The organism is Aliiglaciecola lipolytica (genome assembly GCF_018860635.1).
GTDB lineage: Bacteria > Pseudomonadota > Gammaproteobacteria > Enterobacterales > Alteromonadaceae > Aliiglaciecola > Aliiglaciecola lipolytica_A.
The window spans coordinates 80,974-138,644 of record NZ_JAHKPT010000036.1 but is presented as its reverse complement, the minus strand read 5'-3'; the positions used below and the strand labels follow the sequence as shown (position 1 = coordinate 138,644).

Here is a 57,671-nt window from a genome sequence, read left to right as displayed (position 1 = left end):
AAGGGAACCGAAATGGTACCTTCGTCAGTGATCTGTGCTTCTTTAAGGCCGAGTTCGGGTTCATCAAACACCGTCACTGAAATTGAATCGCCAGTGGATAATCGATAAGTCGTGTCAGAACTGTTATCAGTGCTTTGTGCAAACAAATTTGCACTAAAGCCCATCCAAATAATACTAATGAACAAAAGAATAGAGTTTTTCACGTGATAGTTCCTTTTCAATATCGGTAACTTGGCTAATCGATTAACCAGTCTATGCCGAGCATATAAATATTTGAATCATAATCGTATATAGCAAAATCTGAGCTACGTTTTTTGTGGGTGTAATCAATATACACTTCTAAGCTGCGCTTTAACGCATAGGTGTATTTGGCTTCGATTGCACTTAGGTTATCACTACGCGCCTGCGAGCTACTAAATTCATCTTTACGATAGCTATAATTAAAACCAACTTTACTTTTGGCGGTAAAGTTGTGGTCAACCCAAACAGAATAAGTTTCACTTATAAAGCTGGGAAGCCCTTGTATGGCACTTTCTTTAGTTGAACGGTCTGCGCCTAATTTAATGCTTGTATAGGTATTAGGCTTCCAAACCATATCCAGGTAATAGGCAAGGCCAGATATATCATTCAACAGTTCGTCATCGTAATTGATATCTTGGTAACCTATTTTAAAAATACCGGTAGTTTTAGCTGTGGCTGCCCACTCCACTCCCGCTAGGTAACGGTACTGGGTAGCTGAAGCGTCAAATACTTCATTATTTACATAGCTTAATTCGTCGGTGCTAGCTTCTAACATTAGGCGAGTTTTTGGGGCTAGCCGATAAAAAAACGTGCCGGTTAATTTGTTTGAATCATAATCCCGAAACGATTGATTATTGTTGTCATAACGACGCTTGGCTAAATCATAAGCAACTTTAATTTGCCCTTTGCTTTTAATGGTGCCATAGGTGCCAGCAACTTTAACTGAGGACGTAGCTATTTCATTAAACTCTTCCGATACAGCGCTTATTGCATTAGTTGTGCCGGGTTCTTCAATTTCATCGCTGTAACCTAGGGTTAATTCTGAGCTGAACTTAGCGGTATGTTTATATTGGCCTTTTAACGATACTTCATGTTCGGCATAGCTTAAGTCGCTTAAATCATTATATTGACGATAGTTGCCCTTATATTGTGCGTCGAGTTGCACGGATTCATAAAGTTCGGTCAATTTTAGTGCAGGAGCAAGTTGTAGAAACTCGTCAGACAGTTCTTCAGAGCTGCGAAATACATTATCTTCCTGGCCAATATTTGCGCCAATAACAGCAGAAAAACCTTCATTTTGTTGTGCGTTGGCAGAATGAAAATGCGCCAAAGCAAAAAGCATCAAAATAAGCTTGGGGAATGATTTCTGTGAATTAGAAATCATAATATTTAAGTTAATCATACAGCTCTTTCCATAAACTCCGGTCTTCCTCTCAAACTCCGTATTGCCTGATTTCAGAGAGGATTCCTGCATTACCACAACTAAGCAAGTCGATTAACGCATAATTGCTGTGGAAAATAGCAAACCTCAACGCAAAAATATAGATTAATTAGCAATTAAATTTTTGTGACGCTACCCAATTTGTCGCATATATAGGGAATTAGTCTCTTTTCCGTTTTTGCTAATAGCGGTGAACGTTAATTTTCGCTTACTCAGTGTTTAGCGACTACTGCCCAAGAGTAATGCACATTTCGCACCAAAGTTGTTCTTTTTTAGTCGCAGTACCAATATGCAGAATTTATTGATACTGTGTTAAACTTAATTGGGTTCAGTAGTTACGCTGAATTCTGTATTTAACGCACTTTTTAGGTTTATCCATGTTACGACGTTTTGTTACAGCAATAATGATAACCACCTTGCTTTTAAGCCAAGGGGTTTCTGCGTTGTCGGTGGCCTGTGATATGGAAAATATGCCTGAAATGAGTGAAAGCTCAATGAGTTCAGAATCTTTAATGGTGCAACAGCATGCTTCTCATGGGCAAATGAACCACCATGAGATGAGTTCTGACAGCAAATCGAACATGCAATCCTCGCAAGATTGTTGCAATAAAACCTGTGATTGCGAACACGGCACTGCATTTTCCGCAGCCTTGTTTGCGGCCAACCTATTCCCAGATTCAGTGATACACCATCAAAAGGTTATCGCCGAGCAATTCAGGGCCTTAGATGCCCACACCTCAAATTTAATCAAACCCCCAATTATTTAATATCCCCAATATAGATCCGCCTTTTTTTCGTCGCACGGGATTTACCCTATGCCCCTGTAGCATGGCCTTTAGGCCATGGCGTGTGAAGGTCAGTAACCTCGCGGACCTCGTAGCATGGTCTTTAGGCCATGGAAGGAATCGATCTCGGGCCTTGTAGCATGGCCTTTAGGCCATGGAAGGAATCAATTTCGCAGCTCTGTAGCATGGCCTTTAGGCCATGGCGTGTGAAGGCCATGGGGTTTACATGGATGATTGATACCCCTTTTTTGCGGGGCTCGTAGCATGGCCTTTAGGCCATGGGGTTTCCATGGATTATTGATACCCCTTTTTCGCGGGGCTAAAGCACCCGCCTACAGGTTGGGATTATCAGGGGGTCGCGATTTTTCTCGGGGCTAAAGCCGCCGCCTACAGGTTTTGGAATTACATTATGAATAGAGTTTTGACATGTTTAAGCTTAATTATCTAACCCAGATTTTAATTGCAGGTGCTTTTGTGTTTGCGCTGCCTGCGGCTCAGGCTGCCGAACGGCAGTTAAGCCTGGGTGATGCGGTGCAATTGGCTATCGAAAATGATCCCTGGCAAAGGGGCAATCAATTACAACGTCAGGCTTTGTCGTCACAAAGCATGGCGGTTGATACATTGCCCGATCCGGTTTTATCTATGGGTTTGCTTAACTTGCCAACCAACGGGTTTGCATTTGATCAAGAGGCTATGACCCAACTAAAAGTGGGTATTGCTCAACAATTTCCCCGTGGCGACAGCTTGGCTATCCAAAAACGTCAGCTTCAACAACTTGCTGCCAAGCATCCGTTTATGGCGCAGGATCGCAAAGCACAAATAGCGGTTACTGTGTCGCAGCTGTGGCTCGACGGCTATGCAGCCCAACAAAGCATTCAATTGTTACAACAAGACAGCGCTTTATTTGAGCAGCTAGCACAAACAGTGGAGTCACAATATGCCTCTGGACAAAAACGCACTCGTCAAGAGGATGTGGTAAGAGCCAATGTTGAGTTGGCGCGTCTGCAAGACCGCTTAACCCAGTTACAAAGTGATAAAGAGACAGCCATGGCAGCGTTGTCACAATGGCTGGCAGTAGAGGATATGGCTGGCATTGTTAACAACGACGTTGAATTTGTATTGGATCAAGGGGATGAAAGGCTGTTATCCACAATTGAAGCTAGCCAAAAAGGGGCTTTCGATCGCCAATATTATGGGCAGATACTGTCTAACCACCCGGCGGTTCAGGCATTAAACCAGACTATTTCGGCTGGACAGATTGGCGTTGAACTAGAGCAACAAAAGTATCAGCCTCAATGGGGAGTGAACGCCAGTTACGCTATGCGAGCAGACGATCAGGCGGGGCAAAGCCGTGCGGATTTCTTTTCTGTTGGTGTGTCTGTGGATTTGCCGCTGTTTACCAATCAGCGTCAAGACAAAGCTGTGCAGGCAGCAAAATACCAAGCCGAATCTTTAAAAACTGAAAAACGTCTGTTGTTGCGCAATATGTTGTCGCAACTTGAATCTTTGCTTTCCCAGCGCCAGCGACTTGCAGATAGGTTAGCGAATTATGACGCGTCCATTTTACCGCAAATGCACGAACAGGCCGAAGCTGAATTGACTGCCTACACCAGTAACAACGGAGATTTTGGGGAAGTGATGCGAGCTCGAATCGCTGAGCTAAATAGCCGCTTAGAGCGCATATTAATCGCCACTAAAAAACAAAAAGTAAATGCTCACTTACAGTATTTTCTTGTACAGGCTAAACCCAGTGACAACCAGCAATCAAAACTGGTTTTAGGAGAACAGTAATGAATCAAACCAACAATCAATCCACAAATAGCAAATCGCAATTAACACCCGTACTTTATTTAGTTGCCGGTTTGTTAGGTGGAGCGCTGTTAACGGGGTTGTATTTCAACTTTAGCGGTCACGGTCAATCAGCATCAGCTGAACAGGATACAAATGTTGAAGCAGATGAAGCGCCGCTTTACTGGGTAGCGCCTATGGATCCTAACTTCAAACGCGATCAACCTGGCAAGTCACCCATGGGAATGGATTTAGTGCCGGTATATGCCAACAATAATTCGACGAATAACGATAGCCCAGGCACGGTTTCTATTGCTCCGAACATTGTCAATAATTTGGGAGTGCGCACCGCCAAAGTAGCGTACAGCAGGATGCATGTGCCGATACAAACAATTGGCTATGTTGGTTATAACCAAGATAGGTTAATTCATATTCATGCTCGTGCCCAAGGTTGGGTAGATAAACTTTATGTTACCGCCTCTGGCGAGCCGGTGGAAAAAGACCAGCCTTTATACGCCCTTTATTCCCCCGAGTTGGTTAATGCTCAAGAAGAATATTTACTAGCGGTAAATCGAGGTAATAGCGCACTCACCAATGCCGCGCTGTCGCGCTTAGTGGCACTGCAAATGCCCAAACAAGCCATTCAAACACTCAAGCAGACACAAAAAGTACTGCAAACCGTCGAGTTTCGTTCACCCCAAGCTGGAGTGGTGGATAACTTAAATATTCGAGAAGGCTTTTTTGTGAATCCCGAGCGCACCCTGATGTCGATAGCGTCGCTTGACGATGTGTGGGTAGAAACTGAGGTTTTTGAGCGTTTGGCAGGGCAAGTGGAAGTTGGATTGCCGGTAACCATGAGTTTGGATTACCTGCCTGGTGAAAGCTGGCAAGGTGTAGTGGATTATATTTATCCTACATTGAATGAACAAACGCGCACCCTTCGTGCCCGATTAAGGTTCAGCAATAGCCAGCAAAAACTCAAACCCAATATGTTTGCCCAAGTGGTGATCCATACTAAACCCAGCGCGCGCAGTTTATGGGTTCCTAGCGAAGCGGTGATCCGCACCCGCGCACAAAACCGCGTAGTGCTCGCGTTAGGCGATGGCCAATTTAAATCCGTAGAGGTAAAACTCGGCACAGTAGCTCATGGACAGGCACAAATTCTCGATGGATTAGAACAGGGCGATACCATCGTCACCTCAGCACAATTCTTACTGGACTCCGAAAGCAGTATCAATTCAGACTTTTCACGCATGACGGCACTCTCGAATAAACAAGAAGCAGATAAACAAGACAGCCATGCTAACCACGAGAGCATGGACCACAGCAACATGGATCACGGCAACATGGACAGCCATGATATGTCGGGCATGGATAGACAGGATAAACAGGACAGCCATGCTAACCAAGAGAGCATGGACCACAGCAACATGGACCACGGCAATATGGACGGTCATGATATGTCGGACATGGATAAACAGGACAGCCATGCTAATCACGAGGGCATGGACCACAGCAATATGGATCACAGCAACATGGACAGCCATGATATGTCGGACATGGATAAACAGGACAGCCATGCTAACCACGCTGAAAAGCATCAGGGGATGTAGCATGATTGAGAAGCTAATTCATTGGTCCATTCACAATCGGTTTTTTGTGTTGTTATGCACTGCAATGATGATTGGGGTGGGTGTCTATAGTGTGAAAAATACGCCTGTAGATGCCATTCCCGATTTGTCTGATGTACAGGTTATTATCAAAACCAGTTATCCAGGACAGTCACCACAGGTGGTCGAAGACCAAGTCACTTATCCCATCACCACGGCCATGCTGTCGGTCCCTGGGGCGCAAACTGTGCGCGGTTTCTCATTTTTTGGTGATTCTTATGTGTATGTGATTTTTGACGACAAAACTGATCTTTATTGGGCTCGCAGTCGGGTTCTTGAATATCTATCGCAGGTTTCTTCGCGCCTTCCTGATTCCGCGAAGCCGCAGCTGGGGCCTGATGCCACAGGGGTTGGTTGGGTGTTTATGTATGCCCTGACAGATAAAAGCGGTCAGCACGACATTAGCCAGTTGCGTTCGTTACAGGATTGGTTTTTGAAATTTGAGCTGCAAACTGTGCCAGGTATTGCTGAAATTGCCACTATTGGCGGCATGGTAAAACAGTATCAGGTGAATATTGACCCCGACAAGTTGCGTGCTTACAACATTCCCCTTAGTCATATTCAAAACGCCATTCGCCAAGGCAATCAAGAGGTGGGGGCGTCGGTGATTGAAATGGCCGAAGCCGAATATATGGTGACAGCCACTGGTTACTTAACTGGCATTGCCGATTTAGAATCGATTCCCCTTGGATTAAACGATAAAGGCACTGCGCTGCAATTGCGCGATGTAGCTGATATTCGATTAGGACCACAAATGCGCCGGGGGATTGCCGAGCTAAATGGCCAAGGTGAAGTTGTTGGGGGCGTGGCCGTGATGCGCTTTGGTGAAAATGCACAAAAAACCATTCATTCCCTCAAGGCTAAATTGGCCGCTCTGCAATCTAGCTTACCCGATGGGGTAGAGGTGGTGACGGTTTACGATAGGTCGGAGCTGATCAACCGAGCGGTGGATAATTTATGGAGTAAGTTGGCTCAAGAGCTGATTATTGTGGCTCTGGTGTGTGCGATTTTCTTATTTCATCTGCGCTCTGCCATTGTGGCGGTAGTGAGTTTGCCGATGGGGATTTTGATTGCATTTGCCGTGATGTATTGGCAGGGAATTAATGCCAATATCATGTCGTTAGGGGGAATAGCCATTGCCATTGGGGCCATGACCGACGGTGCAATTGTAATGATTGAAAATCTGCATAAGCACATGGAAAAAACCCCATTAACTGAGCAAAATCGTTGGCAAATAGTGGCTAAAGCGGCGTCAGAGGTGGGGCCACCACTATTTTTTAGTTTGTTGATCATCACCGTGAGCTTTTTGCCGGTGTTTATTTTAGAAGCTCAAGAAGGCCGGATGTTTGCGCCGTTGGCCTATACAAAAACCTACGCCATGGCCGCTTCAGCTGGTTTGGCGGTAACCTTAATTCCGGTGTTAATGGGGTATTTGGTGCGCGGCAAAGTAATCAGTGAAGCTAAAAATCCATTGAATCGGTTGTTAATTGCGGTTTACACCCCTGTACTTAAATTAGTCCTGCTGTTCCCTAAACTGACTTTGCTTGGGGCGTTTGTGTTGGCAGTTGTTGGTTTTTATCCACTGAGCAAAATAGGGACTGAATTTATTCCCCCTTTTGATGAAGGGGATTTGATGTATATGCCTACCACGTACGCGGGGTTATCTATTGGTAAAGCCCGCGAGATATTGCAACAAACCGATAAGTTAATTGCCACCATTCCCGAGGTAAAAAGCGTGTTTGGCAAAATCGGCCGAGCTGAGACAGCCACAGATCCAGCGCCGCTCACCATGATCGAAACTGTCATTCAATTAAAACCCCAATCCCAATGGCGAGAGGGGTTGAGTATTGATGATTTGCGCGAGGAACTTGATCAGGTAGTGCAGTTGCCGGGCTTAACCAATGCTTGGGTAATGCCGATTCAAACCCGAATTGATATGTTGGCAACGGGAATTAAAACCCCCGTAGGTATTAAAGTGGCTGGGCCAGATATCAAAGTCATTCAGCGTATTGGTCAGGATATCGAAAGAATCCTTTCTACCATGGACGGCACGGCTTCGGTTTATGCTGAGCGTGTGGCTGGTGGACGTTACATCAAGGTGGATATCAATCGCGAAAAATCAGCCCGTTATGGTCTTAATATCAGTGATGTACAACAAGTGGTAGCTACTGCTATCGGTGGAATGAACATTACCCAAACTGTTGAGGGCTTGGAACGTTATCCGGTGAATGTGCGTTACCCACAATCTTACCGCGATTCGCCAGAAGCCTTGCAATTGCTACCCATAGTGACACCCAATGGCCAACGAATTGCGCTGGCTGATGTCGCCCAAGTGTATATCGAAGAAGGTCCGCCGGGGATTAAGAGTGAGAATGCGCGGATCAACGGTTGGACCTACATTGATATTGAGAATATTGATGTGGGCAGCTATGTGGAAAACGCCAAGGTACGCTTAGCAGAAAATTTGGATTTACCTACAGGTTACAGTCTGCAATGGGCAGGACAGTATGAATATATGCAGCGTGCTACTCAAAAGCTCAGTTATGTTGTGCCATTAACGCTGGCAATTATTGTGCTTCTGCTATACATGAACTTTCGAAATGTTGTGGAAGTCATCATCATCATGGGCACCTTACCGCTGGCGTTAATTGGCGGAATTTGGTTGCTTTACCTTGAAGGCTTTAATTTATCGGTGGCTGTTGGTGTCGGCTTTATCGCTTTGGCCGGCGTGGCCGTGGAAATAGGGGTGATCATGTTGGTTTATCTGAATCAGGCTTTTCAGGTTTTACTGGACAGGCATGAAAACGCTAACGTGGACAGGCATGTTAATGAACCCTCGACTGGTGCGGTGCCTGTTACCAAAAGTGCGTTAATTGAAGCCATTTTAGACGGCGCTGGAAAACGAGTAAGACCAGTGATTATGACGGTTGCAACAGTGATGATTGGATTGTTGCCCGTCATGTATGGCACAGGTACAGGTTCCGAGGTAATGAGCCGTATCGCAGCACCCATGGTAGGTGGCATGGCAAGTGCATTGATCTTGTCATTGTTGGTCGTGCCCGTGGTGTTCTATTTATGGCGAAAACAGCAATTAAAACTGTAGCATGGCCTTCAGGCCATGGAAAAACCATGGAAAAAACCCATGGCAACCCGCGGGGCTAAAGCACCCGCCTACAGGTGGGGGAGGTTATTTCTCTTGTAGCATGGCCTTTAGGCCATGGAAACGCGGGAGTTGGAATCTATCGCCCGTAGCATGGCCTTCAGGCCATGGGAAATCCCAATGGAACCGCCGATGTTGGGATGGTTTACCATTTCACGGGGCTAAAGCACCCGCCTACAGGCACTAAGGTATATTGGAGGAAATATGAAAAATACTGCAAAACTATATCGAATGGAAACCTCGCAACATATTTGTCCTTTTGGTTTAAAATCCAAAGACTTATTGCAAAGAAAAGGTTTCATCGTAGAGGATCACAAATTGGCGTCTCGTCAGGAAACGGATGAATTTAAAAAACTCCATGATGTTAAAACCACTCCACAAACTTTTATCAACGGTGAAAGGGTCGGTGGATATGATGATCTAAGAGCCTTTTTTGGTATGTCAAAACCCGGACAACAAGGTAAAACTTACACACCTGTGATTGCAATATTTGCAGTCGCTGCGCTTTTAGCGGTGGCGTTGGCCTATCCTTCGCTGTCGATTATGTTCTCAATTGAGACATTAATGCTCTTTGTTGCATTTTCCATGGCGATTCTCGCAGTGCAAAAACTGCGAGATTTGTATAGCTTCTCAAATTCGTTTATCACCTATGACTTACTGGCAATGCGGGTTGTGCCGTATGCCTATGTATATCCATTTCTAGAGGCATTTGTTGGGATCGGAATGGTGGCAAATCTGCCCCCATTAATGATTGCGCCAATATCCCTATTGATTGGTGGGATTGGCGCGGTTTCGGTATTTAAGGCTGTTTATATCGACAAACGTGATCTCAAATGTGCCTGCGTCGGCGGTAAAAGTGATGTTCCACTAGGAGCCGTTTCATTAACCGAAAACCTATTTATGATAGCCGCCGGCTTGTGGATGTTAACCCTGTAGCATGGCCTTTAGGCCATGGAACGCGGGCCATGGATTGCGGGGCCATGGGTTTGGCATTGGCGAGGACAAAACAAAAAAGGGGCGTTTGCCCCTTGGTATTCGATAATTGTTTCGCGGTTTATTTTGTTTGTTGTTTGCGAGCTGCTAACAAACCAGCGATACCGAAAAACAATAAAAATAATGCAGATGGCTCAGGAACTTGCTGAACTTCTGCAATCGCTACTTCAAGGTTGTAGCTGTATTCTGTGAATGTATCGAAGAAACCTTCGTTACCACCAACAGCTAAAGTATAAGAACCCGCTTCTAGTACTAGGCCTGTTAAGCTTCCGCCTAAGCCAGGTACAAACGGACTATTTCCATCTACAAACACTAAATTGCTGAAGAAATCAGTAAAATCTGAGTTATTTGAAAATGGAATAGCGAAGTCGTTAGCTATCGTTCCTTGATATAAGCTCAAACCCATAGTGATCAATGAATCAGCAGTGGCAGAGAAAGTCGATTGTGCAGCAACATCGAAAGTGATGAAGTCGATGGCGTCACCAAAAGTATCTTCGTTTAACCAACCGCTATCGCCACCAACTGAATTAGCGATTAAGCCGTCACTTGGTAAAGAAATAATTGAAGCAGAAGCTGATGCGCTGCATAACAATACTAGGGCAGCTAGCATTGGAGTAAATATACGTTTCATAGTCTTTCCTAATTTGAAGAAGGCACCTGCGAAGTATTTCGAGGTGCCATTTATTATTGTTTTAGATTAAAGTGCGCCGTTTTCCCAAGGACCTGTGATTGCGAAAGTCACACCTGGAGATTGCACGTTTACGAATAACCAACGACCAAAGAAACATGCGCCAGCCATTTCTTGGCTAGTGAAGCTGCGTCTGTTGCTACCGTCTGTTGAGTCACCTACTGAGTCCCAGAAGTTAGCTGCTGTACCCGGATAAATTGAATCGATGTGGGCTAAATCGCCTTGGTCCAAAGACACGTTGTTTTCAACGAATGGGAAGGTTTCACCTGATAGGGTTAAACCGATTAGACGTTTAGGGTTAGAGCTTCCATCTTCACACATCAAGATGTTTCCACGTGGGCTAACAGCGATGTTATCTGGCGCGTTAACTTCATTCACAGCGTCTGAAGATTCAAAAATAATGGTTAGTGTTTCTTTACGAGGATCGTAGCAGAAGATTTGGCCAAGATTTGCGGCGCCACCTGAAGTTGATACGAAGTAGATTTTGCCATCGTCATACCAGCAGCCTTCGCCACGCTCAACAATTGCAGCGTCAGAAGCTTGGTTGTAACATCTTTCGGTAGTTGCATCTGGATCAGCAATTTCTTGCCAAGTCACATCCCAAACTGTTCCTACAACTAAACCGCCACGCAAATCTACGCGAGACTCACCGTTTAAAACCATAGCGAACAAGCTACCGCCAGATTTTAAGTCGCCCCATTCGCCTGCAGGTACAAATTTGTAGAATGCAGATGAGCCAGCGTCTTCAGTTTCATACACATAGCCAGTAGCCGGATCAACAGCTGCAGCTTCGTGAGAGAAACGACCCATTTCGCGAATTGGTTGGCCATCAGAAATACCAAATCCAGGTACTTCGAATACATAACCGTGGTTTTCACCTTGTGGACCTTGATTCCAGGTGTGGAACGTTTCTTCACAAGACAACCAAGTACCCCAAGGCGTGCTTCCGCCAGCACAGTTTCTGATCGTGCCGCCTAAGCTGTTATAGGAAGATAAAAATTCACCTTTGACGATATCAAACATAAGATTAGTTGTGCCGCCGTTTTGGGCTGGGTTATACACGCCACGACCACCGCGAGGTGATGCTGGAGAACCTTCGCCTTCTGAACATTCGTGGTTACGCACAAGTGCAATGATGTTGCCTTTTACTGCCGCAATACCCATACCATCGTGATCAGTAGGAGTAGGTAAAAGGTCTGCTTGTGTTTGACCTGTCCAGCCGTAAGAGGTGTACTCAAAACCTTCTGGTAAAGAAAGTAAGTTTAGACCAGTTGCTTTGTCAGCTGTTGGTACTAATGGACCATATGAGCTGGTAAAAGGTAAAGACGCAGCTTGGGCTTTACTAGAAACCGCTGCAAAAGCAGTACTTGCTGCGGCAATAGAGCCACCTTTTAACACTTGACGGCGGCTAAAAGCAGGTTCAATTTTATCATTATTTTGTGGTATTAAATCTTGTTCTGACATGTTGTCTCCGGTCCTTTATTAGTGGTTTGGCGATAGTTGAATTCTGTTTTAGAAAACAACCTGCTGACAACTAATCTACCGACCTTAAATGACAGTTTAGGATCTGTTTTTTTACGCTTTTTTAAACTTTTAATGACACAAATATTGCTTTTTTATTAATCAGTTAGGTGGACTGGTCCATTTGCTTGCGAAGTATTTGTTGTTTGTCTGATTGGGTCCAATTTATCAGTACAATCGACAATTCGTACAAGGCTAAAATAGGCACGCCTAAGGCTATCTGCGAAATTAAATCTGGAGGCGTAATTAACGCGGCAATGAAAAATACCGCGACTACGGCGTGCTTTCGGTAGTCTTTTAGGGTTTGCCCATCAATCACTCCTGCTTTGGCTAAAACCAGCAGTAAAACTGGTAATTCGAAACACAGCCCAAAGGCTAAGATTAAGCGGATCACCAATGCTAGGTATTCACTCATTTTAGCTTCCAGTTCAACATTGATAGTGGCGTTTTGCCCGCTTGATTCAAAGCTTATGAAAAACTCCCAAGCTAATGGCATCACCACATAAAAGGCTAGGGCTGCGCCCATTACAAACAAAATTGGGGTGGCTATAAACAGTGGTGAGAGAGCCTTTTGTTCGTTTTTATACATGCCCGGGGCAATGAACTTCCAGACTTGAATTAAGGTGATGGGTAAAGTACAAAAAGTGGCACTAAAGAAGGCAAGTTTAATATAGGTAAAAAACGCTTCATGTAAGCCGGTGTAGATCATTCTTCTGCCGCTGTCCGGCCCGAAAATTTGGTACAAAGGTTGTTGTAAGAAGCTGTAAATTTGTTCTGCAAAAAAGTAAGAAACACCAAACATTAAAGCAAAAAACGCAAAACAGAAGAGTAGGCGTCTGCGCAATTCTATTAAGTGAGTCAGCAGTGGCGCTTTATTTTCAGTGTGGCTTTTGTTTGCCCCATCGTTATTTAAGTGACTGTCGTTTGGTTGAGATTGTTTCATTTCGCCTGTTCCTGTTTTGTGGGAGTGGCGTTGTTTTGCTCTAGTTGCGTCGTTTGATGCTGCTCGATTTCAGCTTTTTTGTTTGCTATTTGCTGTTCACGGTTACTGTGATATTCGGCGTGTTGCGAGCCGGGTATGAAATCATCGGGCAAGTTGCGTATCTCGTCTGGTAATAGTTGCTTCCAGTTTGTTGACTCCGGCGTAGTGCCTTCAACTATGCGTATTTCATTTTCAAGTTGTTTAAAGCCGCCTTTAACGTCATTGATAGTGCGTTTTGCTTTGGTCACAAACTGATTAATCATTTTGAACATTTTTGGCAGGTCTTTAGGACCAATTACCAATAGTGCGATGGCGGCCACAAAACCAAGTTCTACCCAGCTGAGATCAAACATAAGGTGCTCCAGACAGTGTAATTATTGGTTTTCTAACTTGTCTTTTGGCTGTGACTCAGTCGGTGTTTGAGTCGCTGTTTCGTCGTTTTCGCCAATGCCTTGTTTGAAGCTTTTTATGCCTTGCGCCAAGTCACCCATCAAAGCAGGAATACGGCCTCTGCCGAACAATAAAATGAACAACAACGCCACTAAAACCAATTGCCAAATACTTAAACTCATTTTTGCTTTCTCCAATTAACGAAGATAAAGCATGCGATTAAAGTATGACTAAGCTGTGACGAAATTATGAAATTTAAAAGTAAGTAGCAGGTGACGGCCCGTAGCATGGCCTTTAGGCCATGGATCCGCAGAAGCCAGATTTTATCGCCCTGTAGCATGGCCTTTAGGCCATGGATCCGCAGAAGCCGGAGGTTATCTCTTGTAGCATGGCCTTCAGGCCATGGAATATTGAACATTTTCGCGGGGCTAAAGCACCCGCCTACAGATGTGGGGCTCCCCGTAGCATGGTCTTTAGGCCATGGATCCGCAGGAGACGGAGGTTATCTCTTGTAGCATGGCCTTCAGGCCATGGAATATTTATCATTTTCGCGGGGCTAAAGCACCCGCCTACAGGTGTGGGAGGTATTTCTGTAGCATGGCCTTCAGGCCATGGAATATTTATCATTTTCGCGGGGCTAAAGCACCCGCCTACAGGAGGGGGGGCTCCCCGTAGCATGGCCTTTAGCCATGGAATATTTGTCATTTTCGCGGGGTTAAAACACCCGCCTACAGGGGGAATACAATACATCACGGTAAACGCGGGTTGTAGCATGGCCTTCAGGCCATGGAGAAAGCCCATGGAAAACCCCTATGAATACGCAGGTGTTAGTGAGGCTAAAGCACCCGCCTATGGGGTGCTTTGTTGTGGGGTTGGTTCGGATTTGGATAGGCGTGCTTTGATCCATCTAAACGGTAATCTAATATCTTCCAATATCAGGTACATGCTTGGTATCAGAACCAAGGTTACTATGGTGGCGTACATTACGGCGAAGCCTAGTGCGATGGCCATGGGCACTACCATCCGGGCTTGCATGCTGGTTTCGAACATGATTGGCAATACCCCCACAAAAGTGGTGATCGAGGTTAATGTGATTGCTCTGAAACGAGCACAACCTGCGTCCAGTACTGCTTGTTTTATATGAATGCCTTCTTTGCGTCTGGAATTAATAAAATCTGTCATTAACAATGAATCGTTGATTACTACCCCTGCTGCAGCAATGAGCCCAAAGGTCGACATGGTGCTAAGGTCAACGCCAAAGAAAAAGTGGCCCCATATTGCTCCTGTAAAACTAAATGGAATCACCATTAATATCATAAAGGGCTGCATATAACTTTTCAGCGGCACGGCCAATAGAATATACATCATGATTAAGCCGGCAATGAAAAACAGTATTTGTTCATTTTGCTGGGCTTGGGTTTCTTCTATCGCACCACCTAATTCAGTTTTCACCGATGGGAAAAATTTCTGCATTTCAGGCAGTAAGTTTTCCGCAATTCTTTCGACTACGGCATTGGGTTCTACCGCTTCTTCGTCGATATTGCCATATACATAAACGCTTCTATAGCCGCCTTCTCTGCGGATGTAACTGATACCGGGCATTTCTTCTAAACTTACTACGTCACCTAACATCACTTCTTTACCAGAAGGTGTGGTGATGACGGCGTATTTTAGTTCGGCAAAACGTTCCCGAGTCAGCCTAGGGTAGCGGACCATAACTCTCACTTCTTCACCATTACGAATGACACGCTGGGCTTCGCCGCCGTAGAAGCTGGCACCCACTTGGTTGGCGATAGATGAAAGATCCAAGCCTAAATCGTAGGCCACTGGTAATAGTGTCATCTGGATTTCTTTACTGGCAGGATCGATAGTTGAGCTAATATCGAATAGGCCTTTTTCTTGTTGCAATAGCTCAATGAATTTTCGTCCAGCGGCATTGAGGGTCTCAATGTCGGAGCCAAATAATAAGTAGCCAAAGTCACCATCACCGCCACCTTCAGCGAAGGGATCATCTCTAATCGTAAATGACTTCATGCCCGGAATTTCAGGTATTTCCGCGCGCCATCTTCTTGCCAATTCAAAGGTATCAAAGGGACGTTGTTCTTCTGGCACTAGTGCAACCAGAATCTGACCTTCGGTGCGACCATCGTTAAATGAAAGCGTGTCTCTGACCAAGCCAGAGCCGTATTCATCTATCACGTCGTTCTCCACTTTCTGGACAACTTTTTCGATAAGTTTTAATGCCTCTATGGTCGCTGTATCTGAAACGGTTTCATTCATTTCTATGCGAATACTAGGGAAATCATGTGGTACAGATGGCGATGGAACCATGCGTACAAAGTTGCCGGAAATTAGCCCAACACTGGTCAGTAACAAGGCAATAAAGGTACCAAATACTGCCCAGCGGAAGCGTGTACTGACTTCAATGAAGTTACGGTATGGGCCGTTAACAAAGCCAAAAAATCGGGTATTAAATCTATCTCGCCAACTGCCTGCTTTGACAGGTTTAAAATTGGTATGGGCTAGGTGAGCCGGTAAGATTAATTTTGATTCAACTAAGCTAAAGGCTAAACAAAATATGGCGACACCGGCGATGTTCCACATCATAGTACCTAAAAACCCACTGCCTTGGGTGAATGGTACGAATACAGCTATGGTGGTCAGTACTCCGAAGGTGGCTGGGGTGGCTACCCGCATTGTACCTCTAACCACATTTTCGACCCCTCCGCCGTGTTTTTCTATTTCGGTATAGGCACTTTCACCTATTACTATGGCGTCATCTACGACTATGCCCAGTACCATAATAAACGCAAACAACGATAGCACGTTGATGCTAATGCCAAACATGCTCATGGTTAAAATAGCGCCCAAGAAACACACGGGCAGACCAATCATTACCCACAATGCAAGCCTGAAACGTAGGAACAGGGTCAACATGAATGCAACTAAAATCGAACCTTGAAACAGGTTGCTGAGCATCATATTTAATCGTTCGGTAACGTATTTGGTCATATCAACTAAGATTTTTAGTTCCAAGCCCTCGGGTAAGGTTTTATTGCGTTCTTTAACGTAGGCTTTTACCGATTCTGCCACGGGGATCATGTTTTGGTCTTTAGTGGCATTCACCGACATGTAAATGGCGTTTTGGCCTGAAAAGCTAAAGTAGCGTTCGCCTTCGGTGAAACCATCTTGAATAATGGCCACGTCTTCAAGCAAAACTTGGGCGCCGTTGTTGCCTATTTTAATTGGGATACGGCGAAACTCATCCCCTTTATAGAATTGGTTTTCCACCCGCACAGAAATGATGCCGGTGTCGGTGCGTAGTTGGCCGGCCGAATAATTGGCTGAAAAACGCTGAATCGCCAGACGAATATCGTCAAGGGTTATGTTGTATTTCCGTAATTGGTCGGGCTGAATTTCAACCGCAATTTCGTCATCTGGGGCATATAGGTCAACCAAAGATACATTGGATAATTGCAGCAATTCGTTTTCGATATCTTTGGCTAGTGGTTTCAAGTCCTTTAAGCTTGAATCGCCGACAATTGCCATTTCTATGACGTCTTGATTAAATTCTTCTTGATAAACCGTGACCGGTTCCATACCCGCTGGAAACGTGGCGATGCCATCCACACGCAACTTAACTTTGTCGAGCACATCAGATAGTTGCTCATCAGGATCGATTTCTAAGGACACTCGTCCACTGTTTCTAAATGCTCTCGAAACACTGCGTTTAATTTCGGTGACATCTTTTAAGGCTTCATCAATCTTAATCAGAATACCTTCTTCAATTTCTTGCGGGGACGCACCAGGGTAATTGGCTTGAATCGAAATAAAGTTTACTTCAATACTGGGGAACATTTGTCTGGGTAGCGAGAAGTACGTGACTGCACCCATGATAGCGATAAAAATCATCAGCAAATTGGCGGCTACTGCGTTATTCGCAAAATAGGCGATTAGTCCCGTCTGTTTGGCTTCATTTGTCATAATATTCGGCCTACTGGTTCGGTTGCTGGGCGACTAAATCGTCATCTTTTGGATCACTAGACAGGCGTACTTCCATGTTTTTCTGAGGATATTCTGGAATAGTAGTAACAACGCGGTCTTGATTGTCTAAACCACTTTTTAATATAAAGTGCGCGCCCTCTTCGCGAATAATCTCCACTGGTTTGGGTTGTAACCTGTTGTCTTTATCAACGACCCAAACAGTTTTATTGGTGACCAAGTCTTGTTGTAGGCGGTATACATTTTCTAATACCTGACCGGAAATGTTGACCTCTACATAACTACCAAATTTCAAGGCTGGGACTTGGCTTTTCAAGCCATAAGGGTCATCTATTCTAACCACGATATGGCTCATTCTGGTGGATTGATCGATAACCCCAGTATCACGTGCAATTTTGCCCACACGGGTAAAGGTTTTTGCACCCTTGATAATCACCACTGCATCTTGGTTTTCTAAGTTGGTCGGCAGAAAAGCGCTATCGAATCCAGCAATTGGGAACAAAATCTCTGCCGCTTCGATACTGTTTAAAGTGCCTGCTTGGGTGCCACTGCTTATGTATTCTCCAAGGCCAATGGAGCGTTCGATGACGAGCGCATCATAAGGAGCGGTCACTTCGCAATTGTCTAAATCACGCTGCGCTATTTTCATTCTTGCTTGCGCAGATTTTAGGGCCGCTTGGGCACTCATCACTTGCGGTTTACGTAGGTACAAGTCACTCACTTGACTTGATGGGAAGTTTTTCGCTTCTTGTTTTGCTACTTCGGCGCGGGCTTGTTCTTCAATTAATGCTGCCTGGGCTTGGGTATATTCCGCTTCTGCTTGCAATAGCGCGGCTTCGTAGGTGTCTTTTTCGATGCTAAATAAAACTTCGCCGCGTTTGACTAGTCCACCGGCAACAAATTTAGGGTTCCAGCTGGTCACTTCACCTGATACCTGAGCAGACAAATTAGTACTTTCTAGCGGTGTGACTTCACCAAAACTATGAATCAAAACCTGATAATTCATGGATTCTGCAGGAATAATATTGACTAGCGGGCGAGTATCTACTTTTTCTTCTGCTGGTTCTTCTTTACCTGATGCGCCAATTATTATCATAGCGCCAATTCCCAAACCAACTACACCAATAAATAGCAGGGCTCTAATCCATGTATTATTCATACTAACTCACATTTTTATTTTTATACTTTATGGGCATCTGTTTGCTGTACCTGTCGTTTTCAGACCAACACTCACAAATCAACTACTTCACACCTAAGGTCTTCTCAAAACAGCGATTAACCGTTTTGAAGAATGCCTGAATATCTTTCACTGTTTTAAAGGCCGACAATCTTACCTTGTCTAATGGCAATAAAGAAGATTTTACCTTAGCTGATTTGTTAAAATATGTGTCTTAACTTGTAACCTTGGCAACAATCGTTGGTACGCTTGGAATTACCATTGGGTTTAAACATAAAGTAAAGGGCAAAATCGTACTCAGAGAATTTGCAAAAGTAAGGTAGAATTTGTCACTTATTCGAATTGGGAGTGAAAAGGTTGAAACAGTTTATTCTAATGTTGGGTGTTTTGGTGATCTGTTGGCAAGGTGGCTTAACTGAAAGTGTCGCAGCTGAAAGCAAAAAGGCGGAAGTCTTTAGCTCTGGTCCTGTGATCCATAATTTCGGGAAACACGCAAAAGTGCAAATTGATCAAACTTTTGATAGCGATACTAAATTCAAAGTGGCATTCGACGTGAGTAAAGTCAGTGGCGAGAAGAAGCTTAACCGTCACTTTGGTAGTTTAGCTCGGTTTATCAATATGCTGGTGGCTAACGGCGCAAAGCAAGAAAACATTCAATTGGCTTTGGTAGTGCATGGCCGCGCGGGTAACGATTTACTTAATCCCAAAGCCTATAAAAAACGTTTTGCTACCGACAACCCTAATCATCCGTTGATCACTGAGCTGTTAAAAAACAATGTTCAAGTGTTCTTATGTGGCCAGTCAGCCGCCTTTGATGAGATTGCCAATCAAGATCTGATAGACGGAGTTCAAATGTCGCTTTCAGCTATGACGGCTCATGCCTTGTTGAATCAGCAAGGGTATTCACTTAATCCATTTTAAACTTTTGCTTTTTAGTTGTTTAAATGTATAAATATTAGCCGGACAAATTTTGTTCGTTAACAAATAGTAAGTAGTGATTGGACGTTTGTGAGTAGTAGAAGTTTTAATTTAACTGTGAATTCAGCGTATTTGGCAATTTGTATTGCGGTTTGTTTTATTGCACTGAATACACTTAGTGGTTTGATAGTAAGTCCTAACTCAATTTCTAATGTAGAGCAGGTTAGAGATGTTGGGGCTGCGTTAGGGTTGCCAATAATTGGCGCTTTTAGCTACCTTATTTTGCCGTTGATTATTTCAATTGCCTATAAAGAAGTCTTAAAAAATGCGCAAAATTGCGGCTTGTCACTTAACGAGTCGAGCATCATTGCGAATAAAATCAGCCAAATTCCCCGTAAAGTATTGCTATTCAGCCTGATTGCTGGCTTCGTTATTATGTTCAGCTATTTATATAGCGAGCGTCTTTTTTACATAGAAGAATTGGGCTTTGAAGGTAACCTCAAACGTTTTCCTTTGATTTTACAGACATGGTGGATGTGGACAGGTATCTGTTTAGCTATTGCAGTAATTCTGCGTAATACACACATTATTGATAAGTTCATTGTTGAACATTTAACTGTAGAGCTGTTTCGAAGCCATCACACTTATCCTTTTTCTAAAGCGGTTTTTTGGAATGCATTGTTCTTTTCTATCGGTCTGTCACTAGTACCATTACTGTGGATTGGCGGGGAACCTCAATTTAAAGACTTTATCATGGCCGGAACGGTCTTTTTAATCCTAATTAACCTGACCTTTTATCCACTGTTGCGAATCAAACAAATAAAAAGTAGTACTTTTGAAACCCTCAAAGCAGCTAATCAATATGAGTGGCATTTTTCGGAGATGACACCCCATGTCAGTTTTGAAAAGTTAACGCCACGTGAACGAGATCTGATTTTAAGTGATACAGAACGCCTACATAACACCCCACCAAAAAAATGGGCAAATGCCTTTCAATTGATAGTACGAGTCACCATATTAATATCTATTCCATTGTTGACTTGGGCTGGCTTTCAACTAATCAACAAATCGCTGTTTTTCGCCTAACGCCAAGTGAGTTAGACCGCAGTGTGAAAGTTGCTTGGCTAAAGTAACACGCTATTGCAACAGTGATTTATAACAAAATTTTAACAATGCTGGTGAAGGCGTAGATTCTTAGTTACCCTAAATCCTGCGTTTCAACCTAATAACCTATGTATTTGCAATTACTCGGAGGATAACCGATGCGAAAAGTAGCAATTTTATCGACTGACGATCTGGAAGATTTTTTCGTTTACGATCACCTAGCTTACGAGCCTCTGGCAGAAATGGGCTGGGAAGCAGTTGAAATTTCTTGGCATGCAGACGGTACCAACTGGGATGACTACGAAGTGGTGATAATTCGCAGTACATGGGATTATCAAAATAACGCCGATGCCTTTTTAGCGCGTTTACAACAAATAGACAGCAGCACAGCAAAACTAGAGAACAGTTTAGCGTTGGTACAGTGGAATATCCGTAAAGACTATTTAAAGTCACTTGAAGCCAAGGGCGTGGGGATAGTACCTACTATTTGGTGTAACACTTTCGATTTAGCATTTATGAAAGGTGCTTTTGAACAATTTAATAGCCGAGAAATCGTCGTCAAACCTTTAGTCAGTGCAAATGCCGATTACACCTATCGCTTGTCGCTCGAATCTGTGGTGGAAGAGCAAGAAGGTTTGACTGAGGTATTTTCCACTCGTCCATTTATGATCCAACCTTTTTTAAAGAGTGTGATTAACGAAGGCGAATATTCATTGTTTTATTTTAACGGACAATACAGTCATTGCATTGTTAAAGTGCCCAAACAAAATGATTTTCGAGTGCAAGAAGAACATGGTGGACAACTTCGAAGTGTAGAAGCCGACGAACATATATTAGCGAGCGCACAAAAGGTGCTAGCAGCCTTACCGGAAATGCCGTTGTATGCCCGTATCGACCTAGTTAAATACAAAGACACCTACGTGACAATGGAAGTTGAATTGATTGAACCCTCATTGTATTTCAATATGGATGTGGACTCTGCACAACGCTTTGCCGATGGTTTTGTGGATAAATATGGCCGAGGCAACTAGCAAAATGTTTGCAAGTGATTTAAAGCATTTTGCTGTAATGTCCGTTTTGCTTAACTAAGCGAGTAGTAATTGAAGTGTTAAAACGTAAAACCCCAGGAAGCTTACTTAAATCTACTCGCAGCAATTCATCAAAGTCAGTTATGTCCCTGGCTAAAATCTCCAATACATAGTCGAACTCTCCTGTGATTGCGTGACAGGAGCGTATCGAAGCGTGCTCAATAATTGCTTGTTCAAATTTCTGGTGTTGGCCAATGTCAATGACCACGTTGACTAGCGCTCGAATATTAAGTCCCATGGCTTGTGGCGATAAAATCGCTGAAAACCCGGTAATTATCTGCTTCTGTTGCAAGGCTTTTACTCTATTCCAGCAGGGAGTTTTGCTCAAACCAATTGAATCGCCAAGGGTGGCGAAGGACAAACGGCCATCTTCTTCTAGTTTGGAAACGATTTGTTTATCTCTATCATTCATGGCTTATTCCGACATTCGTTCTTATTATTTCTGAATAAATGAAACTTTGTTCTAAAAATTGCAAAATATCAAGTGATTCAGGAACAATGTTCAAATCCCGATCCATTACCATAAAATCCAAATTAAACGTTTGGAAAGTCCCATGTACCGACAAAAATACAGCAGTCTATTAGAAAACCCAGAAATTCTTGATTACGGTGCTTATTTGCAATGTGACACCTTACTACAATGCCAAAAGCCCTTAGATAAATTGTGTAATTCAGACGAACTGCAGTTTCAGATTGTCCATCAAGTTGAAGAGTTATGGATGAAGTTGATGATATTCACACTTATCGATGTATTGGAGTACATGCAAACTGAACAAAGTCATCGTGTGATTTCGCTCATGAAGCGGGTACACATGCTGCAAAAAATGATGAGCGAACAAATGGACTTATTGGAAACAATGTCGCCCAAAGAGTATCAACAAATTCGTTTGCAGTTAGGCAATGGTAGTGGCCAGGAGTCTCCTGGCTTTCGTATTTTGGTAAAGATTCCTGCGGATCTGTGGACGGTATTTAATAAACACTATATTCAAGACCGAAACACCACTATCGAAGCTATTTACGATAGCCAATATCAGCATGATGATAGCTATGTGATCGCCGAGAGTTTAGTTGAATTTGATGAATTACTGCAGAAGTTCCGTTGGCAGCATCTGTTCTTGATTCAGCGCACCATCGGCATGGAATCTCATTCGTTAAAAGGCCGACCTGTTGATTTATTAAAATCTGGGGCAAGGAATCAATTTTTCCCTGAATTGTGGCTGATTCGGAATCAGATGACGGATGCATGGGGACAGTCTTACGGTAAAGTGAGAGACTCTATCGTGCCAAAACAAGCTACCGGAACCCAAGCAGGGTGAGTTTTTCTAACTTGTTCAATCTTCCCGCTGGGCCCTATTTTTTAAGTCATTCAGTGGGGTGCTTAAGCAAACAGTCGGAACTTAGTTTGGCTGAAAACTTTCTAACCCCTTGGAAATTGTCAGGGGGCGATGCATGGCCGGATTGGTTGCAAACCGTTGATTTATTTTGTGCTTCGTTAGCAAAGTTGTTTAACGCAAAGGCTGCGGATTTTTGTCCTCAAACTAATTTATCCAGTGCTTTTACAAAGTGGTTGATGGCTTTGCCAATGGAAAATTCTCAGGTCGGTAAACGCAAGATACTGATCCACGAAGACGCATTTCCATCCATGGGATATGTAGCACAGGCAATGCAGCAATTCGGTTTTGAACTTGTGTTCATTCCGGCATTCGAGTCAGCGGTCAACATTCAAACTTGGCAGCGTTATATTCAAAAAGATATTGATTGCGTTCTGGCAACCCATGTTCACTCCAATACGGGTCAGGTCGCACCGGTCGAAGCTATTGGGCAATTGTGTAAACAACAATCCTGTTATCTAGCTGTGGATGTGGCGCAATCGGCGGGTATCTTGCCGATTGATTTGCATCGTTGGGATGTAGATGCGTTGTTTGGTTCATGCGTTAAGTGGCTATGTGGAGGGCCAGGCGCTGGGTTTATGTGGGTTAATCCCAATACTGTCGAACAACTTAAACCAATAGATGTGGGTTGGTTTTCCCATAGCGATCCTTTCGAAATGGAGATTAAGCGCTTTGCCTATGCACCCGATGCCAAACGGTTTTGGGGAGGTACACCAAATATTGCGCCCTATGCTTTGGCGTTGGGTAGTTTACAAACCTTGTTGGAGATTGGTCAAAACACTGTTTTTGCCCACAATCGAAAATTGGCAGAGTACTTTTTAGCAACCTTTGACGAAGGTGCGATGCAGCCAATTGATTTGGCAAATGTTGGCGGCACCTTGTGTATCGAATTACCCGCCTCTCGAATCACGGCAATTAGCCAACGCTTAAAAAAGCAGAATTGTTATTTTGATACTCGAGGTAATGTAATGCGCTTGTCGTTTCATGTTTACAATTCGATGCAACAAATTGACTTGTTGATAGCTGCGTTTAAGCACAACAGCGGCGACTAAAGAGAAGTTGGCAGGTGATTTTATTCGTCCTGCCAATTGTTATCCCGACTTGATTAAGCGGATTTTAATAATGGTTCGATAACCCCCAAGTATTCGTCCATTTTTTTATGCTGATTGGGGGATAATGGGATGGAATCTAGTAAATCTTTGCATCGTTTGAGGCAAGCAAGTTGCTCTTCGTCAAAATGTATTTCATCAATTAATTTAACCATGACTTTTAGGATGCTTAACGCCATATTGGGGTTTTTCGGCGCTAAGACAAAAGCTTGCGTAAGCAATTCATAAGCAGGTTCATAGCGTTTATTTTTATAATGGGAAGAAGCCATTTCGCCTAGCTCTTTGGGAGAGTAGCGAATATCTGTGCGCTCTTTGCTTTCCTGATCTAGGTACTCATTGATCACCCGTCCGATAAAGCTATCGCCTTCAATTTTAGACTTGATAGAGTCAAGTAAACGAATCGACTCTTCCCAATAGCCCATTTCATGAAATGCTTTTACTTTGTCTAGGCTATCTTCCACAGAATTGCTTGAACTTGTTTCCATGTGCTCTTTGATAATTTCTTCGGCACCTTTTTTATCACTCTTCAAATTCAACATGCGAGCATTGATAATCGCCAGTTGTTCTTTTAACTGACTGTCGTGTCCGTATTCATTGACGAAAAAAGATAAGTCACGTTCGGTTTTGGTGATCAGTCGAGTGGCCTCTTCGCCGTTTAGCGAACCTGCTAAATCTATGGCGGCGCGGATAACGTTGAGATTTAAATCTGGTGTATCGTGGATCGAGTTTTTAGCAAATTTCGCCATGTTCATGGTGGCCATGTATTGGCCTTTTTTATCATGATTAAGGCGTGCTAAATTCCACGATTTTTTATTTCTGTCTAGATTGCGTGGCGCTAATTTGGTGGCCTCTTGAATAATTTCGTAACCCTTGGCGTAATCTTCTTTTTCAATGTAGTACTCGGCTAAGGCATCATAAGTTGTGAAGCGCGTATCATCTCGTTCGAGGAGTGCGTCGGTGAGCGCTATGGCTTCAGACATTTTGTCTTGTTTTAATAAACTGCGTGCGAGATTGACCTGAACCCAACCATATTTATATCGTTCGCTTAGTTTTTTATAAAAAGCTTCTGCTTGGGAATATTCTTTTAGATTAATTAAACATTCGCCGATTAAGCGGTTAATCATGGGGTAGTATTTGCTAAGGGATTCGTCTTTTAGTTGGCGTTCAGCGTAGTAGATGGCTGTGGGATACTCTGCTTTATCAATGCAGTAGGATAATTTATACAGTTTTTCTTTAATCGCAAATAAGTACTTAAAGCGTTTTTCCATGGTTTTGCGATCTAATGGTTTCACCCAAAAATCGCTGGGCTGCAATTCAACCACGCAATTCACCAATGACATAGAGGTGTCAGCGCTTAAGAATATGACCATGGTTGTTTTACTGATATGGCCTTTGAGGCGCATTTCTTCAAGTAAATTGAAGCCGTCTTTGTCACTACGGATGTCAAACGAAATGAGTACTACATCAAATTTAGTTTGTTCACATAAACGCAGTGCATAAAAGGCATTCTCAGCACTTTTACAATTACTGATACCAATCTCTATTAACGCAGACTTAATGCTATCGTGAACTAACGATTGTCCATCAATTACCAACACATTTAAGCTGCTTAATGGCTTTTGCGGGGGGATCTCAATCAATTCTTAAATTCCAACATCTTATATTTCTACTGTGGAAGGTCGAATACAACATGAACCCTATCGACAGACAAATTGTGATTGAATCGATTGCTTTTATGGGGATTGCTTTCAATCGAATTTAACCCCGTTAACCAGTCAATCAACTCAAAGGTGTTAAATTTTGCTGCGTGCCACTAACTTTGTGGATAGGGTTCAAAAAGACCGCTTAACCGTATAATTGCGCAAGATGTGAGGATTAGCAAGCGCCTTAGCGCATAATGGAATCAATCCATACTCACAAAGTCTTTGTTAGCATGGATTGATTTTGGGTTAAATGAAGTTTGAAAAAACCTTAGATGCTAATTTTAGCGCTCTTTAGTATTCCCTCTGTGACTCTGCTTTTGTGCAGGTCTATTGCTCGACCTTGGCGTGGTTGCTCGATTGGTTGAATAGCTTCTGGTACTCCGTTGCGCGCCCTGCGATTGTTTATTCGAGTAACGTTGTTGCGAGGCACTATTGCTTTTTGAACTTGAACGGTCAGCACTAGATACCTTATCCCGTGAGACATTACTAGTTTTGCGCTGCGCACTTGCTTTGTCACTTGTAATATTGTTGCTATTACGTTGCACATTCGCGGCATTTTGCTGCGAATCTTTTGGTGAACGTTGCACTACATTATTACGCGACTGGGCAGACACCTGGCGTACATTTTTTTGCTCTGTCTTATCGCGCTCTACCCGTTGACGTTGACTCGATTTATCGTTCTTATTTGAATAGTCATTGACTCGGTTAGACTTGGTCTGCAAACGTTGTTGTGTTTGCTGCGCCTTAGTACTGGTTTTTACTGTTTTGATATTTTGGCGCACTTGAACCGGTCTAGATTTATCTAATACACGAGACTTTCCTTCAGAACTAATCACTCGTTTATTATCATTTCGGTTCTGCTGACGGTATACCACTTTTGGTGTGTGCGCGTCGTATCTTACGCCTCTTCTATGAGTCGGGTTGTGCTGCCAGCGCTGATACTCACTAGAGCTGACTCTGCGCACGCCATCATCGCGACGACCATTGCGATATGGATAACGATGATTCACAACAATGTAGCGATTACGCCAATTAAATCCACCCCAAAATAGATTGTGACGGACATAAACTCGTGGACTCCAATACAAACCTGCATGTATGTAAAAATGGGCCGGACGATGCCAGTAAATTGGAGGGTAGTCGTGCCACCACCATGAACCATAAACGACACGCGTGTCATAATAAGGTACGTAAACAATTTCTGTGCTGGCGGGTTGAATAAGGATGTCATTATCCTCTTCTACCACTTCTATATACTCACTGTTTTCTAAACTACCTTGAGCATAGGCTTTTTGGCGCAGGTTCTGCACGCTAGACAATACTTGTTCTTCGTTAATTAGGAAGGCATCACCTAAATCTTGTAACCAGTTAAGATCTTCAGTTATTTGTTGCAACAGTTGATGAAATGGCACCAGCGCTTTGACACTCGGATCCCAGTCTTCCTCCGCTGTCGCGTCCATCACTTCTTGTTCTGACAAGCTTTGATTTTTTTCACGCCATCTAGCCGCTTGCACTACTTCCAATGGATAAGTGGAGGCTACTAAAATGTGTGATAGCACTGTGTCTGGATACAGTGCGATTGGAGCAAGCATTTGATCTAGCTCAGCCTGATCAAGTAAATAAGCACTTTCTTGAGCAGACTCATCAATATCTGTGTCACTATCAGTTTCAATGGCAATGACATTTTGTGTTTCTTGCGCTTGTGCAAGATTGACAGCTAACATCACAGTCAACGAAATTAATGTCAGGTACACTAAAACGTATTTTGTACTGCTTTTCATAGTATTCTCCTCTATTACAGAATACTTATAGAATGACTGTCCTTAACCTTAGCTGAACCAATGCTTAAAATCTCACCTTAATTCGCAGCGTTAAAGTGAATTAACTGAGATCTTTCTACAGATTAACCACGTAGTAAGTTACAATCTTGGCTGGAAGATATGATTCTCACCTCTAAATTTTTCACATTATTCTGCAATAAATTTATCGTTTAATCGTTCTATCCAAGATTAACTATACTGCTAAGAGGCAATCTTAGCAGTTGGGCCTAACAATAAGCGCTAAACCACAGTGTTTGGGTGCCGTAATTACCAATTTAAGGACTCTAAGAATGCGTCTTAGTTTTGCTACACTCATTTTTTCTCTAACGCTGTTATCTGCATGCAGCGAACAGCCGTCAGCCCCTCAGTCTCAGCCAATTCCAGAAGTGGATGTTGCCCAGCCAATCAAAACGGTAATTGATCAATGGGACGAATACACTGGGCGTTTTAGGGCGGTTAAAGAGGTAGAAATTGTTGCTAGAGTAAGCGGTTACTTAGACAAGGTAAACTTTAAAGATGGCCAAGCGGTTAATAAAGGTGACGTGTTGTTTGTAATCGATCAGAGACCGTTTGAAATTGCTTTAAAAAGCGCTAAGTCTCGGGTTTCTTTGGCTAAAAAAGAGCTAGAGCGTGGACTGGATTTGCGTAAAAAAAATTCCATCTCGCAAGAAGAAGTAGATCAGCGTCTTAGTGAATTCGAAATGGCTGAAGCTGCCTATGACAACGCTAAATTAGAAATGGAATTTACCGAAGTTAAATCGCCCATTGATGGGATTGTTTCTAGAGATTTTGTGAATGCCGGAAACTTGGTCAATGGAACCGCTACCAATGCCACTTTGTTAACCACTGTAGTGTCCATTTCGCCGATTCATTTTTACTTTGACGCTGGGGAACGAGATTTTTTGAAATATCTTCGCCTAGATCAGAATAATCAGCGAGAAAGTTCACGTGATGTACCCAATCCAGTGAAAATCAAGTTGCAAGATGAAGATACCTATACCCATGAAGGTGTGATGGATTTTGTTGATAATAAAATGGACCAAAGCACAGGGACAATTCAGGGCCGCGCCATTCTGAAAAACGAAGACGGTTTTATTGTTCCAGGAATATTTGGGCGTATTCGTTTGCTAAATCGGGAAAATGTTACTGTTTTACTCATACCTGACAAATCTATCGGCACTGATCAGTCACGTAAATACGTGAATTTAATTAATCAAGATAACCAAATTGAACGTCGATTTGTCACTTTAGGTGAGCTGCATACCCGCGAGTTAAGAATAATTGAACAGGGTCTTGAAGAAGGCGACAAAATTGTAGTCAACGGCATGATGCGAGCCAGACCGGGAGCGACAGTCTCTCCGGTGGAAGTCAATATCAGCGAAACCTACAGTCATTAATTGGGAGAATAACAGATGAAGTTTTCCCATTTTTTCATTGAAAGACCTAAATTTGCATCGGTACTGGCAATTATCGTTCTTATCGTGGGGGCGCTGTCGTATTTTACCTTGCCGATTGAGCAATACCCGCAAATCGCTCCTCCGACGATTCAAGTCTCGGCCAGTTATCCAGGCGCAAATGCTGAAACTGCGGCTAAAACGGTGGCAACTCCCCTTGAGCAAGAAATTAACGGCATTGAAAACATGCTGTATATGTCGTCGCAATCTACTGCCGACGGACAAGTGTCTATCACTATTACGTTCAAACTGGGAACCGACCTAGATAATGCACAGGTACAGGTGCAAAACCGCGTCGCTATAGCCGAACCTCGGTTACCTGAAACGGTTAGGCGCTTGGGTATTGTGACCCGCAAAAACTCTCCGGATTTGATGTTGGTGGTGAATTTGTTTTCACCTAACAGTACTTATGACCAAACCTACATTGCCAACTATGCAACCTTGCAAATAAAAGATCAGATAGCACGAATTAATGGGGTTGGCGAGGTGCGTATTTTTGGTGCTAGCCAATATTCGATGCGAATTTGGCTTGATCCTGACGTAATATCTTCCATTGGGATGACGGCTTCAGAAGTCATTACTGCGCTGCAAGGGCAAAACATACAAGTCGCCAGTGGTACGCTAAATAAATCACCTGTAGAGTCAGGACAAAATGCCTTTGAATTAAGTGTGCAAACCCAAGGACGCTTGATTGATCCGCAACAGTTCGAGAATGTGATAATCAAAAATACCGACGGTCGAATCGTACGCTTAAAAGATGTGGGACGAGTTGAGTTAGGTGCTGAAAGTTATGCCACCCGAGGGTATTTAGGCACTAAAAAAGCCATTGCGATGCCTGTATTTCAACGACCTGGTTCAAATGCATTGGAGACCGCTGCGGCGATTCAACAAACCATGCTAGAAATGTCTCAAGACTTTCCTCCAGGGCTTACCTACGATATTGCTTATAACCCTACCCAATTTATTAGTCAGTCGATTGATGCGGTAGAAGTCACTATTTATGAAGCTATAGCGCTAGTGGTGCTGGTGATCTTGGTGTTTTTACAAAATTGGCGCGCGGCGATTATCCCCATATTGGCGATTCCGATTTCGTTAGTTGGTACCTTTGCGGTAATGAGTGCTCTGGGCTTCTCTTTGAATAATTTAACCTTGTTTGGTTTGGTATTAGCCATTGGCATTGTGGTGGATGATGCCATAGTGGTGGTTGAAAACATGGAGCGCCTTATTGCCGAAGGAATGAGTCCGCGGGAAGCCGCGCGGGAAACCATGACCGAAGTGGGCGGTGCCTTGGTAGCAATTGGGTTGGTGCTGGTGGCTGTATTTTTACCTACTGCGTTTGTGGATGGAATTTCCGGCACTTTTTATAGCCAATTTGGGATCACCATTGCTGCGGCTACTATGATTTCGGTATTTGTCTCTTTGGTGTTAAGCCCTGCGTTGTCAGCGGTTTTATTTAAACCTCATAGTGACAAGACATCGAGTAAAGGTCCTTTTGCATGGTTTGCGAATAAGTTTAACCACGGCATGCATCGTACGTCTTCTGCATATGGCAAGTTCGTGTCGAAGATAATTCGTTTTGGCGCGATCATGTCTATCATTTATTTGGGATTGATGTGTTTGACGGGCTTTTTCTTCAATAAAGTCCCGCAAGGATTTATCCCTGCTCAGGATCAGGGTTATTTGATCATCGCTGTGCAGTTACCTGCTGGTGCATCACTAGAACGTACTGATAATGTGGTGCAGGAAGTATTGGATAAGTTGCTGAAAATTGATGGCATAAAAACATCTGTTGCATTTACTGGGTTTTCTGGCGCTACGTTTTCAAGTGCGTCTAATTCGGCAGCTTTGTTCCCAGCGCTTGAGTCCTTTGAATATAGGGCAGCGAAGGGCATCACCTTCGACCAGTTAGTGGCTCAGGCACGTAAGGAGTTGTCTGGCATTAAAGAGGCTTATGTGGCGGTAATTCCGCCTCCACCTGTACGTGGAGTAGGTAACGGTGGTGGGTTTAAAATGATGCTTGAGGATCGTCGTGGCTTGGGTCTTCCTGCGCTTGAGGCATCCATGTGGCAACTTGCTAACGCCGCCAATCAAGAGCCTGCTACTACCTCAGTGTTTAGCTTCTTTGAAACTAATACACCGCAGTTGTACGCTGACATTGATCGAGAACGAGTTGAGCGCTTAGGTGTGCCAGTTAATGAGGTTTTTAGTGCCCTTGAAATTTATCTTGGTAGCGCCTTTGTGAACGATTTTAACTATTTAGGGCGTACCTTCAGAGTCACGGCACAAGCGGATGCTCCTTTTAGGATGGAGGCCGATGATGTTGGCCGGATTCGGGTTCGCAACAAAGCGGGTGATATGGTTCCGTTGAGCTCTGTGGCAACTTTCGAATATCGCTCTGGGCCGTCGCGGGTTCCCCGATATAATCTTTATCCAGCGGCAGATTTGAACGGAGATACCGCTGCTGGTTATAGCTCTGGGGAGGCCATTGCCACCATGGAGCGTTTAGCTGCGCAAATTTTGCCAGACGGCATCGCTTATGAGTGGACTGAACTTGCTTATCAACAAAAACAAGCGGGCAGCTCGGCTATATTGGCCTTCGTTTTTGCGGTTGTTTTTGTGTTTTTGTTACTCGTTGCCTTGTACGAAAGTTGGACTTTACCACTATCGGTAATTCTAATTGTTCCAATGTGTTTGTTAGGGGCTATCGCTGGTGTTTACATTGCTGGAATGGACAATAATATTTTGACTCAGGTTGGTTTGATTGTGTTGATTGGCTTGGCCAGTAAAAATGCGATTTTGATAGTGGAATTTGCACGTCACAAAGAACAGCATGGCGTCCCGCTTTATCATGCGGCAGTTGAAGCTGCGAGGTTAAGACTACGTCCAATATTGATGACCTCTTTTGCCTTTATACTTGGTGTTGTTCCTTTGGTGATTGCCACTGGAGCTGGAGCCGAAATGCGTCAAGCATTGGGTGTGGCGGTATTTAGCGGCATGCTTGGCGTGTTATTCTTTGGTCTTATTTTTACGCCGGTTTTTTACATTTTATGCCGCAAATTGTCGATGTTGGTTAAACGCCAGAAACTCGATGAAAACGGTTGTGTTCCCGGTGTTCAAATTCACAACTAAGCAGTGCTAAAGAGACTGTTTTAGACAATAAAAAAGAGACCTAGGTCTCTTTTTTATTAGGCAGGTATTTGGCTTTGGCTAATACCTATGTAATTGGCAAATTCGAGTGCCGTTAGCTATTTATTCGGACCGTTATTGAGTAAGTGTAAATCGAACTGATGACCTAGCTTTTCTGTTTTTGTGCGTAGGTAGCGTCGATTATCCTCTGTTAAACCATGGTCGATAGGGGTTCTGGAAACCACATTAACGCCCATTTCTGCCAACGCCGCTTGTTTTTTGGGGTTGTTGGTCATCAACGCAACATTCTTAACACCCAGCGTATCGAGCATTAACTTACATATTGCATAGTCACGTAAGTCAGCATCAAAACCCAAATGTTCATTGGCTTCTACTGTGTCTAGGCCGCTGTCTTGTAATTTGTAGGCGCGGATCTTATTCAATAAGCCTATACCTCGTCCTTCTTGACGAAGATAAAGCAACACCCCTTTGCCTTGTTCAACAATATTTTGCAGGGCTTTTTTTAACTGAGACCCGCAATCGCAGCGAGTACTGAATAGGGCATCACCTGTTAAACATTCAGAATGTACGCGGATTGGAATGGTTTCATCTTGCTGCCATTCACCGTATGAAAGAGCAACATGTTCTTGTTGTGTTTCAATTTCAACAAAACCATGGATAGTAAATAATCCAAATTGGGTTGGAAGGGCAGCTGAACTTACAAATTCAAACTTATTGGTTGGCGTGTTTGTCACCACTACGGGCCTTTATAAATTGTAAATTAAATATTAATTCACCAATATGGGCACGAATCTACACATTACAACCTTTAGTCGATAGTTTTACAGTCAGTAAATTCGTTAAGGGGAGCTGGTTTCGCTACGCCATAACCTTGGGCGAAGTCTATGCCCATCTTACCTAGCTCTACCATTACGTCTTTAGACTCTACAAATTCAGCGACGGTGCTCATGGACATTGCTTTGGCCAAATCTTTCATCGAACCAACCATTGCCATATCGACTGGGTCAACTAAGAGATCTTTAACGAAACTTCCGTCGATTTTGAGACAATTGACCGGCAGGTTTTTTAAATAGCTGTAAGACGAAAATCCACTGCCAAAATCATCTAGCGCGAAGGTGCAGCCGAGTTTCTTAAATGCACTGATGAAGCGTAAGGTTTCTTCCATTTTGACGATTGCCATGCTTTCAGTAATTTCAAAGCAAATCTTTTGATGGGGAATTTGATAATCTTCAAAGGCTTTGGTTACATGACGCTTGAGGTCGTTGTCGGCTAGCGAATGACCACTGAGATTGATATTGCACTGACGCAATTGTGCTAGGTGTTCGGGGTGTTCGGACAGCCATTTAAAGGTATGTTGAATTACCCATTTATCTATTTCGATGGTTAAATTGTAGCGTTCCGCTGCAGGTAAAAATGCCGCTGGTGGTACTATTTGGTCATCTTCGTCTCGCATCCGCAGCAAAATTTCATAGTGGTGGCCATCGGCCACTTTAGACAGCGGGTAGTAGTGTTGATAATAGAGCTGAAATTTATCTTGTTCCAACGCCAAGTTTATTTGAGACACCCACTTTAATTCAGATTCATAACGCTGCATTTTGAGATCTTCACTGGAATACAGGTGTATCTGACTGCGGCCTTTTTCTTTGGCTACGTAACAGGCTGCATCGGCCATGCTCATAAGTTGTTCCGGCGTTTCAATCTCGTCTTGCCATTTGGCCATACCTATACTTATGCCCATAGCAAAAATACGATTGTCCCAAATAAACCTAAATTCCTTAACGGCGTTCATTAATTGGTTTGCAATAACATCTGCCATTTGCGCATTTTCAGATTCTAAAATCACGCCAAATTCATCGCCCCCTAGTCGGGCTAATACACCTTTATTCAATACCACGTCATTGAGGATCTGTGATAGTTGTTTAATGAGTGCATCTCCGGCTTTGTGACCGCAGGTATCATTCACTATCTTAAACTGCTCAAGATCCATATAAAGCAGTGTGAGCTCTTGTTTTAACTGCTTAGAACGGCGTATGCCATCTCGTAGTTTTTGCTCAAACTCTCTTCGGTTATACACACCGGTTAATGAATCGTGGGTGGCTAAGTATTCTAAGCTAATCGTTGATTGTTTCTTTTCGGTGATGTCAAAAATTGACCCAAAAAAGTATTTTTTATCTTCTGTGCCAGTGAGTTGTACTGAAATACAAAACCAAAATTCACTGCCGTCCCTACGAATACCTTTTATCTCTTTGCCTAATGCCATGCCGTTGAGGAAGATTTCTTCCATTAATAAATCACGTTCATGGGGATTGGCGTAGAGCACGGATGTATCTTTGACTTCTAATAACATCTGCGATTCGTCAGCGTATCCGAACAATTGACACATTGCTGGGTTGGTGGTGACTAACTTACCGTCTTGGGTTGATGTATAAAGGCCCTCTGCGGAGTTGCGGAAAAGATCATAAAATTGGTGTAGGTTTTCAATAGCGTTCTGTTGTTGTACCTGTTTGGCAAAGGCGAGTGCTTTTTCATGGCTTTCAATTGCAACCGCTATTAGCAAGACACCGGACATAACGATTAACGACAATATCAACCCCGTGTATGTATCTATTGCATTTCCAGATAAGTAAAAACTTACTTCAGCCATTACTGTAGCGCAGATAATCAACCAGCCGAATGCATATAAGCCGTTGGGCATAGTATGTTTCCGATCATGATAAATTAGCGCTAATAATAAGTGTAACAAGACCGCGGCAGCAGCGAGGGCTGAGCCAACCACTAGTTGTAGATAGCTGTTTAAAATAGGCGCAATAACAATCAGCGAAATCGCCATTAAATAAGAAATAAAACGCCAAAATATTGGGACCCGTACCAACATGGCGTGACAAACTTTTGCGGCTGCGAATATTACAATTGCTACTGTTACACTGCTAATTTGAGAGGTGTATGATCCTAGGCCGGTGAACTGGCTGACAATTCCTTGAATATTCAAAAATAGGAATAACAAACCCGCATTAGCCACAGAAAACCAAAATCGGATGGGGCTTCTAAGCAGCACATAAGTGACAAGGAAGTAGAAAAATAGAATAGCTAGGGCGCCGCCGACCACGCCAATGAAGGCCAAATGGAATTGTTCTTCGGCAATAAATTCGGTGTCTGTCCAAAGATCGATAGCATAAACAGAGGGACCATCATCCTGGATGCGTAGGTATATATTGACGCTTTGGTTTGGGCTCAATGCTATGGGTAAAACGAAGTCTCTATGGTTATAAGGGCGTGTTGCTAAATCGCGTTTTGCGCCGACTAAATAAGTCTCCAAAAGTCGATCTTTATCATCGAGCACATAGGCGTCTAGATAATCTATTGAAGGGTTGCTGATGACCAACAAATATTGTTGGTCTATGCTGTCTTGGTGAACAATTGAAAAACGCTGCCACAAGGCTTGGTTTTCAACTAATGGCGTTGTATCAATCACTTTTGACCAGTCTTGTAACGCCTGAACTTGAGAAAGTTGATCACGTTTATTGGTGCGTTTTAATTCAGACAAGCCGTTTACACGCACATGCTCCACTTCGGCATCTACTATTACCGTTGGGATAGGATCTGTTTGTTGAGCAACAACACAGCCTGCGAAACTCAATAACAACAGACTCAGAAGACCGACAAATTTCACATTAAGCAACCATTTTTATTATTTTGACGTTAACTTTATTGGTAAAAATAAAGAACATATATTCAGTGCGTGAGAAGGCTATATTATTGAATTGCATCTAATTTAGCTAATAATTTTGTTAAACTAGTCGACTCGGCGTAGCCCGTCACTTCTATCCATAATGCCTCACAAGTTCCGTCATAACAAAGTAAAAAGGTATCTTGATCTGATACAAATTGTATTTGTGCTCGGTCAGCACCTTCACTAACATCTGAAACTCTAGATTCTATCGACTGTAACCAATTTTGGGCTTGCTCAATTGCTTCCTCTTGAGAAGGAAAATAATCACAAACCAATCTGATAATCGACTCCTCTAATTGCCAGCTATAGTTGTTTAGCTTGAACATGATATTTCCATTGATTGTCCCCAGTCTGGTGGAGTTTGTGCGTAACGCTCGAATTCAGGTTGTTCATCGAATGGATTAGAAAGTACTTTTAGTAAGCGCTTGCACTCGTCAAAGCTCCCTTTTTCCGCTTCATTAATCGCATTTTGAGCTAAGTAGTTTCGTAAAATAAATTTCGGGTTTGCTTCTTTCATTGTCACTAAGCGTTCGTTTTTAGGTATTGATTCCTCTGCTAACTTTGCAATATATGAGGAATACCAGCTTTCTGCTTTCGTACGGTCAATGAAGTGGTCTGCAACTTTACGGATATTCAAGTTTTCGTCACACAGTAAACGGAAACTTTGGGTGTAATCCCGTTTGTCTTGAGCAAGTAATGCGAGCCAGTCATTTACTAATGTCATGTGGCTATTACTGATTTTTTTGAATCCAAATTTCAACCTCATAAGCTCGGCATATTGAGTTTGTAAACGTGTTTCATACTGTGTGAGAGCTTGTTTTATTTGCTCGATGGACAAGTAGGCAGTGAATGCATGGGCTAGTGCATTTAAATTCCACAAAGCGACACTAGGTTGCTGGTCAAATGCGTAACGTCCGCTATGGTCAGAGTGATTGCAGATATATTCTGGGTCATAGGTGTCTAGAAAGGCGTAGGGTCCAAAATCAAAGGTAATACCGTGAATCGACATATTATCAGTGTTCATTACGCCATGGCAAAAACCGTAGGCCTGCCATTTTGCAATCAAGTCTGCCGTATCTAACACGATTTGTTCGAGCAACGAATAATGAGGGTTATCGTGATTCAGTAATTCTGGGTAATGCTTTTGGAATGTATATTTAAAAAGATTGTCGAGCTTATCGAGCTGTTTCGTTTGATAAAAATACTCAAAATGGCCGAATCGAATATGGCTTTGACATGCTCTAATTAACATCGCTCCAGTTTCGGGTTGTTCACGATATACTATTTCTTTACTGGAAATTAGGCACAATGCCCGTGAGGTGGGGATGCCTAAACTGTGCAATGCTTCACTTGCTAGGTATTCACGGATCGTCGACCTTAACACCGCACGTCCATCGCCAAAGCGTGAGTAGGGGGTTTTGCCAGCCCCTTTAAGATGCAGATCCCATGACTTCTGTTTTTGGGTTATCACTTCAGCCAATAACACGCCGCGACCGTCACCAAGTTCTGGATTCCAGCCGCCAAATTGGTGGCCTCCGTATTTTTGCGCGATAGCATGTTGATTTAACTGGCCCTCAGGTTCAAATAATTCTCTAAAAAGGATTTCGGCTTGCGAAAATTCGTTCTTAAGTTCTATGTCTTCTGCCAATTGGTAGTTATATAATGCTAATTCTGGCTCAAGTAACGGTGAAATTCGAACCTGGCTTACCATGTTGGATAATTTTTGTGCGTAAGAATGATCGAAATGCACGTTTGCGCCTTATTAGTATTAATTCAAAGTATAGTTTATCCTGACATGGGGCTATCTTGATACCCTTGTTCTGAAAAACGATTTTGGAACTCTTAATCAATTATTACGAGGTTAGTAACATGAATTTAAAACCTGTAGCACTTTTCGCTATGTTGATTGCTGGTAGTGCCCTGTGTGCCCCTGCATTTGCTGGAGATGCAGAAAAAGGCAAGAGTAAGTCTGCTACTTGTGCAGCTTGTCACGGGTCTAATGGAATTTCTATGATCCCTATGTATCCAAATTTAGCTGGTCAAAAAGAGCAGTATTTGGTTTTACAAATGAAAGCATTTCGTAGTGGCGAGCGTAACAATATGGTTATGGCACCTATGGCTAAGGGCCTAAGCGACGAGGATATTGATGATTTAGCGGCTTATTTCGCGAGCCTGAATCCGGCTGGATAAATTGTAAGTAACAGTTTGTGACAGGAGGTTTAATACCTCCTGTTTATTGCTGACGCATTTTTTTCGAAATAGATCTTTTTCGAAACCTTAACGTATCTACTGAAATTAAATAACAGAGATTTCTTATGATCGTTCTACATCACCTCAATAATTCACGTTCGCAACGCATTTTGTGGTTGCTCGAAGAGCTTGAATTAGACTACCAAATTAAACATTACAAGCGTGATGCAAATACCAACCTTGCGCCTTCTACGTTAAAGTTAATTCACCCTTTAGGAAAGTCGCCCGTTATTACCGATGGTGACGTTACGGTTGCTGAGTCGGGTGCGATTATCGAATACTTAGTTGAGCATTATGGTGAGCATTTGAAACCTAAAGCGCACACTGAAGCCCTTAGACAATACCAATATTGGTTACATTTTGCCGAGGGAACTCTGATGCCGCCCATGGTAGCGAAACTGGTTTTTGATAAAGTTAGAGCTAATGCGAAACCATTTTTCATCAAAATAATTGCCAACAAAATTGCTGATAAAGTCATGGATGGTTATTACATGCCAATGATTTCAGGTAATTTGGAGTATGTTGATACTCACTTACAAAATAATCTCTGGTTTGCTGGCGATGAGCTCTCAGGTGCCGATTTCCAAATGAGTTTTCCATTGGAAGCGAGCTTCTCTCGTGGAGGAGGTAAGCAATATCCCGCTATTGCTGCTTATGTGCAAAAAATCCATCAGCGCGAAGCTTACAAGCGGGCATTGCAAAAAGGTGGCGAGTACGCCTACGCTTGAGTTACGCCTTGAGGCTTTTAACTCCCATTAACGTGCCGACTTATTTGTGCTAAAAAGCGCTCTCCGTAGCGCTCTAATTTAGTGTTTCCTACGCCACTTATTTGTAGAAATTGGGATGCATTTTCTGGTAAAAATTCAGCCATATCTGCCAGACTAGCATCACTGAACACGACAAATGGGGGCACGTCATCTTGTTCGGCAATTGTCTTGCGTAAATGTTTTAACTTGGCGAATAAGGCTCGATCATAATATCGCTTGTCGTTTTTACTTCGTTTGGTGGTTTCTAACGCAAGGCGCGGCACAGCAAGGGTAACCATCACTTCAGATTTTAAGATTGGTCGAGCTGCCTCAGTGAGTTTCAAGTTGGCGTTTTGGGTAATATCTATTCGAATTAAACCTTGATGAATAAGTTGGCTGATCACGTTGTGCCAGTAGGCTTCTGATTGGTCTTTGCCAATCCCGTGGGTGGGAAGTTTGTCATGTTGTTGTTCAATAATGCGTTTGTGGTTTTTTCCCCGCAGAACATCGATAACGTATTGAGTTGCCACGGTTTGACCTAGTCTGAATATGCAGGAAAGTACTTTTTGCGCTTGAATGGTGCCGTCAAAACGTTTGGGTGGGTCGATACAGATGTCGCAGTTACCACAATGGGCGCCACTGTACTCGGAAAAATAATTGAGGAGTACTTGACGTCGACAGGTTTGTGCATCAGCAAAGGCTTCCATGGCCGCAAATTTTTGCAGTTCTACTTCGTGACGCTCGGTATTTTCACCCATGCTGATCCATTGACGAATGCGGGCGGCGTCTTTTTCGTCATATAACAATAAGGCTTCCGCTGGCATGCCATCGCGTCCAGCTCGGCCGGTTTCTTGATAATATGATTCGACGCTTCGTGGCAAGTCAAAATGCACGACGTAGCGTACATTGGATTTGTTGATGCCCATTCCGAAGGCAACTGTGGCGACGATCACATCTATATTGTCTTGAATGAAGTCCCGTTGGATTTTATCTCTTATCTCTGGCTCTAGGCCTGCGTGATAACCGGCGCTATTAATCCCTTGTTTGGCTAATTTAAAGCTTAGTTCATCTACTTTGGCGCGACTGTTGCAATAAACAATTCCGCTGCCTTCTTGGTTTTTTACGTAGTGGATGAGCTGATCTACTGCTTTGTATTTTGAGAGTAAATTGTAGCGTATGTTGGGTCTGTCAAAACTACTTCTGAATACAAATGGATTGTGTAAATTCAATTGTTGGGAGATATCGGCTCTGGTTGCGATGTCGGCTGTTGCTGTTAGGCCCATAACGGTGGTGTTGGGAAAATGCTTTTTTAATTGGCCGAGAAGTCGGTAGTCTTGTCTGAAATCGTGTCCCCAGTGGGAAACACAATGGGCTTCATCTACTGCAATTAAACTTAAATTTAGGGTGTGTAGACGGTCGATAAATTCCAATTGCATGAGTCTTTCTGGGGCAACGTAGAGTAATTTAAATTTGCCGTCTTGTAGTTGCCGATAGATATTGACCAACTGCTCACGGGGAATTGATGAGTTAATGTAGGTTGCGGCAACACCTGATGCGGTTAATGCATCAACTTGATCTTTCATTAATGAAATAAGTGGAGATACGACAACGGTTAATCCGGGCAATAGCAAAGCGGGAACTTGGTAACATAGGGATTTTCCGCCACCAGTGGGCATTAAAACCAGCGCGTCACGTCCGTTTAGGACTTGCTCGATGATTTGTTGTTGTCCATCCCTGAAGTTGTCATAACCGAAAACATCTTTTAGCACTTTTACTGCTGGCGCTGCAAAATCTTTGCTTGCTAGGGGGTTGCTGGTGGCAGTAGACAAGTAGTTTCCTCGTACGAATCAAAAATGGTGTTGAATTGGAATTAGTAATGATGATTTTACTTAAAAAGCGCCTTGGGGTATACGCTATAAACACCAAATATTAATGGGATCTAATATGACACAAAATAACATGGATACAACTGTACGTTTGAGTTCTGAGGCGTTAGGTGAATTTGTGATGCATATGTTTAGTGAGCAAATGCCATTTAATAAGCTACTTGGACTAAAAATCGATAAATTGAGCGCTGATGAGGTTGAGGTTAGGTTGCCTTGGGATGACAAGTTAATGGGTAACCCTATTCACAAAATTTTGCATGGGGGGGTTACTGCAGCAATTTTGGATACGGTGGGCGGGGTGATGGCCATTTTGTATTCTATTAAGGATTTTGGAGATATTAGTTTGGATGAGTTTCAGGGCTCGTTTTCTAATGTTGGCACTATCGATATGCGGGTTGATTATTTGCGGCCAGGCAAGGGAAAAGAGTTTATCGCTACGGCGAAGGTGATTCGCAAGGGCAAGAAAGTCGCCGTGTGTAGAATGGAACTACATAATGAGACAGGCACTCACATCGCATTTGGGACAGCCACTTATATGGTTGGTTAGCATCGCATTTGGGACAGCCACTTATATGGTTGGTTAGCACATCGCATTTGGGACAGGCACATATACTTCGCTTTCGAGACAGTCATATATAAAACCACAAATAGGACAGTCTTTAGTGAAAATATATTGTGATTAAGCAGTAAGTGCAAATGTTCAAGGGTGTTTTTGACCTAAGAACAGCCGATACTCTTTGTTTATACCGTATTTATGTTGTCTTGGTCGATTTAGCCAAATTAGAAAGGACAGCAGGTAAGTGGATGTATTTGGAATAATCGGTGGTTTATGGAGTGAGGCTATTGGGCTATCCTTCTGCTGCCTTTTAGTCTGCCCCTCCCCGTGTTTAGCATAAAACTTTCCATCGACCTTGGCTCACCAGCAGCCACGCCAAAATATTTCTCAAAATTATGAAGAAGATTCATCCAAAGCTGTTCACTGCACCCGAAAGTTCGAATTATTGATGGCTGTGTAGTTTCGTTTCTACTTGCCGAATCAAACCCTTGAGCGCTAAAGCGAATAAGTTGTATGTAATCATCTAAGCGAAACGGTAATTCGGTTCGCTGATTTTGAATTGGACTATGCTCAAAAGCCATTAATGACGTTGGTTGATAGCCTTGGCGAAGTGCATCTATGCGTCGCTTAATACTTGTGTGCTCGGAAGATTCGGGGTTGTAAGCTATTTGGGACCGAATTGGGTTCAAATCAACATAAGCTAAACAAGCTGCTAAAGCCTTTTCATCTAATAGTGCTTGGGATTTAAACCGCCCTTCCCAGAAATGTCCTGTACAGTCATCTTCTTGATTAGCTTTTCGAGCAATAGGCTCATTGAGTTCACGCATAAACCAGCTAATATCGTACAAGCGTTTCCGATAGATGGATATGGTGTTAGCAATGGTTTCTAGCTGAATGCTAGAACGTTCAGCAGAATTGTTTTTCATATAGAATTGCTGAACAAGATCCGTTGGCTTGTGTATTTTTTGCCAACGTTTAAAGACCTCGAAATCTGATAATTTTAAGGCTTCAATTTTATTTATATGCAAGACCACGTGAACATGGTTACTCATGACCGCGTAAGCGCACACATCAAGGCAAAATACAGAAGCAAGCAGGAGCAATCTATCTTCTACCCATTGTCTGCGGTGTTCGTAATTTTTGCCAGAATACTTGTCATGACCACACAAAAAAGCACGACGAACACACCGCGACATACAATGATAATAGGGGGTATCTTCAAGACTGATTTGATGCTTCCTGGGCAGCGGCATATAAAACTCCGAACACTAAATATTGTGCACAAGCATAGCGCTTAGGGCGCTAAACACCAGTCCAGTTTAGGTCGAGTTTTTATGACTGTCTCAGTCGAGGTTTGATCACTTAAGTTGATTATAACTAGTGCCTGTCCTGGATAGACGAATTAGGATTCAGGTGACTGTCCTTTATGGAGTCCTTTATGGAATTCTGCTTTTTATCACATTTTTTGAATCGGAATAGTAAGAACTGATTGGGTATTAACTTTCTTTAATTTCTTCGGCTTTATTGAAAGATTTTATTTTTTGCGTTAAATCTTCGATTTGTAATTTAAACGATTCTTTCTGATTTTCATCAGCTTGTTTGAGTCGCTCATTTAACTCAACTAATTGCGTTTTTAACTGTTCTAAAAGTACTTCTTTTTGTTCTGCCTCTTCAGCTTTGTCAAAAATCACCTGATCTACAGTCGACTCACTATTCTCATTGTTAACTCGTTGTTTAGGTGGAATAATTTTGACGTCATCTGGAATTTTACGTTGGTTCATGAAACTAGGGGACATGATTTCGATATCGTTTTCGTGAAGGATATTTAAAACCTCCCGGTTCAGTCGAGTTCTCGAGCTGATTAGACTCTTAACTTCTTCCAATTTACCACTGATTTTGTAGGTTACCGAAAAGTCCCCTAGCTCAACAATATGCACAAAAGGGTCGGTTAGTTGGCAATTGGTAGCAGCTTGTAACAACATGGTTTCAATTGTTGAATTATGAATATCATATCCAAGGGATAAACTTGTAGAGATAATTGTGCCTGATGTACGAGTCACTGTGATGGGATTCGTGATCATAAACGTATTGGGCAGAGCTACTAAATCTCTAACTTCTGTCTGGATTTCTGTATCTAACAATCCACGCTCCACAACTCGCCCAAAGAAGCTTCCTACTTGAACAAAATCACCAGTGTGAAATGGTTTCGTAATTCTTAGCATTATTCCAGCTAATAAATTGGCAAAAATGGTACTAGAAGAGAACGCAAAAATCCCTGAGATGACTAAACCAATTAAACCTATGATTTGATTGCGAGAACTTTCGCTCACTGGTAATGCAAATACTGTCGCCAGTAATGCCACTAAGGTCAATCCAAGCATTATTAACTGTCGCGAAAACAGTTTTTCATTTCCAGCATCAGCTTGTTTAACTATCAATATATTGTGCGCACTCCAAAGCACCACAAATACAATTAAAAGGGTTATCAATAGCGGTATAAAAGAAAGTGTTAGTTCTAACAATGAATCTGTTGAAAACATAAATTATTCCAGTGTAAAAATAGAGTAGGTTTAAATTCGATAATCCAAATAAGGTTCAAATATAGAACGTAAATCTACCTTAGCTTTGAGTTTCATCGCTAACAAAAATAAGCCACCTAGCTTTCGGTGCAAGAAAATAGTATCTACAGGGGGCGTATGCACATAGCTTTTGTCTATACTCATTTGGGTGCCGATTACCCTTAATCGATCTAACAAATCGCTAGTTGAAAAATCGTAGCCCCCCTCTAAATAAAGTGGCTCACAGGATAAGTAACACATTTCAGTTATATCGACTTGTGTTTTTTCTGAAAGGGTAGTGGTCATTAAGCCTAATTCCAACGCATTATCAGCGACTCCATTTTTGTCGTTTCGATATCCAGCTTGCATTAACTGGAGATACGCCTGAGCCATAGACTTGTTGTATTCTCTCGTTGCGCCAAAATCTAACAATACAATCTTTTCAGCGTCGTTATCATACAAAAAATTTGCAAAATTCGGATCGGTTTGAATAAGTTGAAACTCAAATAACTCTCTGAAAAATAGTGAAAAAAGGTCGCTTACGACTTTGTTTCGCAGTGTTTGACTTGCTTCACTGAGGTTTTCAATTGGTTCTCCATCTAAAAAAGTCATGGCTAACACAGTCTCGCTACTTAATTCCGGCATCCAGTGAGGAATTACAAACCTGTCGTCAGTTCCTAATAAAGAACCGTACTGTTCTAAGCGTTTACCTTCTAAAATGTAATTAGCTTCTTCGTGCAATTGCGCTTTAGCTTCAGATAAAAGTGGTCCAATATTTATTCCCTTAGGTAGAAGGCCTGATAATTTTATTAAACTCGCGACGTTATCTACATCGCTGTTGATACTCTCTTTAATTCCTGGATACTGGACCTTAATCGCTAATCGTCGCAAATTACTGTCAATTGCTTTGTGAACTTGGCCAATAGAAGCAGATGCAATGGGGTTCAACTGAAATTGGATAAATTGCGATTGCCATTCACCTCCCCAATGTGATTCCAAGACAGTCATCAATTCTGCTCGAGGCATAGATTTAGCGTCAGATCGTAATCGAGCTAATAAATCAGATAATTCTTTGGGCAACACATCACCGCCATCCATCGAAATTAACTGTCCAACTTTCATGGCCGCGCCACGCATTTGAGCAAGTTGATCTGCTACCCGTTTGACATTTGACGGTGTCAGCAGCAGATCTTTTACTTTTGGCCGGTTACCTTTAGCAAGCTCAGAAACGCCCTCTGAAATCATATTCCCTGCAATCCGGGAAGCTAAACTTCCCATTTTTGCAAATCGAGAAACTCTACCTTTCGGTATCTTTGCTTCCTCTAAAGGTGGTTTTTTTGTCATTTTATTTATTCTTTAGATTGGGATAGCGTTCTGACAGCTTCTTTTCGAACGCTAAACAGGCTGGGGTTTGCCCTGCACTTTCAATATCTGCGCAACTTAATTCTGTTATTGAGTCTATACACGCAATGGCAGAATCTTCGAAATCCATGTTTCCCTTAACCGCGTTTGTATCCATCATACTTTTACACATATTATCCACTACACCATCTATCATCACTCGCATTTCTGGAGGGATACCATCTGTTGTTCCTATCTGTTCTGTCACACAAACTTTAATATGATCACACAAACGTATAGATGCTTCTTCAATGTTCTCCGCAAAAGTTACCGAGGAAAACAAGGTTAGAATAAGTGTTACTACTGTAGTTGGGCGAAACATACTCGCTCCTTATGGTTTAACGATATGAGTTATTGGACAGCCACTTTTGTTGGCGACTGATAAAGTAATAAATGTCACAAACATGGCTGTCTAAAATGAACTTCAAACGTGCCTGTCCAAAATAAACGAACATGCCTGTCCAAGATAAACGTTAATATTAGTTGGTATTCAATGATGCCTGTCCATGTTATGAAATCAAAATAGAACAAATTGGTGAGAATGTCAGCAAACAGATTCGATATGGAAGATATTTTGTTGCAATAACTTGGTGAAACATGAGGTATAATTGTGAAAAGTGTATTGTTTAGGAGAAGTTATGAGAATTTGCGGTGTTGAACTAAAAGGTAGTGAAGCCAATTTATGTTTGTTGTCTTTGGAAAACGAAGTGTTTCATATTCCAGATTGCCGTGCGCGCAAGTTAACTTATCCTAAACAGGATTCTACAGAAGAAGTTCGGGAATTTCAGTTTACATTTAAAAAATTGATGGAAGACTACAAGATTGACGCTGTGGTTATTCGTGAACGTCCAACCAAAGGCAAATTTGCAGGCAGTGCGGCTGGTTTTAAAATGGAAGCGGCAATTCAATTAATTGAAGAATTAAAGGTCGAAGTTTTGGCGCCAACGTTTATCAAAGAAATTTTAAAACGTAATCCAATTCCCGTGCTATTTTCAGAAACAGGTTTGAAAATGTTTCAGGAAGTGGCCTTTAGCACCGCTTTCGCTTACTTAATGAAAGAAAAGTACGGAATGGAACAACAACCGGTAGAATGAAATCAATCAATTTCGCGATTCAAATTGATTTCGAAAAACGTCGGTATTAAATCTACGCGGAGGATCTTAATGATTCTTTGCTTGCAGGTTTGATCAATAAAATATCCGCAAGCTTATTTAATATCGCCGAGGCTTTTAAAGCGCATTGCGGCCTAATGTTAATTGTGAAATCGTGTCATATTGTTGGTTGTCGTCATATATTCAATTCTTTGTAATCAAATCGTTGTTGACGTTTTGTTATTATTCGCTCGAAACTTCGAGTTCATTTTTCTGGTTGTTGTAAATTCATGTCTGATAAATCGTTGAAAGCAGGCGTTATTTTCGCCGTTGCTGCATATGCCATGTGGGGTTTTGCTCCGCTATATTTCAAAATGCTGATGGTGATGCCTGCGGCAGAAATCCTCGTACATAGAGTGATTTGGTCTGCTCTGCTATTAGTGGTTTTAGTATTGGCCTTAAAGCAGCTACCAAAAGTTCAAGCTGCATTAAAAAATCCACGAGTAATTAAAATTTTATTGATATCGGGATTACTGTTAGCTGGGAATTGGCTGTTGTTTATTTGGGCTGTCAACAATGGTCATCTACTCGATGCTAGCCTAGGTTACTATGTTAACCCTTTGCTTAATGTCTTCTTAGGTCGCATGTTTTTAGGGGAGCGATTACGGAGAATGCAGAAAATTGCTGTGGCGATTGCACTTTTCGGCGTTTTAATCTTACTGTTTTCCTATGGGGAACTACCTTGGATTGCCCTGCTACTGGCATCTAGTTTTGGTGTTTATGGATTGCTCAGAAAGCAAGTTGCAGTAGATTCTTTGCCAGGACTGTTAATCGAAACCATGATGATGTTGCCATTTGCCATCTTCTATTGGCTGTTTTTTGCTTCCCAAATGAGTAACCTATTCAGTAATGATGCAGATCTAAACGCATTATTAATAGGGGCAGGAATTATTACAACCGCACCCTTATTATGTTTTACCGCGGCTGCTCGCCGTATACGATATTCTACATTGGGCTTTTTCCAATATATCGGCCCTAGCATTATGTTTATTTTGGCTGTGTACTTGTATGACGAGCCCTTGCATGAGGCGCGTTTAGTCACATTCGGATTTGTTTGGTTAGCTTTAGTGATTTTTAGCTTTGATTCTTATCGGGCATATCGTAAATCTTTGAAATGCATGGGGGTGTAACAATTATCCCTGCTTTTAGTCAAGGTCGCCAATCACTCGGTTGCGACCTTGGGCCTTGGCTTTATAAAGGTGTTCGTCAGCTACGGTTAACATCGACTCTATTTTTTTACTAGCGCGGCTCGTCACTCCAACGCTCAATGTGCATGAGTGGCTAATACCTTTACTCTTTATTATTTTTTTACTTACTTCTTCGCGAAAAGTATTTAGCAGTTCAACTGCATGAGCATGGTCGACATTCGCCATAAAAATACAAAACTCTTCGCCACCGAAACGTGAGAAGTGAAAAGATGAAAAGTGGCGAACAATTATCTTTGAAACTTCTTTTAGCACTACATCTCCGAAGTCATGGCCAAAAGAGTCGTTAATTAATTTGAAGTTGTCCAAGTCGATTAAAGCTAACGACATTTGTGCCTGTCCACGGTGGATGGTGTTGTTAACTTTATTAAAGAAGTGTCGGCGATTGGGGAGTCCGGTTAAATAATCTGAGTTGGCCGCTTGTCTAATTGCTTCTATCTGCTCGATATGTTCGACGTTTTGTACGATTCTGCAAAAAAATTCTTCGTGACAATAAGGCTTTCGTAAAAAATCATTCGCGCCACTCTTTATGAATTGAGCTAATAACGAAGCGCTCATGTTCGTTGACAAACCAATAATGCTTAATTGATCTTTATCGTAAAGTTTTCTGGCTTCTGAGACTAATTCCAACCCTGTCGTATCGGCCAATTGTTCTTCAACTAACATCAATTTTATAAGTGGGTGTCTTTGTAACAGGGTTAGTGCTTGTTCGGCGCTTGAGGCTTCGTAAGTGATGAAGTTATGCCGGGCTATCAATGAAGATTGCTTATTGCGATCGCGCCTAGATTTATCTACCAATAACACCCCAATCTGTTTGTTTTTTTCTAATCTGATTAATAGCCGGCTCAGATATTCGAACATTTGTGCGTTTTGCTTAGGGATATAATCAACTACAGGTTTGGCCAAAATATTCTCGCGAACATCCTCTTCAACACCACTGGTTATAACAATGGTAGGAATAAAGGCATCTATGGTGAAATTAATTGCCTGTCCATGAGGAGCGTCGGGAAGGGAATAGCCAACAACCGCGCACAAATAAAGCTCTGGTGATGTAGTTTCAAAAATGATTTTCGCTTGAGCTAACGTATTGGCTAACACTACATCTAAGTTAGCTTTGCCAATGACACGCTTGAGCACGCGCACACTTGATTCACTATCTTCTATTAACAGAACCTTAAATTTCATTGGCAATTCAGTTCGTTTTAAATTTTTTCCAATTTAGCATAGGCCAACATTAGCCACTTTGTCCCTATGTTGTCAAAATTCACTTCAACTCGGGCATGTTCACCGCTTCCTTCGTAATTTAAAACGGTTCCTTCTTGAAACTTACTATGTTTGACCCGTTGTCCTAGCTGAAACCCGGTAGACTCAAACGCCATATGCGATGTTGCTGGTTGAAAGCGGTTTTGAATCGGGCGGCTGACGGTTGTTCGCAGGCGCACTTCCTCAATACATTCACTGGGAATTTCTTTGATAAAACGTGATGGTGTATGGTATTTATCTTGGCCATATAACCGTCTTGATTCGGCATAAGTCATGTATAGTTTTTGCATCGCACGGGTCATACCGACATAACAAAGTCTGCGTTCTTCCTCTAAGCGCCCGGGCTCTTCATGGCTCATCTGGCTGGGGAACATACCTTCTTCAACACCGGCTAAGAAAACTAATGGAAATTCCAAGCCTTTTGCTGAATGTATTGTCATCATTTGCACGGCGTCTTGGTGGGCATCGGCTTGTGATTCACCTGCTTCCAATGATGCGTGGGCTAGGAACGCTGATAAGGGAGTCATGTTTTCAGCCTCTTCAGGGGCTTCGAATTGCTTACAAGCGGTCACGAGTTCCTCAAGGTTTTCGATACGAGCTTGGGCTTTTTCACCTTTTTCCGCCTGATACATAGCAAATAGGCCTGAATTTTTGATGACATGATCAGCCTGCTGGTCTAATTCAAACTCTTGTACTTCAACTTGTAACTTCAATATTAACTCGACGAAGCGCTGAAGTGCGGTGGCTGCTCTTCCTGAAAAACGCTTTTCACGGAGCATGTCATTGGTGGCTTGCCACATTGATAACTCTTCATTACGAGCTGTTTCTCGAATTAATCCAAGGGTTTTATCTCCAATCCCACGAGTTGGCGTGTTCACAACTCGCTCATAAGCTGCATCATCTATTGGTTGATTAATCAGCCTTAGGTACGCTAGGGCATCTTTGATTTCTTGGCGTTCGAAAAAGCGTAATCCGCCGTATATCCTATACGCCACCGACTCCTGTAACAGAGCTTCTTCTAGAACCCGGGATTGAGCGTTGTTGCGATACAAAATGGCACAATCTGCTAACGCATCACCTTTGTCGCTCCATTCCTTAATCCGTGCCACAATGAATCGAGCTTCATCCAGTTCATTGAAGCCTGCATACATCGAGATGGCTTCGCCTTCGGCATCTTCAGTCCATAGGTCTTTGCCTAGTCGCCCTTGGTTATTATCTATCACCGCATTAGCGGCTTTGAGAATATTGCCTGTTGAGCGATAGTTCTGTTCTAGTCGAATTGTCTTGGCGCTAGGAAAGTCCCGCAAAAAGTGCTGAATATTTTCCACATTGGCGCCACGCCAGCCGTATATGGATTGATCATCGTCACCTACAATCATCATGTTGTTGTCTGCACAGCTCAAAATGCGCAACCAAGCATATTGGATGTTGTTAGTGTCTTGGAATTCATCGACCAAAATTGTGCGGAAACGTTTTTGGTAATGTCTGAGTACATCGGGGTTGTTCAGCCACAATTCATGGGCGCGCAGCAATAACTCAGCAAAATCTACCAAGCCTGAGCGATCACAGGTTTGTTGATAAGCTTGGTATATGTCTTTCATGGTTTGTTTGGTTGGATCACCCTGAGTATCTATGTGCTCAGGTCGCAGGCCTTCGTCTTTATTGCCATTGATGTACCATTGAATCGATTTAGGTTGCCAATTCTTTTCATCTAAATTAAGCGATTTAATCACCCGACGAACTAATCGATACTGGTCATCAGAGTCCAATATCTGAAAATTCTCAGGTAAGCGTGCCTCTTTGAAATGAGTTCTAAGCAGTCTATGGGCGAGTCCGTGAAAGGTACCAATCCACATAGTGTGCAATCCTGAACCCATTAAACGTTCTACTCGACCACGCATTTCTCTGGCTGCTTTATTGGTAAATGTCACGGCAAGAATGCTAAAAGGAGCAAGTTGCTCAACTTCCATTAACCAAGCAATACGATGCACAAGCACTCGAGTTTTGCCACTTCCGGCACCGGCTAAAACCAACATATCGGACGGGGGTGCTGCCACCACTTCACGTTGTTTATCGTTAAGTTGGTCTAAAAGTCGAGATACATCCATAACAAGCTTATTTAAATTTATTGATTAATAGACGAAGTATATCAGTTATACTGTGTTTTTATACATCGAAAGGGCTGGTTTTGTGACTTTTACCCAGCAATATGCAAACTGAGCTTGTATTTGAACGTTTTTGCCCGCACATCCGTTCTAATAAACTAACATAAGACAAAAGTGACTTACCCTACGTTTGGGTAGAATTCAATTGAGGAGAACTAGATGCCAATCGATAATTTCTGGAAGAGATTAAAAGCTGAAGCTGAAGAATTAGTGGAAAGCGAGCCTCTCTTAGCCAGCTATGTGCATGCTTGTATTCTCGCTCACCACAACTTTGAGACGTCTTTGAGCTTCATTCTTTCCAATAAAATCCAAGATGAGGTTATGCCCGCGCTCGCTATTCGCGAAGTGCTTGACCAAGCCTATACATTGAGTCCCGAAATTGTAGAGTCAGCAATCGAAGACATTGAAGCTGTGTTAACCCGAGATCCTGCAGTAGATAAAATTCTCACTGTATTGTTGTATTTTAAAGGCTTTCAAGCGATTCAGGCTTATCGATTGTCCCATTATTTATGGGCCAAAAACCGTAAGCAATTAGCCCTGTTTGTGCAAAGTCGAAACTCCGAAGTCTTCGGTGTTGATATCCACCCTGCCGCAGTGATTGGCAAAGGCGTAATGTTTGACCACGCAACTGGTATTGTTATTGGTGAAACAGCCGTTGTGGAGGATCATGTTTCAATTCTACAATCCGTCACGTTAGGCGGAACTGGTAACGAGTCCGGCGATCGTCACCCTAAAGTACGCCAGGGCGTCATGGTGGGAGCAGGGGCCAAAATTCTCGGTAATATAGAGATTGGTGCAGGTGCTAAAGTTGGTGCTGGTAGTGTGGTTCTCAAGAACGTACCTAAGCACGTTACAGTTGCAGGAGTGCCTGCGAAAATTGTCGGTGTACCTAGTTGTCCTAATCCTTGTGAAACAATGAACCAAAATATTTACGAAGATTAATGGTTGGGCAGATAAGTCGACCATAAAGCGTCTCGTTATTCCCCTGTAGGCGGGTGTTTTAGGCCGAGTTTGTCATCGCTTTTCCACGGGCTGAAGCCCGTGCTACAGACATTAGTAGCACGGTATTTATGCCGTGGATTGGTTGAATTGTTTACTGAGAGCTAAAGCCCGTGCTACAAGGGCGCAAATGTATTTGGTTATTTATCTGTAGGCGGGTGCTTTAGGCTCGTGTTATAAGAGCGAACTGTTCCGTATTTAATTTTCAATCAATAAATTTAACTCTTCCAAATCATCTAATTGAACATGAGGAAGGACTGTGGTCTTTTCTTGAGTTAAATGCATTTTCCGGTTGTAGGCGTACCAACCGCTTTGCATGCCCGCATTGATTGCGCCCATCACATCTTTTTCTAAGTTATCACCCACATGTAGAATCTCTTTGGGATCTACTTTCAATGTTGAACTTGCCAGCGTAAACATCGCATCGTGAGGCTTCATCGGCCGTTCCAAATTGGCTTTAAAACAATGGCTAAAATACTCACTAATACCAATCTGTTGCAGGTTCACGTTACCGTTGGTGATAGCAACCAGAGGGAGTTTATTAGCCAACTTAGACAACAAGGCACATATTTCTTGGTTCACTTGAAAGTTACTGCGATGGTGATAAAAGAAATCAAAACAGTCATCCACCGCTGAGCTGAGATGGTGATCTTGATAACCCGCTTTTTGTAATCCTGTTTGTAATGTATGTTTGCGTAAAGCCCCCATATCTGAGGCCAGTTGAGGTTGACTTTGTAAATGTTCTAGTTTGAATTGTTGCCAATCTTGGTAGGAAAACTCTGATGTTTTTGGGTAGCTAGCAGACAAATAGTTTAGTAGCTTTCTTTCAGCTTCCATAATAAAGGGATAGTTGTCATACAACGTATCATCTAAATCAAAACTAATGGCTTTTATTGGGGAAAAATTCCGATAAAATTTCATTCAGGAATACCTATTCTTCAACCTTAAAATGTTTTTTATTCGTCAATACTGGAAGTCTGACTACTATTTGTTTTTTCGCGACCGAGGGTGTGCGTTGTCGTACACCTTGGATAAATGCTGAAAATCCAAGTGTGTATACACTTGGGTGGTCGACAAATTCGCATGACCTAGTAGCTCTTGTACTGCGCGTAAATCTCCGCTGGATTCTAACATATGAGTGGCATAAGAATGTCGCAACTTGTGTGGATTTACTTTTTGGTCAATATGTTGTTTGTGTGCCCATAATTGCATTCGCTTGGCAATTTGACGGTGGCTTATGCGGCGTTTGTGCATACTAACAAACAGCGCTTGTTCGTCGGCAGGGGGAGTCATTTGACTGCGTACCGCCAACCATTTATTTAACCAAGTTATGGCTGTCTTACCAACCGGTATCACACGCTCTTTACGACCTTTACCGAATACTCTAATTTGACCTTTGGTGACTATGTCTTGCAAGTTTAAGCCAGACAATTCGGCTAAACGTAATCCACAACCGTACGTTAGTTCCATCATTGCTCGGTCACGCACCGCCAACACAGATTCTGGATCTATTTCCAGTAATTGACCAACTTGGTCTACATTCAAGTGTTTCGGCAGTGGCCTGCCAAGTTTAGGTGTTTGTACGGCTTTCGCTGGGTTAGTTTTGAGTACACTCTGAGCGACTAGAAATTGGCAAAACGTGCGTAATGCAGACAAACGCAATGCAATTGAGCGCGGGGCTAAATTTTTGCGTCTAGCCTGACTCAAAATAGATTTAATATGATGAGTAGTTAGTTCAGACCAACTTGATATGTCTAACTGTTCACTTATCGAGTGCAGTTGTCGCTGGTAGTTTTCTATTGTTTTGGGTGAAAGGTTTCTTTCGTATTTTATGAACGAAAAAAATTTTTCCAGCCAGTGGTCTAAGGCTGGAGCGTCCATGGTTAATATCCAGCCAAGTTTGGCAGCAGTACGTTTAAGAACTGTTGCAACTGAGTTATCAGTAAAGTATCCATATCTGGATTGAAATGACTTGGGTCTTTACTGCCAATGGCTAAAATGCCTAGTTCGCCTTTTTCACCTAGCAGCATAAGAGCGACAGATTCAACGTTTCCTTCTTTGAACAGCAACTGCTTTTCATGTTGGCTTAAGCGGCCGAAGAAAAAACAGTCTTGTTTAAAACGCTTTTCAATAAATAATTTGCGTTGAATCTCTGGTAACGCATGGGCACCGCTGAACGATTTTAACGTGACAGCAGATAATCGTAGCTTTTGGCACATAACATCTTCAAGTACATCTTGGACTTCGCTAAAAAATCGGCAACTGAGTAATTGAAGGTTCAAATCTGCATAAATACGGTATATTTGTTCGTTTTGCTTTGCTATCGAAATGAGTTGATTGAGCTTGTGGGACAATTCGCGATTTTTCTTGCGTAATTGTTCTGATTGCAACTCAACCAGAGAAATACTGCCTTTTTGTTGATGAGAAATGACGAGTTTTTCCGCCAATTCTGGATACTCAACAAAAAAATCAGGATTCTCTAACAAGTAGTCTTTTACGTCTTTATCGCTAACGACGTCTGCCACTTTTTCATAATTAGTTAGCATTTCCCTATTTACCTGTTGTTGTGCTGTATCACTCATATTATGAGGGTTCCATCAAAAATATGTTCCGCAGGACCAGTCATTTTTAATACATTGTCTTTACCTTGCCAACGTATTTTTAATGTACCACCGGGTAGGTCAACTTGTACATCTTTGCTTAGTTTACCTTGAATCTGACCAATTGCCACTGCTGCACAAGCACCCGTTCCACAAGCTAAAGTTTCACCTGCTCCGCGTTCGTGTACTCGCAGTTTTATATGATTTTCGTTGATTATTTGCATGAACCCAACATTGACGTTTTCAGGAAATCTGTCATGGGTTTCAAGTAATGGGCCGATGTTTTCTACATCTGCAGTTTGCACGTCATCAACTTCAAGCACGCAATGGGGATTCCCCATTGACACCGACCCAACCATAAAGGTTTGCTCTTGTGCTCGAATCAAATAAATTTTTTCTTCTTTATTGGCTTTTAAAGGTATCTTTGCTGGCTCGAAAATCGGGCGTCCCATATTTACGGTGACTTGGCCGTCTTTTTCAAGATACAACACTATTTTGCCAGACTTAGTACTAACCACCACTTTATTACGGTTAGTTAACCCCTTTATTTTTACAAACTTTGCAAAGCATCTTGCGCCATTGCCGCACTGAGAAACCTCCGAACCATCGGCATTAAAAATACGATAGTGGAAGTCTTGTTCCGGATCATAAGGCGGTTCAACCAACAACAGTTGGTCGAAGCCTATGCCAAAGTTTCTATCAGCCAATTGCTGAATTTTATCTTTCGAAAAAAATACATTTTGCGTGACATTGTCGATAACGACGAAATCGTTGCCAAGACCATGCATCTTAGAAAATTGAATTTGCATTATTACTACTAAAAGTTTTGTTACGGTTATATTAACCTACATATGCGGCGACCAAAATAGCTATTTTGCAGTCTATTTGCGACACACACTAAAAACAACGTAAATTCAGGTAACTAATTTACATGTTATCGCTACGAAATAACGTGTTCACCCTTCCACAGGTCAGATAACACTTCTCGTTCACGTGCTAAATGTAATTGGTTTTTATCAACAATTATTTCAGCTGGACGACAACGGCTGTTGTAATTTGACGCCATCACAAAACCGTAAGCACCTGCACTGCGCACAACCAACAAGTCGTTAGGAGCAATTTCCAGCTCTCGGTCTTTACCAATGAAATCTCCGGTTTCGCAAATTGGACCAACGATGTCATAGATTGCCTTAGGCTTGCCTGTACTCAGTTCCGCAGGAATGATGTTTTGCCAAGCTGAATAAAGTGCTGGACGAATTAAATCATTCATTGCGGCATCTACTATGGCGAAGTTTTTCTCTTCCCCTTGTTTAATAAATTCTACTTTGGTGATGAGAATACCTGCGTTTGCCATAATCGCACGTCCAGGTTCAAATATTAGCTTAAGCTCTGGGCGCTGCTGCATGCGCGTCATAAGTGCTTCAACGTACTGATCGGGATGGGGCGGCGTTTCATCTTTATACGCCACGCCTAAACCACCGCCGACATCGAGGTGACTGATGGTGATACCCAGTTCGGCCAGCTCATCAATCAGTAATAACAATCTGTCTAGTGCATCTACGAATGGCACTATATCGGTGAGTTGTGAGCCAATATGACAGTCCATGCCTTTAATTTCTAAATGCTCATAGCTAGCGGCAAGCTTATAAATGGCAACCGCGTTTTCTCGTGGTATACCAAATTTGTTGGCTTTGAGCCCTGTTGAAATATAGGGGTGCGTTTTAGCATCCACATCGGGATTTACGCGAATAGAAATTGGCGCGACTACATTGAGTTTAGATGCAACTTTATTGATCCGCTCTAATTCAGGAGCAGACTCAACGTTAAAACATAAAATGTTTTTAGACAGAGCAAATTCAATTTCTTGTTCGGTTTTACCGACTCCAGAAAATACCACTTTAGTTGGATCACCACCGGCTTCAATTACGCGAGATAATTCACCGCTTGAGACGATATCAAAACCAGAGCCTAGCTTCGCCATGACCGAAAGCACACCTAAATTGGAATTTGCTTTCACCGCGTAACAAATCAGGTGAGCATGCTTACCTGCAGCTTTGTCAAAAGCATGCCAGTGACGCTCTATTGTTGCTCTGGAATAAACATAACAAGGTGTCCCAAACTGCTCTGCAATCTGTTGAACCGGCACATCTTCGGCGTGAAGGGTAGAGTCTTGATACTGAAAATAATCCAACTACGACTGCTCCTCTGAGTCATCTAAATTTTGCTCTGCGGTGGGTGAGTTTTGCTCAGTGGGATGAATTAGTTCACCCTTAAGCCCACATCCTGAAATGATAAAAATGAACGCCAATAAGGAAAGCATACGAATCGCAAAACACAGATTTTTGAACACTGATATCACCTAACAATTACGAAAGGCTATATCATCTCATCAAAAGCAAAAAAAACAAGCATTGCCACTGCCTGATTTGGGATAAGACATGCAATAAATTAATAATTGCCTCTAAATCAAGGTCACTTACGTCGCTGTCACATTAAACTGACGCCGCACTTTTTCTTTTTAGGACTGCTTGTTAGGACAGCCACCCAAAGGGGCTTGTTAGGACAGCCACCCAAAATGGCATGTTAGGACAGCCATCCAAAAAGGCTTGTTAGGACAGCCATCCAAAGGGGCATGTTAGGACAGCCACCCAAAGGGGCCATGTTTGGACAGCCACCCAAAGGGGGCATGTTTGGACAGCCACCCAAAGGGGGCATGTTTGGACAGCCATGCAAAAGAGGTGCATGTTAGGACAGCCACCCAAAGGTGCATGTTAGGACAGCCACCCAAAGGGGCATGTTAGGACAGCCA

Annotated in this window: 47 protein-coding genes (1 of these 47 running past the window's edge); 18 read left to right on the top strand and 29 right to left on the bottom strand. The window is 42.7% G+C overall.

Features of this window, described 5'->3' with window-relative positions; genetic code table 11:
* Together KO530_RS21660 and KO530_RS21655 are read right to left on the bottom strand one after the other, a co-directional pair.
* Positions 1–203, bottom strand: partial view of a polysaccharide biosynthesis/export family protein gene (locus KO530_RS21660; protein WP_354667889.1) — the 5' portion only. 346 nt of this gene lie to the left of the window's left edge; only the first 203 of its 549 coding nucleotides appear in the window; the start codon lies at positions 201–203; its stop codon lies off the left edge, out of view.
* A 32-nt stretch (positions 204–235) separates the two neighbouring features.
* Entirely contained in the window at positions 236–1,423 is a 1,188-nt protein-coding gene (locus tag KO530_RS21655; RefSeq protein WP_216050553.1) for an outer membrane beta-barrel protein, read from the bottom strand.
* 416 nt (positions 1,424–1,839) lie between these two features.
* On the opposite strand from KO530_RS21655, the gene KO530_RS21650 reads away from it, so the two are divergent.
* The 5 genes from KO530_RS21650 (at position 1,840) to KO530_RS21630 (ending at position 9,801) form a co-directional block, all read left to right on the top strand.
* Positions 1,840–2,229, top strand: coding sequence for a hypothetical protein (locus KO530_RS21650; RefSeq protein ID WP_216050552.1), 390 nt, complete (start codon positions 1,840–1,842; stop codon positions 2,227–2,229).
* A 444-nt stretch (positions 2,230–2,673) separates the two neighbouring features.
* Positions 2,674–4,038: a TolC family protein gene (locus KO530_RS21645; RefSeq protein ID WP_216050551.1), complete on the top strand. Its 1,365-nt coding sequence runs from the start codon at positions 2,674–2,676 to the stop codon at positions 4,036–4,038.
* Entirely contained in the window at positions 4,038–5,648 is a 1,611-nt protein-coding gene (locus tag KO530_RS21640) for an efflux RND transporter periplasmic adaptor subunit (protein ID WP_216050550.1), read from the top strand. The genes KO530_RS21645 and KO530_RS21640 overlap by 1 nt, the downstream gene beginning before the upstream one ends.
* A gap of 1 nt (position 5,649) precedes the next feature.
* Entirely contained in the window at positions 5,650–8,808 is a 3,159-nt protein-coding gene (locus KO530_RS21635) for an efflux RND transporter permease subunit (protein ID WP_216050549.1), read from the top strand.
* Between the two features lie 261 nt (positions 8,809–9,069).
* Complete coding sequence (locus tag KO530_RS21630; RefSeq protein WP_216050548.1) at positions 9,070–9,801, top strand: MauE/DoxX family redox-associated membrane protein; 732 nt, start codon at positions 9,070–9,072, stop codon at positions 9,799–9,801.
* A gap of 118 nt (positions 9,802–9,919) precedes the next feature.
* Here KO530_RS21630 and KO530_RS21625 read toward each other — a convergent pair whose 3' ends face one another.
* From KO530_RS21625 to KO530_RS21595, 7 genes are all read right to left on the bottom strand, one after another.
* Positions 9,920–10,489: a PEP-CTERM sorting domain-containing protein gene (locus tag KO530_RS21625; RefSeq protein ID WP_216050547.1), complete on the bottom strand. Its 570-nt coding sequence runs from the start codon at positions 10,487–10,489 to the stop codon at positions 9,920–9,922.
* A gap of 66 nt (positions 10,490–10,555) precedes the next feature.
* Positions 10,556–12,010, bottom strand: coding sequence for an alkaline phosphatase PhoX (locus tag KO530_RS21620; RefSeq protein ID WP_216050546.1), 1,455 nt, complete (start codon positions 12,008–12,010; stop codon positions 10,556–10,558).
* A gap of 163 nt (positions 12,011–12,173) precedes the next feature.
* Positions 12,174–13,010 carry a twin-arginine translocase subunit TatC gene (gene tatC, locus KO530_RS21615; protein WP_252729421.1) on the bottom strand — a complete coding sequence of 279 codons (837 nt, stop codon included), beginning with the start codon at positions 13,008–13,010 and terminating at the stop codon, positions 12,174–12,176.
* Positions 13,007–13,402 carry a Sec-independent protein translocase subunit TatA/TatB gene (locus tag KO530_RS21610; RefSeq protein WP_216050545.1) on the bottom strand — a complete coding sequence of 132 codons (396 nt, stop codon included), beginning with the start codon at positions 13,400–13,402 and terminating at the stop codon, positions 13,007–13,009. The genes tatC and KO530_RS21610 overlap by 4 nt, the downstream gene beginning before the upstream one ends.
* 21 nt (positions 13,403–13,423) lie before the next feature.
* Positions 13,424–13,621, bottom strand: coding sequence for a twin-arginine translocase TatA/TatE family subunit (locus KO530_RS21605; protein WP_216050544.1), 198 nt, complete (start codon positions 13,619–13,621; stop codon positions 13,424–13,426).
* A 667-nt stretch (positions 13,622–14,288) separates the two neighbouring features.
* Positions 14,289–17,423, bottom strand: a complete 3,135-nt coding sequence (locus KO530_RS21600; RefSeq protein WP_216050543.1) for an efflux RND transporter permease subunit — start codon at positions 17,421–17,423, stop codon at positions 14,289–14,291.
* A gap of 10 nt (positions 17,424–17,433) precedes the next feature.
* Positions 17,434–18,600 carry an efflux RND transporter periplasmic adaptor subunit gene (locus KO530_RS21595; RefSeq protein WP_216050542.1) on the bottom strand — a complete coding sequence of 389 codons (1,167 nt, stop codon included), beginning with the start codon at positions 18,598–18,600 and terminating at the stop codon, positions 17,434–17,436.
* 375 nt (positions 18,601–18,975) lie between these two features.
* On the opposite strand from KO530_RS21595, the gene KO530_RS21590 reads away from it, so the two are divergent.
* The 3 genes from KO530_RS21590 to KO530_RS21580 all read left to right on the top strand — a co-directional run bounded on the left by KO530_RS21590 (position 18,976) and on the right by KO530_RS21580 (position 21,671).
* Entirely contained in the window at positions 18,976–19,539 is a 564-nt protein-coding gene (locus KO530_RS21590; RefSeq protein WP_252729420.1) for a DsrE family protein, read from the top strand.
* An 87-nt stretch (positions 19,540–19,626) separates the two neighbouring features.
* Positions 19,627–20,622: a hypothetical protein gene (locus KO530_RS21585; protein ID WP_216050541.1), complete on the top strand. Its 996-nt coding sequence runs from the start codon at positions 19,627–19,629 to the stop codon at positions 20,620–20,622.
* Positions 20,623–20,798: 176 nt separating this feature from the next.
* Positions 20,799–21,671, top strand: a complete 873-nt coding sequence (locus tag KO530_RS21580) for an ATP-grasp domain-containing protein (RefSeq protein ID WP_216050540.1) — start codon at positions 20,799–20,801, stop codon at positions 21,669–21,671.
* A gap of 19 nt (positions 21,672–21,690) precedes the next feature.
* On the opposite strand, the gene KO530_RS21575 is transcribed toward KO530_RS21580, so the two are convergent.
* On the bottom strand, positions 21,691–22,140 hold the full coding sequence (locus tag KO530_RS21575) for an Lrp/AsnC family transcriptional regulator (protein ID WP_216050539.1): 450 nt from the start codon (positions 22,138–22,140) through the stop codon (positions 21,691–21,693).
* 142 nt (positions 22,141–22,282) lie between these two features.
* Here KO530_RS21575 and KO530_RS21570 point away from each other — a divergent pair, with 142 nt between their 5' ends.
* A complete protein-coding gene (locus KO530_RS21570; protein WP_216050538.1) occupies positions 22,283–23,044 on the top strand; it encodes a tryptophan 2,3-dioxygenase family protein in 762 nt (253 codons plus the stop codon).
* On the top strand, positions 23,041–24,171 hold the full coding sequence (locus tag KO530_RS21565) for an aminotransferase class V-fold PLP-dependent enzyme (RefSeq protein WP_216050537.1): 1,131 nt from the start codon (positions 23,041–23,043) through the stop codon (positions 24,169–24,171). Before KO530_RS21570 ends, KO530_RS21565 begins: the two co-directional genes overlap by 4 nt.
* A 53-nt stretch (positions 24,172–24,224) precedes the next feature.
* Here the strand turns inward: KO530_RS21565 and KO530_RS21560 are convergent, their stop codons facing one another.
* Positions 24,225–25,868: a response regulator gene (locus KO530_RS21560; protein ID WP_216050536.1), complete on the bottom strand. Its 1,644-nt coding sequence runs from the start codon at positions 25,866–25,868 to the stop codon at positions 24,225–24,227.
* A gap of 344 nt (positions 25,869–26,212) precedes the next feature.
* Positions 26,213–27,712, bottom strand: coding sequence for a DUF3300 domain-containing protein (locus KO530_RS21555; RefSeq protein ID WP_216050535.1), 1,500 nt, complete (start codon positions 27,710–27,712; stop codon positions 26,213–26,215).
* Between the two features lie 329 nt (positions 27,713–28,041).
* On the opposite strand from KO530_RS21555, the gene KO530_RS21550 reads away from it, so the two are divergent.
* Positions 28,042–29,148, top strand: a complete 1,107-nt coding sequence (locus tag KO530_RS21550) for an efflux RND transporter periplasmic adaptor subunit (protein ID WP_216050534.1) — start codon at positions 28,042–28,044, stop codon at positions 29,146–29,148.
* Between the two features lie 15 nt (positions 29,149–29,163).
* The gene (locus KO530_RS21545) at positions 29,164–32,334 is read left to right on the top strand and encodes an efflux RND transporter permease subunit (protein WP_216050533.1); all 3,171 of its coding nucleotides are present in this window, start codon (positions 29,164–29,166) and stop codon (positions 32,332–32,334) included.
* Between the two features lie 116 nt (positions 32,335–32,450).
* On the opposite strand, the gene ribA is transcribed toward KO530_RS21545, so the two are convergent.
* The 4 genes from ribA to KO530_RS21525 form a co-directional block, all read right to left on the bottom strand.
* Positions 32,451–33,089, bottom strand: a complete 639-nt coding sequence (gene ribA / locus KO530_RS21540) for a GTP cyclohydrolase II (protein ID WP_216050532.1) — start codon at positions 33,087–33,089, stop codon at positions 32,451–32,453.
* A 71-nt stretch (positions 33,090–33,160) separates the two neighbouring features.
* Positions 33,161–36,022: an EAL domain-containing protein gene (locus KO530_RS21535; protein ID WP_342806539.1), complete on the bottom strand. Its 2,862-nt coding sequence runs from the start codon at positions 36,020–36,022 to the stop codon at positions 33,161–33,163.
* 83 nt (positions 36,023–36,105) lie between these two features.
* Positions 36,106–36,408, bottom strand: a complete 303-nt coding sequence (locus KO530_RS21530) for a DUF3630 family protein (RefSeq protein ID WP_216050531.1) — start codon at positions 36,406–36,408, stop codon at positions 36,106–36,108.
* On the bottom strand, positions 36,396–37,832 hold the full coding sequence (locus tag KO530_RS21525; RefSeq protein WP_216050530.1) for a protein adenylyltransferase SelO: 1,437 nt from the start codon (positions 37,830–37,832) through the stop codon (positions 36,396–36,398). The genes KO530_RS21530 and KO530_RS21525 overlap by 13 nt, the downstream gene beginning before the upstream one ends.
* Before the next feature lie 149 nt (positions 37,833–37,981).
* Between KO530_RS21525 and KO530_RS21520 the strand changes: the two genes are divergently transcribed.
* Both KO530_RS21520 and KO530_RS21515 read left to right on the top strand, forming a co-directional pair.
* The gene (locus KO530_RS21520) at positions 37,982–38,272 is read left to right on the top strand and encodes a c-type cytochrome (protein WP_252729426.1); all 291 of its coding nucleotides are present in this window, start codon (positions 37,982–37,984) and stop codon (positions 38,270–38,272) included.
* Between the two features lie 125 nt (positions 38,273–38,397).
* The gene (locus tag KO530_RS21515; RefSeq protein ID WP_216050528.1) at positions 38,398–39,060 is read left to right on the top strand and encodes a glutathione S-transferase; all 663 of its coding nucleotides are present in this window, start codon (positions 38,398–38,400) and stop codon (positions 39,058–39,060) included.
* A gap of 17 nt (positions 39,061–39,077) precedes the next feature.
* Here the strand turns inward: KO530_RS21515 and recQ are convergent, their stop codons facing one another.
* Positions 39,078–40,907 (bottom strand): DNA helicase RecQ, encoded by a 1,830-nt coding sequence (gene recQ / locus KO530_RS21510; RefSeq protein WP_216050527.1) that lies wholly within the window; start codon positions 40,905–40,907, stop codon positions 39,078–39,080.
* 130 nt (positions 40,908–41,037) lie between these two features.
* Between recQ and KO530_RS21505 the strand changes: the two genes are divergently transcribed.
* Positions 41,038–41,511 (top strand): thioesterase family protein, encoded by a 474-nt coding sequence (locus KO530_RS21505; protein ID WP_436792315.1) that lies wholly within the window; start codon positions 41,038–41,040, stop codon positions 41,509–41,511.
* Between the two features lie 293 nt (positions 41,512–41,804).
* Here KO530_RS21505 and KO530_RS21500 read toward each other — a convergent pair whose 3' ends face one another.
* From KO530_RS21500 to KO530_RS21485, 4 genes are all read right to left on the bottom strand, one after another.
* Positions 41,805–42,773 (bottom strand): transposase, encoded by a 969-nt coding sequence (locus KO530_RS21500; protein ID WP_216050525.1) that lies wholly within the window; start codon positions 42,771–42,773, stop codon positions 41,805–41,807.
* A gap of 243 nt (positions 42,774–43,016) precedes the next feature.
* Complete coding sequence (locus tag KO530_RS21495; protein ID WP_216050524.1) at positions 43,017–44,060, bottom strand: mechanosensitive ion channel family protein; 1,044 nt, start codon at positions 44,058–44,060, stop codon at positions 43,017–43,019.
* Positions 44,061–44,090: 30 nt separating this feature from the next.
* The gene (locus tag KO530_RS21490) at positions 44,091–45,422 is read right to left on the bottom strand and encodes an ABC1 kinase family protein (RefSeq protein WP_216050523.1); all 1,332 of its coding nucleotides are present in this window, start codon (positions 45,420–45,422) and stop codon (positions 44,091–44,093) included.
* A gap of 1 nt (position 45,423) precedes the next feature.
* A complete protein-coding gene (locus KO530_RS21485) occupies positions 45,424–45,801 on the bottom strand; it encodes a hypothetical protein (protein WP_216050522.1) in 378 nt (125 codons plus the stop codon).
* Positions 45,802–46,117: 316 nt separating this feature from the next.
* On the opposite strand from KO530_RS21485, the gene KO530_RS21480 reads away from it, so the two are divergent.
* Complete coding sequence (locus tag KO530_RS21480) at positions 46,118–46,573, top strand: DUF3010 family protein (RefSeq protein ID WP_216050521.1); 456 nt, start codon at positions 46,118–46,120, stop codon at positions 46,571–46,573.
* Between the two features lie 287 nt (positions 46,574–46,860).
* Positions 46,861–47,760, top strand: coding sequence for an EamA family transporter RarD (gene rarD / locus KO530_RS21475; protein WP_216050520.1), 900 nt, complete (start codon positions 46,861–46,863; stop codon positions 47,758–47,760).
* A gap of 15 nt (positions 47,761–47,775) precedes the next feature.
* On the opposite strand, the gene KO530_RS21470 is transcribed toward rarD, so the two are convergent.
* Positions 47,776–49,020 (bottom strand): diguanylate cyclase, encoded by a 1,245-nt coding sequence (locus KO530_RS21470; protein WP_216050519.1) that lies wholly within the window; start codon positions 49,018–49,020, stop codon positions 47,776–47,778.
* Between the two features lie 17 nt (positions 49,021–49,037).
* Entirely contained in the window at positions 49,038–51,206 is a 2,169-nt protein-coding gene (gene uvrD, locus KO530_RS21465; RefSeq protein WP_216050518.1) for a DNA helicase II, read from the bottom strand.
* 216 nt (positions 51,207–51,422) lie between these two features.
* Here uvrD and cysE point away from each other — a divergent pair, with 216 nt between their 5' ends.
* Positions 51,423–52,205: a serine O-acetyltransferase gene (gene cysE, locus KO530_RS21460; protein ID WP_216050517.1), complete on the top strand. Its 783-nt coding sequence runs from the start codon at positions 51,423–51,425 to the stop codon at positions 52,203–52,205.
* Positions 52,206–52,460: 255 nt separating this feature from the next.
* Here cysE and KO530_RS21455 read toward each other — a convergent pair whose 3' ends face one another.
* The 6 genes from KO530_RS21455 to KO530_RS21430 form a co-directional block, all read right to left on the bottom strand.
* On the bottom strand, positions 52,461–53,183 hold the full coding sequence (locus KO530_RS21455; protein WP_216050516.1) for an HAD-IA family hydrolase: 723 nt from the start codon (positions 53,181–53,183) through the stop codon (positions 52,461–52,463).
* 63 nt (positions 53,184–53,246) lie between these two features.
* Positions 53,247–54,143, bottom strand: coding sequence for a tyrosine recombinase XerC (xerC, locus tag KO530_RS21450; RefSeq protein WP_216050515.1), 897 nt, complete (start codon positions 54,141–54,143; stop codon positions 53,247–53,249).
* Positions 54,144–54,145: 2 nt separating this feature from the next.
* Positions 54,146–54,844 (bottom strand): DUF484 family protein, encoded by a 699-nt coding sequence (locus KO530_RS21445; protein ID WP_216050514.1) that lies wholly within the window; start codon positions 54,842–54,844, stop codon positions 54,146–54,148.
* Positions 54,841–55,671 (bottom strand): diaminopimelate epimerase, encoded by an 831-nt coding sequence (gene dapF / locus KO530_RS21440; protein ID WP_216050513.1) that lies wholly within the window; start codon positions 55,669–55,671, stop codon positions 54,841–54,843. The genes KO530_RS21445 and dapF overlap by 4 nt, the downstream gene beginning before the upstream one ends.
* A 131-nt stretch (positions 55,672–55,802) precedes the next feature.
* Positions 55,803–57,053: a diaminopimelate decarboxylase gene (gene lysA / locus KO530_RS21435; RefSeq protein ID WP_216050512.1), complete on the bottom strand. Its 1,251-nt coding sequence runs from the start codon at positions 57,051–57,053 to the stop codon at positions 55,803–55,805.
* Positions 57,054–57,212 (bottom strand): LptM family lipoprotein, encoded by a 159-nt coding sequence (locus tag KO530_RS21430; protein WP_216050511.1) that lies wholly within the window; start codon positions 57,210–57,212, stop codon positions 57,054–57,056.
* Between the last annotated feature and the right edge of the window lie 459 nt (positions 57,213–57,671).

Excerpts from the sequence above, each read along its gene's own strand:
- KO530_RS21530 (WP_216050531.1), bottom strand. The coding sequence starts at position 36,408 with ATGTTCAAGCTAAACAACTATAGCTGGCAATTAGAGGAGTCGATTATC.
- KO530_RS21640 (WP_216050550.1), top strand. The coding sequence starts at position 4,038 with ATGAATCAAACCAACAATCAATCCACAAATAGCAAATCGCAATTAACA.
- KO530_RS21595 (WP_216050542.1), bottom strand. The coding sequence starts at position 18,600 with ATGAATAATACATGGATTAGAGCCCTGCTATTTATTGGTGTAGTTGGT.
- KO530_RS21505 (WP_436792315.1), top strand. The coding sequence starts at position 41,038 with ATGGATACAACTGTACGTTTGAGTTCTGAGGCGTTAGGTGAATTTGTG.
- KO530_RS21480 (WP_216050521.1), top strand. The coding sequence starts at position 46,118 with ATGAGAATTTGCGGTGTTGAACTAAAAGGTAGTGAAGCCAATTTATGT.
- KO530_RS21515 (WP_216050528.1), top strand. The coding sequence starts at position 38,398 with ATGATCGTTCTACATCACCTCAATAATTCACGTTCGCAACGCATTTTG.
- xerC (WP_216050515.1), bottom strand. The coding sequence starts at position 54,143 with ATGGACGCTCCAGCCTTAGACCACTGGCTGGAAAAATTTTTTTCGTTC.
- KO530_RS21630 (WP_216050548.1), top strand. The coding sequence starts at position 9,070 with ATGAAAAATACTGCAAAACTATATCGAATGGAAACCTCGCAACATATT.
- dapF (WP_216050513.1), bottom strand. The coding sequence starts at position 55,671 with ATGCAAATTCAATTTTCTAAGATGCATGGTCTTGGCAACGATTTCGTC.
- KO530_RS21555 (WP_216050535.1), bottom strand. The coding sequence starts at position 27,712 with ATGAAAAGCAGTACAAAATACGTTTTAGTGTACCTGACATTAATTTCG.
- rarD (WP_216050520.1), top strand. The coding sequence starts at position 46,861 with ATGTCTGATAAATCGTTGAAAGCAGGCGTTATTTTCGCCGTTGCTGCA.
- KO530_RS21610 (WP_216050545.1), bottom strand. The coding sequence starts at position 13,402 with ATGTTTGATCTCAGCTGGGTAGAACTTGGTTTTGTGGCCGCCATCGCA.
- KO530_RS21490 (WP_216050523.1), bottom strand. The coding sequence starts at position 45,422 with ATGACAAAAAAACCACCTTTAGAGGAAGCAAAGATACCGAAAGGTAGA.
- KO530_RS21495 (WP_216050524.1), bottom strand. The coding sequence starts at position 44,060 with ATGTTTTCAACAGATTCATTGTTAGAACTAACACTTTCTTTTATACCG.
- KO530_RS21605 (WP_216050544.1), bottom strand. The coding sequence starts at position 13,621 with ATGAGTTTAAGTATTTGGCAATTGGTTTTAGTGGCGTTGTTGTTCATT.
- KO530_RS21645 (WP_216050551.1), top strand. The coding sequence starts at position 2,674 with ATGTTTAAGCTTAATTATCTAACCCAGATTTTAATTGCAGGTGCTTTT.
- KO530_RS21575 (WP_216050539.1), bottom strand. The coding sequence starts at position 22,140 with ATGAATGATAGAGATAAACAAATCGTTTCCAAACTAGAAGAAGATGGC.
- KO530_RS21655 (WP_216050553.1), bottom strand. The coding sequence starts at position 1,423 with ATGATTAACTTAAATATTATGATTTCTAATTCACAGAAATCATTCCCC.
- KO530_RS21625 (WP_216050547.1), bottom strand. The coding sequence starts at position 10,489 with ATGAAACGTATATTTACTCCAATGCTAGCTGCCCTAGTATTGTTATGC.
- KO530_RS21600 (WP_216050543.1), bottom strand. The coding sequence starts at position 17,423 with ATGACAAATGAAGCCAAACAGACGGGACTAATCGCCTATTTTGCGAAT.
- KO530_RS21545 (WP_216050533.1), top strand. The coding sequence starts at position 29,164 with ATGAAGTTTTCCCATTTTTTCATTGAAAGACCTAAATTTGCATCGGTA.
- uvrD (WP_216050518.1), bottom strand. The coding sequence starts at position 51,206 with ATGGATGTATCTCGACTTTTAGACCAACTTAACGATAAACAACGTGAA.
- KO530_RS21500 (WP_216050525.1), bottom strand. The coding sequence starts at position 42,773 with ATGCCGCTGCCCAGGAAGCATCAAATCAGTCTTGAAGATACCCCCTAT.
- KO530_RS21455 (WP_216050516.1), bottom strand. The coding sequence starts at position 53,183 with ATGAAATTTTATCGGAATTTTTCCCCAATAAAAGCCATTAGTTTTGAT.
- KO530_RS21580 (WP_216050540.1), top strand. The coding sequence starts at position 20,799 with ATGCGAAAAGTAGCAATTTTATCGACTGACGATCTGGAAGATTTTTTC.
- cysE (WP_216050517.1), top strand. The coding sequence starts at position 51,423 with ATGCCAATCGATAATTTCTGGAAGAGATTAAAAGCTGAAGCTGAAGAA.
- KO530_RS21470 (WP_216050519.1), bottom strand. The coding sequence starts at position 49,020 with ATGAAATTTAAGGTTCTGTTAATAGAAGATAGTGAATCAAGTGTGCGC.
- KO530_RS21570 (WP_216050538.1), top strand. The coding sequence starts at position 22,283 with ATGTACCGACAAAAATACAGCAGTCTATTAGAAAACCCAGAAATTCTT.
- KO530_RS21620 (WP_216050546.1), bottom strand. The coding sequence starts at position 12,010 with ATGTCAGAACAAGATTTAATACCACAAAATAATGATAAAATTGAACCT.
- KO530_RS21520 (WP_252729426.1), top strand. The coding sequence starts at position 37,982 with ATGTTGATTGCTGGTAGTGCCCTGTGTGCCCCTGCATTTGCTGGAGAT.
- KO530_RS21650 (WP_216050552.1), top strand. The coding sequence starts at position 1,840 with ATGTTACGACGTTTTGTTACAGCAATAATGATAACCACCTTGCTTTTA.
- KO530_RS21445 (WP_216050514.1), bottom strand. The coding sequence starts at position 54,844 with ATGAGTGATACAGCACAACAACAGGTAAATAGGGAAATGCTAACTAAT.
- KO530_RS21635 (WP_216050549.1), top strand. The coding sequence starts at position 5,650 with ATGATTGAGAAGCTAATTCATTGGTCCATTCACAATCGGTTTTTTGTG.
- KO530_RS21550 (WP_216050534.1), top strand. The coding sequence starts at position 28,042 with ATGCGTCTTAGTTTTGCTACACTCATTTTTTCTCTAACGCTGTTATCT.
- tatC (WP_252729421.1), bottom strand. The coding sequence starts at position 13,010 with ATGAAACAATCTCAACCAAACGACAGTCACTTAAATAACGATGGGGCA.
- KO530_RS21485 (WP_216050522.1), bottom strand. The coding sequence starts at position 45,801 with ATGTTTCGCCCAACTACAGTAGTAACACTTATTCTAACCTTGTTTTCC.